Genomic DNA, 45,014 nt, shown 5'->3' on the forward strand with positions numbered 1-45,014 from the left:
AAATAATTATTACATAAAGTAACAAAGATTTTAAGTAGTTAATTTAGCTTTTTTAACTACAAACATATTATACAAGGGAGGTAATACAATGAAAAATAAGTTTATAATGACTTTAGCGTTAAGCCTTATAATCGTGTCTTGTACAACGACTAATCCTGAGACAGGGAAAACACAAGCCAGTAAAACTACTATAGGTGCAGGTGCTGCTGCAGGGGCTGTACTGGGTCAGATTATAGGTAAAGACACTAAAGGAACTGTAATAGGTACCGCTGCTGGTGCTGCGGTAGGTGCAGTTATTGGTAATATATTTGATAAACAGGAAGCTAAATTAAGAGAAGATCTAAAAGGAACTGGAGTAGAAGTAACAAGAACTGCCGAAGGTGAAATAAAATTAACGGCTCCGGAAAATGTTACATTTGCTACAAACAGCAGTACTATTTCTTCAAAGTTTACTAATACGCTTGACTCTATTGCATCTGTATTAAAAGAATACCCTGACTCTAACATCACAGTTTCAGGACACACAGACAGTACAGGGAATGATGCTATAAATAATCCTCTTTCAGTAAACAGAGCAAACAGTGTTGCCAGTTATCTGAAACAGCAAGGTATTGCTTCTAGCAGAATAACTGCTGCAGGTTACGGAAGTAAACAGCCGATAGCTTCGAACTCTACAGCTGACGGACGTGCACAAAACAGAAGAGTTGAAATAAAAATAACTGCAAAATAAGATTCATAACGAAAAACAGACTTTGAGCCAATTTATAAAACTGGTAAAGTCTGTTTTTCTATTTTTAAAGGAAAATATAAATTACTAAAACTGCTGTCTTACCAACAGTAACTATAAAACTGACGATATTTTCTCTACTATAATAAACTCTCTTCCATCTTTTTCATATTTTTTATCTGTCTTTATAAAACCAAATTTTTCATAAAATCCTGTTTTTTCTATTCTTGAATTACACCATATTTTTTTTATATCATTTCTTTCTGCATAGTCAATTACCTCATTAAGAAGTATTGTACCGTAGCCTTTTCCCTGTTCATCCTTAAGAGTGGCAAATTTTCTGAACTGAATACTGTCCTCTTCTGTAAATAAAGATATTACTGATACTAATTTATTATTTATATAAAAACCCAGATGTATCCCGTTTTCATCATCTGCCAGTTTTACATACTCTGTATCTTTTTCAGGATACATGACTTCGTGTCTTAATTCCCATACTTTTTCAAGCTCTGTTTCTTTTATCTGCATTTTCATATTTTCTCCTGTTATCATTATTATATTCTTATTTTTTTTATATATTTTATTTTTGATATATTGATTTTAATATGATCCGAAAAACAAGTCAAATTTATTTTCAGGCACTGCCCTTTTTTAATTTTTTCCATTGATAAATTACCCTATAAATGTTATACTTTACACTCAGGAGGTGTAACATGAAATTCTTTGATTTCATAAAAAGTTTTTTCATTTTCACAATAAAAGAGATATACTCTTTTTTTTTAAAATTGCTGTTAGCAATAGTTGTTTTTACAATCATCATTCTTGTTTTCGCTGCTTCAATGGGGAAAATGCTTGAGCAAAAAAATACCGTAAATAAGAATTATGAATATGTTGTGTTTAATCCTTATGATCCCACAGAGGATAAATTAAATAACAGACTTTTTGTAAATTCCAAATATAATGTAAATTTTTATAAAATACTTAACTCTGTGGACCATATTGCACAGGATCCCAAAGTAAAAGGTGTTATTATTAATCTTGATCAGATTTCACTGAATTCTGCACAGATAGAGGAACTCATCCCGAAATTTGAAAAGATAAAAAAGAGCGGGAAAAAGATATATGCATATGGAAGCTACATTGATAACAATAAATACTCGCTGGCTATAAATGCAAATGAAATTAGCATGGTACCGTCAGCATCTGCCGACCTGTCTATCACAGGTTATCATTATTCAAGCCTTTATTATAAAAATCTTTTTGATAAGCTTGGAATTGATATTAAGGTTATTCATATCGGTGACTTTAAGTCATACGGGGAAAATTATACCAGAACTTCTATATCTGATGAACTGAAAGGTGAGCTGACAAGAATTTTGGACAGAAGGCTTAATATATTCACAGAAAATATTTCTAAAGCAAGAAAAGTTGAAAAAAATAAACTTTCTGCTGATATTCTGAATGGTGACGATTCTTTCCTTACTCCGTTTAATGCGAGAGACAGAGGATTCATCGACAAACTTGAATATTCCGGGCAGCTTTTCCAAAGATTGGGAGTAACTGACGATAATGTCATCGACATCTATGATTATGCTGATAAAGTCCGTACACCGCAGAAAAAGGATAAAATAGCTGTTATTTACGCTGAAGGCCCTATTATGTATGATGAAAATACAGGAAATAACATTGCTATTACACCGGCTAATATTGCAGAAAAGATAAAACAGCTGAAAAAAGTAGATAATCTTAAAGGTGTAGTATTAAGAGTAAATTCTCCCGGTGGTTCTGCACTGAGTGCTGAACTTATCTACCAGATGTTCTCGGAACTACCTGTCCCTGTTTATGTTTCAATGGGAAGTACTGCAGCTTCGGGCGGTTATTATATAGCTATGGCAGGAGACAAGGTTTTTGCTGATAAAAGTACAATTACAGGCTCTATTGGTGTGGTAAGTGCCATCCCAAAAGTACAGAAGGCTGCCGGTAATTTGGGAATAGACAGCAGCAGTATTACAAAAGGAAAATTCTCTGATTTATATGATCCTTTTGTGGATTTAAGCGACGAAAGCGCAGAAAGATTACGTACAAGCATGTTAGAGACTTATAATGAATTTAAGTCAAGAGTTCAGAAAAACAGAGGTATATCAGCCGACAAGATTGAAGAGTATGCACAAGGCAAGGTATGGCTTGGTGATGAGGCAAAAGAAATAGGACTTGTTGACCAGATCGGCTCACTAGACGATACAATACAAACTATGGCAAAAGACCTTAAATTACAAAGTTACAGTGTGGAAGAAGTTTTTGTAAATGAAGATTATAACAAAATTCTCCAAAGACTTTCAGGATACATAACAGCTCAGGTTACTCTGCTGGACATACCTAAAGCTATGAATGAAATAGAATTTTTAAAGAAAAATTCTGTAAAACCGCTCTATTATCTGCCGTATGATATTAGAACACTTGTTTATTAATTCTAAAATTTTGAATAACAAATCACAGAGATATCTGTCAGAAATATAACTATTTTTCTAACAGGAATATCTGGAAAATATATCATAAAAGGACTGATCCCTGTATATAAGGTTCAGTCCTTTTTATTTTTCCTCTACTTAATTCACAAGCTATAATTTAGCTATTTCAATACTTACATTGCTTATTGCTCCACTGTCATGACTATAATCAGAAACTTTAATCATGTAATTATCTCCTGCTACTTTTTCATATGGAAATACTTATCCATTTGTTTTTATTTTTAATTTTATTAAATAAAAAAAGGCTCTTTCTCAATATTTCAGAACCTTTTTAAAATAATAACTTTTATCAGATGAACATATACTTTATTTTTATCTCTATTTTATCTTCAAGATTATATTTGCCAATATATTCAACAGATCTAATTTAATATTTTATAATATAAAATTTATCAATTATTTTAAAATCAATAAACATTCCCTTTGCACCATACATCTCTTATATTTATTCACCTTCATAACATTCTACTATTTCCCCGAAATACATATAGTGATAATCTTTTAAAGGATAACTGGCACTCTTTACATCTTCTGGAAATTCGTCACCATTCATAAGCTGCTTAAACTTTATTTTGCATTCATAATACATGTCACAGCCTTTTATCACAGGTGATTTTGTCACTTTTGACGGGATAAATTCCACTGTTTCCGATTTATCTATATCTCTTCCTGATTTTGTACCGCATATCCCCAGTTCTTTGTTCAGATCATTTCCAAAAGGAATACTTACTGTGAAATCTTCCGCCTCTCCCAAAAGTTCGTTTGTATATCTCTGCGGTCTCACCAAAACCATAAAATATGGCTTATTCCACATTATCCCTATATATCCCCATCCTATAGTCATTGTATTTACCTTAGTCCCTGATCTGACACTTAGAAAGGCTCCGTTTTTTAGTCTCCCCATTGTTTTTTCCATATTCATAGTAAAATCCATAATATCACCGCTTTCAAAATTTATAATAATAAAAAGACCTATTTAATTATAAGGTCTTTTTGTTATATATTTAATCTTTTTATTTCTTTTAAGAGTTCACTTTCAGAAAAAGGTTTTGATAAAAAAGCCTTTGCTCCTGCTTCTTTTCCTAGTTTAACATAGTTTGATAATGCTACCATTGTACTGCAGATTATGATATTAGCATTCGGATCAAAATTCGTAATCATCTGTGTAGCTCGTAATCCGTGAATTTTCGGCATGTTTATATCCATCGTTACCAGATCCGGTCTGTTTTCTTTATATAACTCTACTGCTTCTGCACCATTCTCAGCTTCCATTACCTCAAATCCGTTTCTTTCCAGTATCTCCCTTATATCAGATCTGATATAAGATGTATCATCAACAACCAATGCTTTTTTAGCCATCTCCACCACCTCTATAAAAATAATTCAATTAGTTTTTTTGCCTCTGCATCAGAATCACAGCTGCCTATTATTTCATGATCAGGAAGTGCTTCTTTCAGCTGATACAGTGCATTCCCCATAACATATCCTTTTCCTACCATTTTCAACATTTCATAATCATTAAAACCATCACCAAAAGCAACAACTTCTGACATTTTAATTTTTTCCTTTTTCATCAGAATTTTTATTGCATTACCTTTATGAACCTCTATATCAAATACTTCCAGACATTCCGGAGTAACCATCGCTATATTTACATTACCGTCAGTCAGTAAAAATAATTCTTTTTCCAGTCTCATCAAATGCTCATGTTCCCCTATGAAAAAGAACTTTGAAACTGACATCTGTTTTGCCTCTTCCACTTCTATTTTATGAGGAAGAAAATGTTTCAAGTCCTTAAAAGGATCCATTGTCATCTCTTCAGTAATATACCATACATTATCAGAATACAGATTCAGAAATATTTCTTCTCCGTATTTTTTATAATCCATTTCCAGAATTTTTCTAGCATATTTTTTTTCCAGATCATTAGCGTATATTGTTTCACCGTTTTCATCATTTATTCTTGCACCGTTTGATGTAATCAACGGAACTTTTATCCCGATTGTTTCCATTATTCTTTTTGTATCCGGATATGATCTTCCCGTTGCTATAAAGAACTTTATTCCTTTTTCCCTGATTTTGTTAATTACATCTTTTGAAAATTCCGAAACTTCCTTTTCATTGTTTAGTAAAGTACCGTCAAGATCTGTTACAACTGCCCTGTACATTTTGAGCTCACCTCTTGTTTTTCCTTTATTCTATCATAATTTACGGGAAAAAGAAACTTTTTTAATTTATTTGTTTTCCTCATATAATATTTTATATTTAATTTTATAAAATAATATAAGCTAACAAAAAAGTAAGCTTGAACAGTATGGTAATACTGAATCAAGCTCACTTTTCATATTTATTTTTTGTTATTTATAAGCTGCAGTGCATATTATATTATTCTCTTCTGTATAATCTTTTCCTGAAACATCTCCATAAAAACTACACTTATCGAATCCCGCTTTTTTGAGATCCTGCCTTAGTTCTTCTATTGAAAATGCATGATTCCACAAATTATAGCATTTTATGCTTTCTTCCTCTATTACCACATACTGTTCAAGGAAAATCGCGGTTTCATCATACCGGTAAAATGAATACAGGCATACATATGGATTTTCACTCCAGTATCCTCTGTCATTATATGACCAGTTTGCAGTTTCCTCTTTTGCTTTATATTCTTCTTTTGAAAAAACATCAAATATCAGTATTCCCTCTGGTTTCAAAGCCTTATATATTTTTTTCAGAAGTATTTCCCTATCTTCGGGATTCAGCACTCCAAAATCACAATAAATCAGTGTCACAACGTCAAATTCTTCTGAATAATCCATTTCCAAGTAGCTTTTCACATTATACTCTATATTACTCCTGTTTTTTAGGGTATTTTCCTTTGCATAATTTATCGAACGTTCTGAAATATCCAGACCTGTTACATCAAATCCTTTTTTTGCGAACAATTCCGCATAAATACCCGGACCACAGCCAAGATCCAAAAGTTTTTTTCCTGTTCCGCCATTTGCCAGCTCCTCTATCCAGCTAACAGATTTTTCTATAAAATCATATTTTCTTGTAGCACTTTCCAGTTCCGGATTCAGATGTGCCGTAAGCATTCCTTTGGATATATGAGGGTCATCCCAAAATTTCAGTCCTGTTACTTCGTAAATTTCAGGTCTTTTCCCCAGGTATTTCAACAATATTTTATTCATAATTTATTTTCTCCCGTGAATTTTTTTATAATCATATTCTAACCTGTCTTACTTTTCACATTTTCGTCTCTCCTCTTATTTTTACTTATCTGGTTCTCATCTGGTTTCCAAAAATTTACCAATATATTAATTATAATTTTTGTTTAACCAAATTATTTTTATTTTACCACATTTTTTCCCGCGTGAAAACTTAGAAATGAAATTTTTTTAACCGCTTCTCCTTGAAGTACTTTCATTTTTTTTCATTTTAGTTTATAATATGTCTAATGAGGTGATTATATATGAATGATTTTAGTGAATATTTAGACTATTCTGATGAAACAGACAAAGCAAAACAATTAAAAATTATGGATAAAATATTACTTAGCGGGGACGCAGCAGAAAAGATCAAAAATGTAAGCAAAAAAATATCTTTTCTTATTTTTGCAGAGCCGTATTGTCCTGATTGCAGAGCATTTGTTCCTTTTATGGAGAAATTCGCGGAACTTAATCCTTTTATACATGTAACGTATTTATCAAGAAAAGATAATTTGGAATTACTCGCTTCGTTATCTAAAGAAGCCAGAATACCAAGTATGTTTTCATATGTGAACGGTAAAGCACATCTTGTTTATCTGGAGCTCCCGAATTTTGTATGGGAAAGAATAAAAAACAATGAAGATTCCAGTGAATTACGGTATAACTACCGTACAGGAGTATATAATAAAGAAGTCGAAAAAGAATTACTCAACATAGTTTTAAAAGCTGAAAAAGAAAATGATCTGCCTTAAGGACTATTTCAGATACAGCTTTTATCTCACATAAGAAAGGGTGTTTATTTTTGAAAAATAATTTAATCATTTGCTGCTCACCTGTTACAGACAGCTGCAGCAATAAAATAAAAAACGGACTGACAGAAATTTTAACAAAAAGAAATGAAAATGTAGAAGTAAGAGATCTTTATGCATTGAAATTCGATCCTGTAATCACGGAAAATGATATATCTTCTGCTTTTCAGGGAAATTACAGCGATGATATAAAGATAGAACAAGAATACATAAGAAATGCAGATAATATTATTCTTATATTCCCGATTTATTCATCATCAATGCCTGCTTTAATGAAAGGCTATATTGACAGGGTTCTTTCACAGAATTTTGCATACAGCTATAATAAAGACGGAAGTATGAACAAATTAATGGCAGGAAAAACTATCTCTACTTTTTCACCTATGGGTGCAACAGTGGAATACTACGAAAAAAGCGGTATAAAATCAGCTATGGATTCTATTTTTTCAATAACATTTGTATTTAGAGGATTTGAAGTTCTCGGTATCAATTATTTCGGATCTGATAATCGTGAAGAAATGCTCTCTGAGCTGGAAAAATTAATATAGTAACCTAATTTTCAAATAACTCAAAATATTGAAACTACCCGGTAAATCTGAAATAAAATTTCAGAAAGCCAGGTAGTCTTCTTATTTATATGATATGTTTACGTGCTTAATTAAAGGATTTTTTCTTTGCATTTTTTTATAATTCCTGTTTTAAAATATGTCCCATTTTATATTTTTTAGTTCTCAAATAATCTCTGTCTGTATCATTGGATTTTATTTCCAGTTCTTCCCTGTCTGATACTTTTATTCCGTATTTTTCAAGTCCGTTTATTTTTTTAGGATTATTTGTCATAATCGAAACTGATTTTATATCCAGATCTTTTATTATCTGTGCTGCTACTGCATAATCCCTCATATCATCTCCGAATCCTAACTGATGGTTAGCTTCAATAGTATCATATCCTTCATCCTGAAGATTATAGGCTTTTAGTTTGTTTATAAGTCCTATTCCGCGTCCTTCCTGTCTAAGGTAGATAAGCAGCCCTTCGCCTTTTTCTTCAAGCTCTCTCAATGCCCTTTCAAGCTGTTCCCCGCAGTCACATCTTTTCGAACCAAATACATCTCCCGTGAGACATTCGGAATGAAGTCTTGTACTTACTCTCTCTTTTCCTTTTATATCACCTTTTATCATAACGACATATTCTTTATTCTCTATTTTGTCATTATAAGCAGCTATCTTAAAGTTCCCGTACTTAGTGGGAAGATTTGCAGTTACCTCTTTTTGAACCAGTTTTTCATTTATTTTTCTGTATAATATCAAATCTTCAATTGTTATTATTTTTAGATTATTTTCCTCTGCAAATTTCAATAAATCATCTCTTCTTGCCATTGTTCCGTCATCTTTTAATATTTCTATTATTACTCCGACTTCCTGAAATCCGGCTATTCTGCATATATCCACAGCTGCTTCGGTATGTCCCTTTCGTTCAAGAACACCATTTTCCTTAGCTATCAGAGGAAATATATGTCCCGGCTTTCTAAAGTCATTTTCTCCTTTGGAATTATCTGCAAGATCTTTAATTGTGGCAAGTCTGTCCTGTACAGAAATTCCCGTAGTAGTATTTTCAAATGAATCTACTGATACTGTAAATGCTGTTCCGTGATTATCTGTATTTTTCTCTGCCATATAATAAAGCCCCAGTCTGTCGGCTCTTTCCTTTATAAGCGGCACGCACATAAGTCCTCTTGCTTCTTTTACCATAAAATTTACTACTTCTTCACTTATTGTTTCTGCGGGAATAAAAAGATCTCCTTCATTTTCCCTGTTTTCATCATCCACAATAATAATTGGTCTGCCTTTTTTTATGTCCTCAAGAGCTTCATCTATAGTGTTAAACATGTTATTTCTCCTCTCTAAAAACCATTTTTGCTCAAAAATTCCTGTGTAAGACCTGTTTCCTTTTCTGAATTTAGTATTTTTTCTACATACTTTGCAAACAGATCAGTTTCTATGTTAACCAGATCTCCGCTTTTTTTGCTTCCCAGTATAATATTTTCAATTGTATGCGGTATCAAAGATACACTGAAAGTATCATTTTCTGCATCAATAACTGTAAGACTTGCTCCGTCCAGCGTAATTCTTCCTTTTTCCACTACATACTTCATATACTTTTTATCCATTTTTATTTTATAATGTCTGGCTATTCCGTTTACCTCTACTGACATAATCTCGCCTTCACATTCTACATCACCTGTTACCAGATGTCCTCCCAAAGGTTTTGAGAGAGTCAGTGATTTTTCGAGGTTTACTCTGTCGCCGGGTCGCAGTCTTTTCAAATTTGACCTGTTTATTGTCTCATACATAGCATCTGCCGTAAATGAATTTTTTGAATATTCTGTTACTGTAAGACAAACTCCGTTTACTGCTATGCTGTCTCCTATATTCACATTTTCAATAACTTTATCTGCTTCTATCTTTATTTTAAGGCCTTGGCTTTTATTTTTTATATCTGATATTTTTCCTATTTCTTCAATTAATCCAGTAAAAATAACAACCACTCCTTTCTGTAATATTTTCTATAATTCAAATTCCACACCTATGTTATTATTATATAAATTATATTTTATATTTTTGAGTATTATTGAATCACTTATTTTCTCTGTTGAAAAACCACTTATAAAACTTTTTCCGCTGCTGTCTCCCAAAATTTTATCCGAAATAAAAATCTCTCCGGCATCAATTACTTTTTCTCTAAAAGCCTGTGAAATAAGTTTTTCCCCGCCTTCAAGCAAAACAGAATCTATTTTGTGTTCACCCAGTTTTTTCAGAATATCCAAAACAGAAAATTCATAATCGGGAAGTGTTATAAATTTTACTCCGAAATTATTTTTTAATTCTTTATATTTTGCTTTACTCATATTATTTTCCGAAGTTATAACTATAGTTTTTTTATCATGATTTTCTTTTATTATAGTAAAATCCTGACTTATTTTCAAATGAGGATCTACTATAATTCTCAGAGGATCAACACCGTTTTCTATTCTCGCTGTTAGTCTCGGATTATCATTTAGCACTGTCCCTATCCCTACCATTAGTCCCATAAATTTATTTCTGTAAAACTGTACTTTCTCTCTTGCAGCTTCATTACTTATCCACTTGGAATCACCATTTCGGGCTGCTATTTTTCCGTCCAGTGTTATAGCACATTTTAGAAATAAATATGGTACCCCCTCTTTTATATATTTTAAAAAAGCTCTGTTAATACTATTGCATTCTTCTTCCATTACACCTGTGTACACCTCTATATTATTCTCCCGCAGTATTTCTATACCTTTGCCGGAAACGAGAGGATTCGGATCTATTGAACCTACAAAACATCTTTTTATTCCTGATTCTATTATTTTTTTTGCACAGGGAGGTGTTTTCCCATAATGGGAACAAGGCTCCAAAGTCACATATATATCTGCTCCCTCTGCTTCTTTCCCGGCTTCATCCAGAGCATAAACCTCCGCATGAGGCCCGCCGTATACACCATGGTAGCCTCTTCCCACTACCACACCGTTTTTTACTACAACTGCCCCTACCAAAGGATTCGGATTTACATGTCCCAGTCCTTTTTCAGCAATTTTAAGGGCCATTTCCATATACTTTTTATCCATATACTTCCTTCCGGTAACTTGATCTGATTTTATATTACCAGATATTCACGGTTAAAATCATCAATCTTCCCTGATATCTTTTACAAAGTCTTAGTTTTCAATCTGTTTTATTAAATTTACCATTTCTATTGCTGACATTGCTGCTTCAAAACCTTTGTTCCCTGCTTTTGTCCCTGCTCTTTCTATAGCTTCCTCTATGCTGTTTGTAGTAAGCACACCAAATATAACAGGAATTTCACTATCCAAAGATACATGTGCCACACCTTTTGAAACTTCTGCACTTACATAATCAAAATGTGGTGTAGAGCCTTTTATTACAGCTCCTAATGTAATTACCACATCATATTTTTTTGATTTTGCCATTTTTTTAGCTATAAGCGGTATTTCAAAAGCTCCCGGAACCCATGCTGTTTCTATATTTTCTATACTTGTTTCATGTCTTGTCAGACCATCCACAGCTCCTTCTACTAATTTGGATGTTATGAACTCGTTAAATCTTCCTGCTACAATTCCTACCCTTAAATCTTTTCCATTGAACTTTCCTTCTAGTCTTTTCATTTTCTATTCCTCCTGATAGTTTTTTGAAAAACATAAGCAACAGTTTGGATTTTATAATAGCCTGACTATTATTATAAATAAAAAAATCCGGATTCTAAATCAAATCCAGAGCATCGTATATCAAAAAAACTGATATATTTTTTTATTTATCTACTTCTTTCATCCAGACTTTACTGTCGGTACTGGAATTACACCAGTTCATGCTTAAATATAAGCTCGTGGACTTTACCACCGGTCGGGAATTTAACCCTGCCCTGAAGTTTAATTGTTTTTCTAAATTTATGATATAATATTTTTCCCTTTATGTCAAATATTTTCTCACACCTTTTTCAGTAAAAAATTTTTAATTCTTACATAATATACCAGAAAGACGTATTATTCGCACTAATCTTCCATTATTTTTTTCAGTTCCTCTTTGCTTGGAAGTATTAACTGGTATTTACTCGCAAATATCTGTGTATTTTCTTCAGGAAGTGTCATTTCCACTATGGATTCGCTTTTATCTTTACATAATATTATTCCTATAGTTTTATTTTCATCTTCATTTTTTATTTTCCTGTCATAATAATTAACATACATCTGCATCTGTCCGATATCCTCATGTTTCAGCCCGCCTATTTTCAAATCTATCAGGACAAAACATTTCAGTAATCTGTTATAGAATACCAAATCCACATAAAAATGTTTTTCGTCAAAACTAAACCTCTCCTGTCTTCCCGAAAAAAGGAATCCTTTTCCCAGTTCCAGCAGAAAATGTTCCAGCTTGTCAATTACCTTATGTTCGAGATTACTTTCAGTATATAAAGAATTTTCCTCCAGTCCTAAAAAATCCAGAATATACGGATCTTTTATCAAATCTTCGGGTTTTTCCACTATCTGTCCTTTTTTTGCCAAAGTTTCTACTTTATCTTTATTTTTACTAATAATAAGTCTTTCATATAAACCTGTATTGTACTGTCTTTTCAACTCTCTCAGACTCCAATTGTTTTTATCTGATTCTATTTCATAAAAACTTCTTTCATTCTCTTCTAGTCTCATCAGAAAGATATAATGTGACCAGGTTAGTCTAAATTTGTATACTCCCAGTATTTTACCATCATTCCCCAATTCTTCAGACACTGTCTGAAGAATTGATAATTTTGAATATATTAAATAAAATTTTCGCATTTGTGTTAAATTAGTGAATGAGAATCCCTTTCCAAATTCTTTTGTCAATATTTTTGACAAATTTTCTAAAAGCTGTTTACCATACTCTGCACGCTCTCTTCCTTTTTGCTCTTCCTCTACTATTCGTCTCCCTACTTCATAATAAGTATAAGTCATTACACTGTCCACTGTTCTTTTCACTTTATTTCTTGCATCATTCAGCAGATCTACAACTTCTTTATAAAATTTCTGATTTTCCAGTTTCATAAAATCCCCCTTTTTAAAATTCTTCTTTGTACTATATGATATATTCTTTTTATAATTTTTTCAATTAAAAAATTATGTTTAACTAATTTTCCGTTGACTAAAGTATACTTATTTTCCTGTTTTCTCATATCCCTGTTCTTCTAATTTTCTTATTTCTATGATATTATACTAGTATAATTTGTATTAAGAAAGGAATATAACATGAAGACTTTTGAACAAAAACTGGATGATTATGCAAAATTAATCACTAAAGTAGGACTTAATATACAAAAAGACCAGGATTTTATCATTACTGCACCTGTTTCTGCAGTAGAATTTATAAGATTAATAGTAAAAGAAGCATATTTTCTTGGAGCAAAAGAAATATACTACAGATGGTACGATGATGAATTATCATTAATACGTTATAATCATGCACCTGAAAGTGTTTTTGATACATTTCCCCAATGGATGGCCGACGGATATACAGATCTTGTAAAAAACGGCGCTGCTGTATTATCTGTATTTGTATCTGACCCTGAATTACTGAAAGATGTCAATCCTGAAAAAATAAAAAGAGACACTATTACAAGATCTAACGCTTTTAAGGAATATAAAGACTATGTTATGAACGGCAGCAGCAACTGGTGTGTTGTTTCTGTTCCGAGTATTCCATGGGCAAAAAGTGTTTATAGAGAGTTTGAGGCTTCAGAAGCTGTTTCAAAGCTTTGGGATTCTATTTTCGAAATAAACAGAATTAATGACACTGACCCTGTACAGTCTTGGATGAAACATTTTGAAAAGCTTGAAAAATTCAAAATTTATCTGAATGAAAAACAATTTACAAAACTTCATTATAAAGGAGAAAATACAGATCTTACTGTAGAACTGCCAAAAAATCATATCTGGCAGGGCGGGTGCGAACATACTTCAAAAGGACTTCTGTTTGCTGCAAATATTCCTACGGAAGAAGTTTTCTGCATGCCGTACAAATATGGTGTCAATGGTGTTTTAAGCAGTACTATGCCATTGGAATATAACGGTAACATTATTGATAATTTCAAATTTCATTTTGAAAACGGAAAAATTGTTAACTTTGAAGCAGAAAAAGGATATGCCACACTTGAAAACCTCTTAAGCTCGGATGAAGCAGCAAGATATCTCGGGGAAGTAGCCATTGTTCCTGTTTCTTCACCTATATACAAAACCGGGCGTATTTTTTACAATACTCTTTACGATGAAAACGCAAGCTGTCACTTTGCCCTTGGAAGTGCTTACCCGAACTGTATAGAAAACGGTGAAAACATGACGAAGGAAGAACGTGAAAAAGCCGGTGTTAATGACAGTATTATCCATGTGGATTTTATGGTAGGAAATGATAAACTTTCTATTACAGGAGAAACAGAATCAGGAGAAAAAATTTCTATTTTCAAAAACGGAGAATGGAATATTTAACTAAAAAAGGTGTCTTTCATAATTTTGAGACACCTTTTTATTTACTAATTTTCTTTTACAAAAAATCTTATATCTACTCTTCTGTTGCTGTATCTGCCTTCTTCAGTAGTATTTGTCATAATCGGATTATTTTTCCCCTCTCCTGAAAGATTCACTTCTATATCTTCTCTTAATCCGAAAATCTTCATATATGTATGTACATTTTCTGCCCTTACATAAGAAAGCTCCTTATCCCCCATTATTTCCTCAGTATCTGTGTATCCTATGAGCTCTATTCTGTTAACACCCGGGTATTCATTTATTATTTGCACTATTTTCTGCAAATCCTCCAATTCCCAGTCTGACGGGATACTTCCAGTTACCTTGTATCCGTTAATAAAACACTCCCTGCTGCTAAGCTTACACTTCAAAGAACTCGATGAAGCACTCATAAATGTTGATATCCCTGCTAATAAGATAAAAACTAAAACTCCTTTTTTCATAATTAACCACCTTATAATTTAATATGTTTTAATTATACACATTCTATGTGAATTTAAAGTGAACATACAAAAAAAGCTGCACCAAAACTTTCATTTTGATACAGCAGAAATATAATCTATACTAATCTACATAATTTTCCGGGAATAAAATTCTTTCTACTCCTTCAATTATAACGTGCAAAATCATCATATGTACTTCCTGAACTCTGTCAGAAGTTTTTGCATTTATTATAAATTCGTAGTCACACATTCCTTTTAGCTGTCCTCCGTCTTTCCCCAGAAGAGCAACTGTTTTCAGACCTCTTTCTTTTGCTGCTTTCACAGCTTCAATTATATTCTTTGAATTTCCAGAAGTTGAAAGTCCTAAAAAGAAATCGCCTTCCTGTCCGAATGCCTCTACGCCTTTAGAAAATATTGCATCGAATCCGTAATCATTTCCCACGCAAGTTATATGTGAAGAATCAGAAATACTTATTGACGGTAATGCAGGTCTTTCTTTTCTGAATCTCCCTGTGAATTCTTCTGCAAAGTGCATTGCGTCACAGTTACTTCCGCCATTTCCTGCAATCAGTGATTTTTTACCGTTTTTATAAGCAGCTGCTAATTCTGTTGCTATTTTCCCCATTGTTACAAAATTTTTCTCATCCTTAATAAATGCTCCAAGTACATCATACTCATCTAAAAATGACTGTTTCAAAATCTGATCCATGTTTTCCTCCTATTTTTTTATATCACTCATTATTTCATAATTTTTCAAAAATTCCACAAACTTGCTGATTCCTTCTTTATCTTCATTTTCTCTGATTAAAACTATCTGGAATCTGTCTTCTGACTTCTCAAAACTGTGAATTGTCTTTAGGATTCCTTTTTCCACTTCTTCATAAACACTGTAATATGGCAGTATTGCAAAACCAAGACCTTGTTTCAGAAGATTTTTCATAGTTTCGATACTTCCGTTTACAGCTATTCTCTTTTCAAGATTAAACCCGATTATTTTTTCAAAAAAATCAAGATATTTAGTTGTCAGAAGCGTATCTCTTTTCAATAACGGTACTTCTTTCAAGTCCTCATAAGATTCCACATCTACAGAAGTCACCACCACAAAAGGATATTCATCAGTTTCTATAACCTTTATTTCCTTATCCTCTATAAAGTATTCCTCCATAAGAGCTATATCCACTGTTCCTTCTTTCAGATGTTTTACCAAAGATTCTTTATTCTTTATGTATAAATCAAATTCTATTTCCGGAAATTTTTTTCTGAATTCTATCATAATTCTCGGCAGTATTGGTTCACCAATATTATGTGTTGCACCAATTGATATTTTTCCCTTTTTATATTGAAGTATTTTTTTCATTTCATTTTCCATTCTTGAAATTCTCTCAAATACATCCTGTGACATTTTAAATAATTCTTTTCCGGCAAAAGTCAGCTTAAAGTTCTTGGAATTTCTTTCTATAAGCTGTAATCCCAAAGTATGTTCCAGTTTTTTTATCTGTATGGAAACAGCCGACTGACTTATGTAAAGCTTTTTGGCAGCTTTTGTAAAGCTTTTTTCATTACATGCCTCAAAGAATATTTTTAAATGGTGTATATCCATAACACTCTCCTAATCATTTACAAATTATATTTAATTATATATCACTTTTAAGTATTTGTCCAGTAAGTTATTTTTTATAAATGCATTCTTTTTTGTAATTCTTCATCATACTCTTCATAAAAATGCTTAAACATTAAACCAAATACTATTAAAGGTATTGATGCAAGCAGCGACCAAGAAATTTTTCCGCTTAAGATAATCTCTATCGAAATTATAAATATCCCCACCAATATCAAAAAATAATTAAAAATCTTTATTTTAGATTTATTTTGTTTTCTTATTCTGGAAAAAATAAGTCCAAGCACAAAGAAGCTTCCTACTATGGGTATTCCTATTTTTGCAGACCATGTAATATTTTCATCATACATATCCAGAATAAAAAGAAATACAGCAAGACTCGCACTCAGCAGAAAAAGATTTTTTCTCAGATTCCACCCGTTAATTGCTATAAAAATACCAATATTTGTAAGTATTATAGAAGGAATTACAAAATATCCCCATGTAAGTCTCCCGTTTATAGTAATATTTCCGAGTAATACCTCCAGAATGGAAATAACTGTCAGTGTAAGCATTATAAAATATATTCTGCTTTTTATTTTTTTCTTATTCATTTTATAAAGATTTATTTTTACCTCGGGATATTCCTCCTCGGATTCATTCTCCAGATCTTCATACATCACTTTTGTCTTACAGAGCGGACATTCTTTTCTCCCCTTTTCTAATTCAACACCACATTTCACACAATACATTTTTTCTCCTAATAATTGCTGATAATTTTTGATTTTATCCCTAATTTTCTCAAATATCTGAAATAATTCATTTCCAGCTCGTTATTTGAACTTAGATTTCCAAAAGTCAGATATACTCTTCCGTTAAACCCTATCATTCCGATTTTAGCTTTGCATCTTTTGCTCGGCGGTGGTATAAATTCAATTTTTTCTATATATTTTACCAGCTCATTCTCTATTTTAAAATCTCCCAGATTTGAAAATCCTGAAGTATAACCTCTCTCCCCGTAATAATCGAATATAAAGGGCAGAAATAAACGTTTTACAAAGTAAGGAACCACGCCTATAAGCTTATTCCTGCTCGGCTTCATGGCTTTATAAATACTTTTGTAAAATTCTTTCTGGTTTATTTTTATTTCAAAATAGGTATTTACATATTTTATTATTTCTTCAAGAGTATACTCACCTAGTGTAGGATCAATACTCGGTGTTATATTTATAAAAAAATTCCTGTTTGTTTCATTATTAAATATTTTTCTCAGATCTACAGGCACTCCTATAACAATACTTTCTTTTGATGCATTAAAGGTATCTATTATCGTCTTAAAATATACACTTAATAAAAATTTTCCTGTACTTGTACCGTATTTTTTAGCAACACTTTTTATTTCACTAAGTTCCATTTCACCTGTAGTAACGAAGTAATAGCCTTTTTCCAGAACTTTGTAGGGAAAATGAAACGCTTTTTTTATGGTAACTTCTTTACTTACTTTCTTCATATATTTCTCATAAAGATTTTCATATCCCGGCTTTTCATCATCACATTTTTTTTCCGGCAGATCATACTTCAAAATGAGATATTCTCTAAGCAGATCCCTCAAAAAATTAATTGTTCCCATTCCGTCAGTAAGAAAATGAGCGATCTCTATTGATATTTTTTTCTTATAGTAAAGTATTCTTAAAGGATTATCTTTCTTTACATATGTACAGGGATATGTCCTTTCTCTTGAAACAGAAAACTTTTTATTTTTCTGCTGTAAATAATTCCAAAATACACCTTTTTTAAGTTCTACATTGAAGAAATCATATTTTTCAAGCAGATTATCTGCTGCTTTGCTCAATATACTTTTTTCCACATCTTCTTTTAATACAGCTGACAAACGGAAGCAAGTACTGCGCCCTTCACTGATAATCGATGAATAAGTTTTAGCAAAAGCATCTAATTTATACCATTTTTTCATTATTTCTCACTTAATTTTACAGATTTTTCGGTACATTTATTTACGGCTTCTATTAATGTTGCTCTAAAGCCTCCTTTTTCCAGCACTGCTACTGCTTCTATCGTTGTCCCTCCCGGAGAACAGACTTCATCCTTCAAAAGGCCCGGGTGTTTTTTTGTTTTTCCTACCATATGCGCTGAACCTGCCACTGCCTCAGAGAGTATTCTGTACGCTTTATCTCTCGGCATACCGTTTAACACTGCACCGTCAGCTAAGGCTTCAATAAATATATCCACTACCGCAGGTATTGAACCGCTTATAGAAGTGAATACATGCATAAGTTTCTCATCTATTTCTTCTGCTCCTCCAAAACCTGAAAGCAGTTCCATAACCTTTGTTTTCTCATTTTCTGTTATATTATTATTAAAGACTACACCTGTCATTCCTTCCAAAATCTGAGCCGGCATATTCGGCATAGTTCTTATTATTTTTTTATTATTTCCAATAATTTTCTCTGCTCTTTCCACTGAGTAACCGGCTGCTATAGTCAGAATTATCTTTTTTTCATCTATATTTTCTTTTATTTTTTCCAGAACAATATCATAAATATTCGGCTTTACTGCGAGTATTATCAAATCCGAGGATTCTGTAAGCTCATTCTCGCTTCCTGTTCTTGTTACCCCGTGTTTCCCACATAGTACGTCTAATTTTGTCTGATCAGGATCATAAATAAATATATCTTCCTTTTTTACTTTTCCGGAAACAATAAAACCTTCAAGAATAGCCTGTCCCATATTTCCAGTACCTACAAATCCTATTTTCATTTTATTTTCCTCCTTATTCTTTATCCAAATATGCTTCCAGAGCCAGTGACAGCTGATCAGGGCATGAAGTATCCCTTGAACCGCAAGGCACGCCTTTTAGTCTTTTCAGTGCTTCATGTATGTCCATTCCTACAATAAGTCTTGCCATCCCCACGGAACTCCCCGGACACCCTCCTGTTATTTTTATATTTTCTATTATATCTTCATTTATTTCTAAAATCATCTCTTTTGCACAAACCTGCTTTGGTATATAAGTAAACATTTTTCCTCCGTTTTATTTATTTTTGCTACTTATAATTTTAACCTATTCCCTGACTATGTGCAAGCAAATTAATTCCAAATTATAAAAATAACACCGAAAATATTATTCTCCGGTGTCATTTCTAAATTCACGCAAAATTTCATTTTTTAAAGAAATATTTAAGCCTGTTTTTTTAATGATAAAAATTTCTTTACTACATTTGTTGCTGCTTCTGATACTACATTATCTATAGATGTTCCTATTACAAGTATATTTACTCCTGTGTCTCTGAATGCTACATAATTAGTGTCATTTATTCCGCCTTCTGCCAGTGTGGGTACTTTTACTGAATTCACAAGTGCTGCGAGTCTTTCTTTTATTACAGGATGAATTTCCCCTGCTGCTGTTCCTTCATAACTCATTCCTGTCATTAGTCCTATCATATCCACGCCTATTTCTTCCATTGCTTTTGCAGCTTCCGCCACTTCTTTCGGTGTACTTGCAGATATTCCGAATGTATGAAGATCGTCAGGATGACCGATATAAGCATCTACAAGTAAACCATATTTATGTGCATATTTTACTACATCTTTCAAATCTTCAAGGGTAGATTTATGTATATGTACCCCGTCTGCACCGCTCATTGCTATTTTCAGAAAATCTTCCTCTTTCAGTTCCAAAGGAAGTATTTCTGTAAATCCGCCGGGAACACCCACAGTTATATAAATATCTTCTCCTACTACATTTCTTACTCCGTGTGTCACTTTCAGCATCTCGTCCAAAGGTATTTCATGTCTTACCTGTTCCGCGGCATGCATTGTAATTACTCCTTTATGTCCTCTTGCCAAAGCCACTGCCGGATGATTAGGTTCCAGAAGTCTTGCTCCTCCTGCCACTGCTGCTCTTGCTATTCTGGCATCATCTCCTGTTATCCCCGTGCTTAATATAGTTGTCCCTCCGTGTTCCTCTATTGCATTCAGCACTTTTTTCAGTGCTTTTCTTCTTTTTTGTTCTGAATCTCCTAAAATCATGTAAATCTCTCCTTTTATGAATTATTTTTCTTTGATGATATTTTATTTGCAAGTGATGTTATTAAAAATGCCGAACCAGCTGATATAATCATGCTTATTGCGAATCCTACGGCATTATTTGACATAATCGGCGCAAAAATCGACGGCACATAAGCAGTTCCTCTCAGATCATACATCCCCACCACTATTCCGCCAAGACAGCCGGAAATCATGGCTCCTGCCATTATAAGCTTATCAGAGAACATAAACGGATATGAAGCCTCCACAAATGTCCCAAAAAATACATTTATTAAAAATCCCGGTGTCGCTATTGCCCTGTCACTTTTTTGTCTTGGGAAAACTATATTAGCAAGCATTATACCGGTAGAAACCATTACAAGCCCTGTCATATCTATTGCTCCAAGAAAGCTTGTTCCTGTTTTCTCCATTTCAAGCAACACTATAGGTAATATTGCAGCATGGTACACTCCGCCTATAATTGCCGGCCATATCAGCAGACCTGCTATTCCCCCTGCAAGAATAGGACTTATATTCAATGCCATTTCTATAAGGGCTCTCAGACCATCTCCAAGCCACAAAGCTATAGGAGCTATAAAATAATAGACTACTAACCCTGAAGCAAGTCCGGAAATACCACCAGCTACTATATTTGCAGTCGTAGCAGGAAAATTATAGCTAAAACATAGTTTTATCATATAAAAGCATAATATCCCGGCCAGAATTCCGCCTATCATACCACCTATTATTCCGCCGTTTACTGATAAAACACCGGCTACTATCCCGGAAACTATTCCTACCTCATCAAGTCCGGAAACCTGTTTTGCCGCTAAAGCTGCTATAATTACAGGAAGTGCTTTTATTAATATATCAAATATTTCATTAAGCCCGTTTAAGAAGGGAAGCTTACTAGCTGCAAGCACCAGTGCCATTGTAATGAATCCCGGAATTGCTGCCATCATTACTCCTCTTACATTTATTCTGGAAAAGACTCCCTTATCTTCCATTACTCCGTCTCTTTTTGCCGAGCCTATAACAGGCGAATATTTTATTTTCCAAAATTTACTAAGCGATGTCACTGCTGCTACTGCTCTTGTTCTGTTAGTTGTTCCTGTTGTCCCCGAAGAAGAAATTACATTTGCCCCCATAGAGCTTATTGTTGCCATAGATGTTCCGCCTGTTCCTACTATAGGAATCTTCTTTTTTGCCGCAGCCAGAATAACATTTTTATTTATTCCGTCCGGATCACAGCTCATTACTATTAGTCCGTCTATAAGGCCTTCTTCTATTTTTTCTGCCAGTTTCTTATCATATTCCAATGCTTCTTTATTTATATCAGGAAGTTTTCTTTCTTCACTGGATAATAAAACACCGTTTTCCAAATAAAACAAGCTGGCTAAAACATTATCATTTTTATTATCCATAGAAGTTTTCGCTCCTACGAATTCCACATCTTCCAGTTTCATTCCTGCAGAATCCAGCTGTACCTTTATCTCATCAATCATTTTTTCAGGATCTTTTCCGCCGAGGTTATATAAATTTCCTCCGCTGCTCCCCACTACCGCAATTTTTTTCATCTCTTTTCCTCCACAATTTCATGATATCGTTGTCATAATTAATAATAAAAATTTATCAGAATTTTTTGCATTCTCCTTTCCTGAAAATATTTTATATTGGAGTACTGATTTCTATGTATATATTTTCTTATTATAAACATTATAAAACTAATCTCTTCCAGTATCTTATTATATTTCTAAGATACAAGTGTTCTCATTCATAGTTTTTGACTAAGTCACTTGAAACACTAGTCCGCGGCTACTTGGAATTAATATCAGTTCTATTTTTAAAATTTTCGACACTTTTGACATCGTTGTCAAAAACTTTAAAAAGAAAATGTGACCTATTTTACGCTTTTTCTTATTACAAGTTTTGTCTTTACTTTTATTTCTGCTTTTTCTGTAACAGCCTGAGTATCTGAAAAATATTCAAAAATAGCTTCTGACATTCTGTAATAATTCTGTTCAATTGTAGTAAGACTCGGATTATAGAATTCCGAAGTAGGTATATTGTCAAACCCCATTACAGATACATCTTCGGGTACATTTATATTTTCTTCCTGAAGAGCCTTGTATACTCCGAGAACTTTTTCATCCCCTGAAACAAAGAAAGCCTTTGGGATATTTTTTGATTTTATTTTTTTTTTGGTATATTCATAAGCATCTTTTACATGAGCAATTCCATACTTTACTTCAAGGTTTTTTATTTCTGCGTTCATATTCATATAAGCTGTTACAGCTCCTTTTTCACGCTCAATATTAGTAGGAGACTCATTTCCAAGCAGCAGCTCTATTGTATCGCAGCCTCTTGACAAAAGGTATTCCGTTCCTTCCATCATGGCAGTATAGTCGTCATTTGTCACATAAGTACTGTTTTTATCATATGCCTTATCAAATATAATATAAGGAACATTGCTTTCTTTCAGCAGTATTACTCTCGGATCATTTTTTTTCTCATAAAAGACTACTGCTCCGTCAAGAAAACCAATTGAAGAATTCAGCATTGAAATTTTTTCTATATCTTTGACATCTGAATAAGTTTCCATAAGTAATGTATATCCCATTTTATTTCCACGTTCTACCAGTTCATTTATCAGAATCTCAATCCATTGGGGAACCGGTGAATTTTTATTTTTCAATATAGAAACCAGAATATTTTTTTGTACCTTTTTTCTGAGACTCTGGGCATATATATTCGGCTTATAATTAGTCTCTTTTATTGTTTTCAGTACTTTTTCCTTTGTTTCAGGAGTAACATGTTCTTCATTATTAATTACCCGTGATACAGTTTTTGGTGATACTCCGGCTATTTTTGCAAGTTCTTTTATTGTCATTATCTTCTCCCATTATATCTTTGCTTTCTTAAACTAAGTTTACCACATTTTTTTCAATTGTCAACGATGTCAATTAAAAAAACATTATTAATCTTTCGGATAATATGGTATAATTCAAGAAAATCAGTCTTATTTACTAAAGGAGTTATATGAAAAAAAATATTTTTTTAATCATTATATTATTTTTATGTTTTTCTGTTTCTGTACTTGCACAAACAGATTCAGTATCTGTTGCAGATTCGAATTTATGTTATACTAAAAATGACAGTTCAGTTTTTTTCAAAGGGAAAGAAATTACTTCTGCTGATCCTGCTTCATTTGAAATTGTCTTTATTTCATATGGTGACGATTGTTCTCCATATACAAAGGATAAAAATCAGGTCTATCTTAATGGAATCCCCATAATTAACAGTGAACCTTCTACCTTTGAATTTATTTATTCAGATTTTTCAAAGGATAAAAAGCATGTTTATCTGGACGACGTAATATTTCCCACGGCTGATCCAGAGTCTTTTGAATTTATTGGTTCATATATTTTTAAAGATAAGAATCATGTTTATTATAATGATGGAACTATTTTAGATATATACAGTGATCCTGCCACTTTTGAAAGGATAGGGGAAGATTATTATAAAGATAAATTTTATGTATATTTTAGTGATGTTATTGTGCTTGGAGCTGATCCCGGCACATTCAAAGCTTTGAATATTTCATACGGCAAAGATAAATATCATGTATATTATGGTGAAAAAATACTAAAAGATGCTGATGTGAAAACATTTAGAGTTATTGATTATAATACTGCAAAAGACAAAAATTATTTTTTCACTGATGATATCAAAGAAAAAAGATAAAAAAACAGACCTTATCATAATATAACTGATAAAGTCTGTTTTTTTATTTTATACGGTTTGATTAGACAATTTTCTCTGTTTCATATCTGAATTTCTGTGCCGGTATATAAAGAACAGAGCAATTCCTGTAGCTGCAAGCATATACAAAACATCCATAATATCAAAAGTTCCCGGCACGAACCAAAGCTGCCCTATTTCTGTAAGAACACTACCTATACACGGAATCATAATAAGAAGAATATTTTTAAAATAAAAGCTCAGAAACATAGTAAAAGAATATACCCACAAACAATCCGGCAGCGAAAACAATACACTTTCCGGTATATATTTTCTGTAGTAAAACGTATACTCCCGCAAAGAATAAATAATTTTATCTATTTTGAGAAATTCAAACCATCTAAACATCAAAAGTGTATCACTTCTGAACAAAATATATACTATACCGCCTACAACCATTGTTAATATCACATGCAAAAAAAATCTCTTCATTTATAAACTCCCATCACTATTTTTCTTTTTCCTTAGTTTTATAAATATATATCTTTATATATTCAGTAAATTCTTAAAAATTTATATTTATTATTACTTAGTTTTTTTATAATACTTTCTGTAAATTATACTAGATATTCTCATAATTGTAAATTTTAATTTTTCATATTCTCCAGTAAAATTTACTCTCTCTTAATTCCAATTATTTTCTGGGTTTTCTTATCTCTTGCACTTTAATTAATTATGCATTATAATTATTGTATATAAAACAATAGAAAGGGATGATGTATTTGAAAATTATTTTAATAGGTTCCACAGGATTTGTAGGATCTCATATACTGGACGAAGCTCTGGAAAGAGGGCATGAAGTTCATGCTATACTTAGAGATATTAATAAAATAACTAAAACACACCCTAATTTATTTCTTATAAAAGCAGATGTAATGGAAGAATTTGAACTGGAAGATATTTTCAGTACAGGTTATGATGCAGTTATAAGCGCATATAACCCCGGATGGTCAAATCCTAATATTTACAATGATTTTATACTTGGGTATAAATCTATACTAAACGCATTAAAAGGTGCAAAATTAAAGAGAATTATCCTTATCGGCGGAGCGGGAAGTCTTATTGTAAACGGACACAAGCTGATTGATGATGATAATTTCCCTAAATCTATATATAATGGTGCAAAAGCCGCTTCTGATTTACTTGATATACTCTATGACGAGAAAGATACCATTGACTGGACAATGGTGAGTCCGGCAATTGATCTTATTGACGGCAAACGCACTAATAATTTCACGCTTGGTAAAGATTCCCCTGTATTCAATGCTGAAAATAAATCTGTTGTTTCAGTTCAGGATCTGGCTGCAGCTGTAATTAATGAATTGGAAAAACCGGAACATATAAAACAGAGATTCACTCTGGGAAGTTGATTTTAAAAATACAGGAGGCCATAAATAAAATAACCTCCTGTATATTGTTAATTTTTATAGATAATTCAGATATTTCTGAACTATTTATTCATCTAATTATATAAATCATTTACATTGTTAAATTCATTTTATCATTGTATAATTTAATTAGAGAAAAAATATAATCTGATTATGAAACGGAGGTACAAAATGAATGATAACGATTTTAAAAAAATGATTTTAAATCTTCAGAGTAATGAAATTACCGGCCGGGAAATATATAGAAGCATATCAGAAAACATTAAAGACCCTCATAATAAATCCCTTCTTATTGAAATAGCAGAAGAAGAACTGGTTCATTACAGTATTTATAAAAAATATACATCCGAAGATGTAGACCCTGATAAGAAAAAAGTTATGCTTTACACTATTTTATCAAAAATTTTCGGATATATTTTCACCATACGTCTGCTTGAACGTGAAGAAGACCGTGCACTTGAAATTCTCCGCGACCCTGATATAGCTGACTCTGTTCTCGATACAAAAGCTATCCGCGAACAGGAAGAAGAGCATGAAGAAAAGCTCATTTCTATGCTGAATGAAGAGAAAGTAAGCTATATAAGCTCCATTATACTGGGACTTAATGATGCACTGGTAGAAATAACAGGTTCTCTTGCAGGTTTTACTTTCGCTCTGCAAAATACACGAATTATTGCTTTATCAGGTCTTATTACCGGTATTGCCGCCTCTCTCTCCATGGCATTTTCCCAATATCTCGCTGAAAAATCTGCAGGAAAACATAATTATATAAAAGCAAGTCTTTATACCGGAATTACATATTTTGTTACTGTTCTTTTACTTATAATGCCCTTTTTATTCTTTCCTGATAATATGTATGGTGCTGCTCTGGCAGTTACATTATTTATCGTTATAATTGTTATATTTATTTTTACTTTTTATATTTCTATTGTAAAAAAAGTGAATTTTAAGCAAAGATTCCTTGAAATGCTTGCTATTAGTATTGGCGTAACTATTTTCTCTTTCTTGCTGGGAATTATTGCCAAAAAATTACTTGGAATAGATATATAAAAAAAATTACAGATACAAGGATTTTTCCTGATTATCTGTAATTTTTTATTTAAAAATATTTTATTAATAATAAAGCTGTAAGCAGTTTCGTATTTTCTTCGTCAGAGAGCTGCCATCCGGCTTCTCCCGCTGAAAAAACAACTTTTATTTTCTTTTTGCCAGTTGCATACATTCTCATATACCTTGTAAAGTCCTTGACAAATTTATCAGAATCTACTGTTCTCTGGCTTGTACTACTGATAACATTGGTTTCAATAGGATTGTATATATCTTTACCTTCAAGATTTACTGTTAATTCTATTTCTCCGTTTTTATTTACCTTTGAATCTTTTACTTCGGCCTTTATCAGATCAAAATTAACTCCTATCATTGAATAAAGCTTCTGATTGATCTCATCAGCCGGCATAGTATCATCAAAGGCTTTACCTTTATACTCCATCACATTATATATATGCCCTATAGCCGTTTCTACATATTCTTTCTTAAGATCACTGCTTTTCAAATATTCAGTGAGCAGTCCGCTGACATAGTTTTCATCTTCGCTTGGAGCCGCAAAACCAAATATTGTTAATGTCACTAATAATAAAATAATTTTTTTCAACATGATATAAATTCACTCCTTTTTTATTATACACTGTTTTTCAAAGTTATTTTGTTACTTTATCTCCTCTTTCCAAATCATTTCGTTTTGAATTTTTCAGCAGTAATCCTACATGACCGCCTGCTTCACCTGTGTCCAAAATCTTTCTCATACTTTCTATCCCCGTAACAGTATCTTCTATTACTGCTCCGTTTGTCTTTTTTATAAAAACTTTATCCCCTTTTCTTATCACACCGCTTTTTATCAGACCGGTTACCACAGTCCCTCTTCCTGTGATAGAAAATACATCTTCTATTTCCAGCTCAAAGTTTCCGCTGCTGTAAAAATCAGCTGAATTTATTTTATTATTACTTGTTTTTTCAAAAATATCTTCTTTGTTCCTGTCACTTATTGCATTTCTTTTCAAAATAAATACAATTAATAAAAGTACAACCATAACCATTAATATCATTATCACTGTTGTCATTCATAGCCCCTTTCCCCAGCTAGATTATGTATTTATAATTTTCTTACTATTTTATCTCCGGCTTTCAGATCCTCTTTTCTACTTTTCTTCAAATCAATTGATACAAAATCCCCGTGTCCCCATATGCAGGTTACAATGTCCTCCCAGACTTTTCCATCTGTAGTTTTTATATAAACAGAATCACCTAACATGTATACTCCGCTTTTTATATCACCTACAACCACAGTTCCTCTTCCTGTGAGATTAAAAACATCTTTTATTTCAAATTCAAAATCATCAGTACTTTCGTCCTTTACTTTCTCAATACGGTCTTTAATATTCATAACCACCACGAATTTTACAGAGAATCTTCAAGATTTTTATTATAATATTTTACAAATACCATCGCATTTAATAATTTTAAAAAATTCTTATTATCCATTACCCAGTTGCCGTTCTCAAGTTTATATATCAGTTTCACATTTGTTTTTCCTGCACTCATGGCGTTCATATCATCAAGGGAACTGCTTATGTAAGATACAGGCTCCAGTGTGTCCTGCTGTATATCCTGTATCTTTAATACCAAAGGATAAACAAGATTTTTACCTTCTATTGTAATAGTAAGTTCTATAGTATCTGCAAGCCATTTTATTCCTATGATATTTACTGCCAGTTTATCAAATTTTTTACTCAAAGGTTCATTTACAGAATTTATAAGGGCATCTTCTGAGATATTAGGAACCATACTTTTATTGCTTACACTCAACACCTTGTATATTTCCTGAATGCTCGCCTGTATATATGCTCGTTTTATTTCTTCATTTTTCAGATATTTATTAAAAGAATCCCTTATCACTGTTTTATCATCAGTTACATGGTTCAAAATTTCACTATTTGGAAAATTGCTTATTTCGTCATTTGTAATAATCAGCTGAAGTCTGTTACTGCTTATCCAGTCAGAAGCCCTCGAAAGATCTGAAAATGTCCTCTCTGTTGCAGCGTAACTGGAAAAAACAGAAACTAATAATAATATTATTATCTGAATACTTCTCTTCATATTTTATATCTCCTTTTATTTTCTTATTTGACCGTTTCCTCTTATAATGTATTTTATTGTAGTAAGCTCTCTTATTCCCATAGGTCCTCTTGAATGAAGCTTCTGTGTGCTTATTCCTATCTCTCCGCCGTATCCGAATTCCCCGCCGTCGGTAAATCTTGTCGAAGCATTCACATATACTGCTGCTGAATCTATTTCATTAATGAATTTCTCTGCATTTTCCAGATTTTCTGTCAGTATTGCATCTGAATGCTGTGTACTGTATCTGTCTATATGCTGAATTGCTTCTTCTATATTTTTCACGGTTTTTACAGATAAAATAAGTTCAAGATATTCAGTTTCCCAGTCTTCTTCCGTTGCTTTTTTTACTTCTATCCCGCTTTTCTTTATTATTTCAAAAGCTTTTTCATCAGCTCTGATCTCTACCTTGTCATTGTGAAGAACTCTGCTTAATTCAGGAAGAAGTTTTTCAGCTGCATTTTCATGTACCAGTAAAGTTTCAATTGTATTACATGTATTGCATCTCTGAGTCTTTGCATTTTCAATAATAGGTATTGCTTTTTGTATATCCGCAGTCTCATCCACGAAAATATGGCAAAGCCCTGCTCCTGTTTCTATTACAGGGACTGTTGCATTCCCTATTATAAAATTCTTAAGACCTTTTCCGCCTCTTGGAATTATGACATCAATATATTTATTTAATCTTATAAAATCTTTTACTATTTCCCTGTCTGTATTTTCTATGAGCTGGACTGCCCCGTCAGGAAGTCCGTGTTTTTTCCCTTCTTCCATAAAAATATTTTTTAATACTTTATTGGAATTAATGGCATCACTTCCGCCTCTCAAAATAATAGCATTCGAAGACTTTAGGGCAAGTCCTGCTGAATCTATGGTTACATTAGGTCTTGATTCAAATATCATACCAATAACCCCTAAAGGTACTCTCTGCTTCAAAATCTGCATTCCGTCGGGATGTTTCCATCCTTCCAGTATTTCCCCTATAGGATCTTTGAAATTAGCTATTTCAATAAGACTTTTTGCCATTCCTTCTATTCTTGAATCAGTTAACTCAAGTCTGTCCAGAAGTGCACTGCTTATCCCTTTTTCCCTGCCGTATTCCAAGTCTTTTTTATTTTCAGCTTTTATCAAATCTTTTTTTTCTATAAGTGCTTTTGAAACAGCTGTTAAAACAGCATTTTTTGCATTTGTATCAAGAATAGCCAGTTTTTTTGAAGCTTCTTTGGCCTTTTCCCCCAGTCCGAGTATATATTCATCCATAAAATTTCCTCCTATAATATAGTCAAATTATCTATATGTATTACGTTATCGTCATATTTATAGCCAAGGACATTTTCTATCTCATCACTTTTGTATCCTCTTATTATATTTATCTCATCTGATGAATAGTTGGCAATTCCTTTTGCTATAACATTTCCCTTGGAGTTCAGAATCTGAACCACAGTTCCTTTTTCAAATTTACCTTCAACTTTTTTTACCCCTACGGGAAGGAGACTGTTCCCCGACAGAAGGGCTTTTTCCGCTCCGCTGTCTATATAGATATTTCCGTTTTTATTCGTACCGTATGCAAGCCAGTATTTTTTCGACTTAATTCTTTTGTTGCTCTTTACAAATAATGTCCCGACCATCTCATAATTTACTATTTTATTTATATTTTCAGGCTCTCCTCCACTTGCTATTACCAGATTAGTACCAATTTTCGTAGCCATTTCCGCTGCAATTATCTTAGTGTACATTCCTCCGGTTCCGAATTTTGACCCTTCCATACCAGCCATTTTCTTCACATCTTCATCAATCTTGCCTACAAGCCTGATTAACTTTGCATCGTCATATTTCTGAGGATTTTTATTATAAAGTCCTTCTATGTCTGAAAGTATAATAAGCAGATCAGCATCTATAAGACCGGCTACCAAAGCCGAAAGCGTATCATTATCGCCTACTTTTATCTCATCTGCCACTACGGCATCATTTTCATTTACTACGGGAATTATTCCCTTTTTCAAAAGATTCAGGCTTACATTTCTGGCATTCAGATATCTGTTTCTATCAGAAAAGTCAGCTTTTGTAAGTAAAAACTGTGCTATTATTTTATTATACCCTGAAAACAAATTCTGGTACAAATGTGTCAGAGCTACCTGACCCACTGCTGCCACAGCCTGTTTTTCAGTAAGAGTTTTTGGTCTTTCAGACATTCTGAGTCTTCCCATTCCTGCTCCCACTGCACCGGATGTCACCAATACTACTTCATATCCGTTATTGCTGAGCAGGCTTATTTCCCTGACAAGCTTATTTATTTTGTCTATGTTCAAATTTCCGTCTTCTTTAGTCAGTGTGGAAGTCCCCACTTTTATTACTATTCTTTTTAACGCCCCCAATAATTCCTTCCTGTCCATTTTACACCTCTAAAAAGTATTTATATACCATGTATTATATATCTTTTGTATCAAAATATCAATTTATCTTTTTTATGTTTTTGTATTAGTATCATATTTTACATATAATTTTGAAACATTTTCAAAATGATAAATCACTGCTGTTATATTATATCATTTTCTTATTCATTCTTAAAATATTTTCTTTTATATATTTATTTTTCATATGATAATATTACAAAATATAAAGTAAAACAATCTGAATCATACCTTGTAAAAATTTATGTAAATCAAGACAGATGCTTTTATCCCGACATTAATATATATCCCCCAAAGCGGAAAACTAAAAAAGCTGCCCTTCAAGGCAACCTTTTTATAATTCAAACTGCTTTATTCCTTAGTTTTTTTCTGACAATTTTATATCCTGCAAATCCAATCGCAAAAACAACAACCACTCCAACAAACATATCCGTAATATATTTCTCAATAAAAAACCTTGCCTGCTCATTTATGGCAACAAGATAACCAAGATAAGAAATAATCATAAATTTAAAAGCTCTCCCGACAAATGATGCCCAGACATAATTCCGGAATTTCATCTTTGTAACTCCTGCTGAATATGTAAAAATCTTATATCCTATAGGAAGAAAGCCAGACAGCAGCAACGTCAACACACCGTGTTTCCTGAACTGTTTTTGTGAAATTACTTCTACTTTTCTAAGCATACGGCTTTTCCCGCTTAATTTTTTCAAAACCGGCTTTCCAAAATGAAGTCCTGCCAGATAAGCAGCCATCGCTCCGATCCATGATCCCACAGATAATAAAAGCCAGATTAATACCCAGATATCCGGATTAATAAATATCAAATACCACACATAAGCGTCTACGGGAACGGGAAGGCCCAAGGATTCAAGCCCTGCCCAGATTCCCACTCCAGTAAAACCCAGATGTTTTAACAATAATATAAAATGTTCCATTTTTCCGCCTTTACTTTATCATTTCTTTACCCATACAGCTGCTTTCCCGTCATTTACCCTGAATTCAGCTTCGCCGTTCTCGTCTATACAGATTTCGTCTTTTATATTTTCAGTAATTTCATACCATGTCTCACCGGCATGTTCTTTACCAATATTTATTCTTTTTGTTCCTTCAAGATGATTCGACAGGAGCATAACCAGTCCTGACCCCGGATGTTCCTCGTCTCCTTTCCTTACCATTCCTATGAGATTAGGATCATCAAAGTAATTTATCTGTTCACCGTAAGCATGATGCTTTCTCGCATAAAGCAGTTTTTCTATTACCCATCTGTGCGGACTTTCTTTCCCGCCAACACCGTAATAATCACCGTAAAATATACAAGGGTAACCGTCAGCTATAAGCAGAATCAACGCATATGCCAGAGGCTTAAACCAGCTGTCTATCTGTGATTCCAGTGAACCGCCCCACTGTGAATCATGATTATCCACAAAAGTTACCGCAAATAATTTATTGTTGACTACCAGAGCATTATCAAATATCTGTCGCAAATCATAAGCACTTCCGTTTTTAGAAGCTGTAAAAAAGTTAAAATGAAGCGGTACATCAAAGAGATCTGCCTGATAATTCACATTATCAAGATACTCCTGTATAGACTCAAGATCACCTTTCCAGTATTCACCCACAGCATAAAAATTTTCACCTCTGACTCCTCTTACTTCTTTGAGAAATTCTTCTATAAAGTTATTATTTATATGCTTTATTGCATCAAGCCTGAAGCCGTCCAGATTTAGTTCATTTGCTACCCACGCGCCCCATTTTTTCATCTCTTCCACTACATCGCCGCGTTCATAATCTATATTTGCAAACATGAGATAATCATAGTTTCCATTTTCATCATCTACATTCTGATCCCAGTTTTTACCGTCACCTGTCATTTTATAAATAGCTGTTTTCTTATTTATATTATTATAGTCAGTACCGTTAAAATGATACCAGTGCCACTTAAAATCCGAGTATTTATCTTTACGTCCCTCAAAATCAAATTTAGTCCATCCCTCTATTTCATACGGGTCTGATATTGCCTTGTTTCTGTCATTAGGATCTACTTCCTGCACCATAAACTTTTCTGTCCCGTCAGCTCCGGCTTTATGGTTCATCACTGCATCCAGATAAACTGATATTTCATTTTCGTGGAGTATTTCAATTGCTGATACCAGTTCTTCTTTTGTTCCGTACTTTGTGGCTACCGTTCCTTTTTGGTCAAATTCACCGAGATCGTATAAATCATATGCTCCATATCCTACATCCAGATCAGAAGTCCCTTTAGTCGCCGGAGGTATCCAGACTGCATTTATTCCTATCTCTCTTAGATGCTCCGCATCATCTGCCAGACGTTTCCAGTGTTTTTTATCCGCCGGCAGATTCCATTCAAAGTATTGAATCATTACTCCATTTATCATCTTTCCTCCAAATTTTTTAAAGGATTTTTCTATAATATGGATTATACTACTTTTGAAACAAAATAGATATAAAAAGTTTCAGCATACAAATGTTAATAAATTTTTATAGAATAATAATAGTAAAAGAAAAAAAATCATTCCTTTATTTACAAGGATTTTCACTATAAATACAGAGTTTATGAAAAAATATATATTTTATTTCAATACGTTATAAAAATAAAAATTGATTAAGAACTTTTTTTACTATTTTTTTCTAAAGAATGGTTTGTTTAATTTATAATGTAAATATAATTTCTCAAACATATGAAAAGGCAGTTAATACTTACTGCCCTTATTTTATCTAAATTCTATATGTAATTCTTTTCCCAAGCCCCGTGCGAGCTTCTTCAAAAATTTAAGACTGGGATTATACTCACCTTTTTCAAATCTGCTGATATTGCTTTGTTTAGTTCCTGTCCGCTCTGCCAGCTGCTGCTGTGTTAACTTTTGGTCATTACGAATTTTAATAACCTGTTTTATAAGCTCATATTCAGGCTCTAATTTCTTATATTCCTCATATAACTCCGGGTCTCCTTTAAATACTTTTTCCTTATATTCTTTAAATTTCATATCTCAAACCTCCTTTTATAGTCAGCCATCCTTTTTCTTGCAGTATCTTTTTCACATTCCGGCGTCTTATTAGTTTTCTTTATGAATCCATGCAATAGAATAATTTTATTATATACTGATATAAAATAGAATATCCGTGAAATACTGACAGAAGCTTTTATTCTTAATTCCCATAACTTACCTTCAATTTTTTTAGCATGAGGCATTGTTAATTCTATTCCAAATTCCTCAAGCAATTCAATTTCCCTAATTGCTCTGGCCTTACGCTTCACAGGCAGACTTTCCAAAAAATCCAATATTACATTTCTTCCGCTTTCTGTTTCATAAAACTCAATTTCCCACATAACCGGCCCCCTCCGATATTATTACACACATCATATATCATATACGATATATTGTCAAGGATTTTTTCAAATAAAAATATTTTCATCAAAATCAAAAAAACTGCCTGTAAAAAGACAGCTTTTCCTGTATCACATATTTATATAAAGCCTTATTATAAACAAAACCGCGAGTATATACATTACCGGTTTTATCTCTTTATACCTTCCAGTGGCCAGTTTTAATACCACATAAGTTATTATTCCTCCCGCTATTCCCTCTGCAATGCTAGTAGTAAAAGGCATCATAGTAATAGTAAAGAAAGCCGGCGCTCCTTCTGTGAGATCATTAAAATTTATTCTTGTAATAGAACCCAGCATAAGTGCTCCTACTACAATCAAAACAGGTGCTGTTGCCGCTTCTGGTATTATACACACAATTCCCGAAAGAAAAAATGCCATCCCGAATAGCACTGCCGTAGAAAGTGCCGTTAAACCCGTTCTGCCTCCGGAAGCAATACCAGCTGTACTTTCCAGATAGGTAGATGTTGTCGTTGTTCCTAAAAATGAACTTAATGTTGTAGAAATAGAATCACATACAAGAGCTTTTTTCATATTTCTTACTTCACCTTTTTCATTATAAAGTCCACCTTTTTCAGCTATTGCCAAAAGAGTTCCTATATTATCAAAAAGATCCACCAGACTTATCGTAAGTATTATCATAAGAATATTAAGCAGCCCGGAAAGCACTCCTTTATTCCCTATAAGCCCTAAAAAGTCCTGTTTAAAAAAAGTTGCTGAAATCCCGTGCGGAAGCCCGAAACCTCTCCAGTCACTGAGATTAGTAACGCCAAGCGGTATTCCCACAAGTGTTGTAATAAGTATTGACAGAATCAAAGCCGTTTTCAGTCCTTTTGACATAAGCGTAAGCATAAGAAGCAAGCCAAATATGCTTAATAATACTGCCGGATTTTTCAAATTTCCAAAAAACATTCCGTGGTCAGTAGATACTACTATACCTGTGTTTCTAAAACCAATTATTGCAATAAAAAGACCAATTCCTCCTGTTATTGCAATTTTTATATTTTCCGGCAGACTTCTGATTATTATTTCCCGTATAGAAGTAAGCGAGATACATAAAAATACCAGTCCTGAAATCGTTACTGCAGCAAGACCCTGCTGCCAGGTATAGCCCATTCTTCCGATTACTGTTGATACAAAAAACGCTGAAAGTCCTAATCCGGGTGCTGTTGCCACAGGCAGTTTGGAAAAGAACGCATGTGCCAGAGTTCCTATGATGGCAATTAAACAAACTGAAGTATACAACCCCTCTGATGGAATCCCTGCCGACCGCAAGAATCCCGGAATTACCGCCAGTACATATGACATAGTCAAAAACGTTGTAAGTCCTGCCATAAGTTCCGTTTTAATATCAGTACCATACTTTGATAATTCATAATAATTCTCAAAAAAATTCCCTGCTCTTCCTTTTATCACTGTTAAAATCCTCCTCCATTTATTATATTTATTACTTTTTATCATTTATAAAAAATTTGATAAAAATCTTATTTATAAATATTTTCAGAATTTTGTATTCTCTTATGGTGTCCGGATTTTTCGGGAAAATATATTACCTGTTTTCCCATAAATATTTAGTTATATTTTCTTTATTTCCTTTCCTGCACAAAATCTTCTTTCTATATCTGATAAAGCCCCGGAATATATAAAGCTTTGCAGGCGTTCTTCCAAAGACTTGTCTGCATTTCTGTCGTTTATTATCAATGCATCAAATTCGTATTCTTCTTCAAAACTTCCTACTTTTCCGAAAAATTTTCCTCCGCCCTTTGTAGCCAGATAGAATGCTTCTGAAGTTTTTAATATCGGGCTGTTTTTATCCACATACATATTATAAATTTTAGAAGCTTGAAGTGCATAAGCTGTGCAGTCTTTTATTGATAAAATATGACCGCCGGAAATATCACTTCCTATTCCCACATCTATTCCGTTATCCATGTATTTTTTCACAGGAGCTGTTCCGCTTGACAGATTTATATTTGAAGTCGGACAGTGTGCCACAAACACTCTCTTTTTCTTCATAATTTCTATTTCTTTATTGTCATTATGTACACAATGTGCCATTACTGCGGAATCCTGACCCAAAATCCCATATTTATCATATACACCAAGATAATTATCACTTTCAGGATGCAGTTCGTGTACCCAGTTTATTTCTCCGGTATTTTCCGACAAATGAGACTGCACAGGTACCTTATACTTCTGGGCTAACTCTGCTAATCCTGTCATTAATTCAGAACTGCATGTCGGTATAAATCTTGGAGTTATTATAAATTTTACTAATTCACTGCTGTTTGCATATTTTTTTATAAAATATTCAGTATCTTCCAACGATTCCTCTGTGTTTTCAATAAGATAATCCGGAGAATTTCTGTCCATATTTACTTTACCTATAAAAGCCCCCATCCCTGATTGATTAATTAAATCAAAGAGAATATCCGTTGCTTCCTTATGAAGTGTCGCAAAAATCACACTTCTTGTTGTTCCGCTTTCCAAAAGAGCATTCACAAACTCAAGATACACTTCTCTTGCATATCTGGTATCCTGAAATTTAGACTCTTCCGGAAAAGTATACGTCTCTAGCCATGGAAGCAGCTCTTTGTCCATACCGAGTCCCAAATTTCTAAACTGACCTGCATGTAAATGAAGATCCACAAAACCGGGAATAATCATTTTATCTCCAAAATCTGTTATTTCCATATTTTTGCAGCTTTCATCCAGTTCACGGCATATTTTTTTTATTTTGTTTCCCTCTACTAAAATATAGCCGCCTTCTATACTTTCAAATTTGTCCGGAGTTTTTGTAAAAATAATATCACCTTTATAAATTTTAATGTTATCCTTAGCCATAATCTTACATCCTCCTTTTACAAACAGCTTTATTTCCTTTAATATTTCTATATCTGCGGGAAAATCAATAAAGTCGTTTCTAAAATATATAAAATAATTTTTGTTATTTTTTAACATCAATGAATTATATTTTATTCTACCTCTTTTTTTTAATTTGTCAAGTGTATTATAATAAAAAAAATTATAATTTTATATATTTAAATTATAAATTAATATGAAAAATAAGCTCAATCATTGTCACAGTCATTTTCCGGCATTTCAATTTTCATTTTAAAATACTTATTTTATTTATTTCAAAAGAAAAATAATTTATTTTATTCATTTAATGTTTAAAAATAACGTATTTCCAATACATTAATATAAATGTTTTTATTTTTTAAAAATAAAATAAAATTCAATAAATAAGTTTATTTATAAAAATATTTGAATTCACAAAAAAAGCTGTTCTTCTTTAGAACAGCTCCCTATATTTTATATATTTAATGCAAATTTTTCTTTAGTATTTTTCAAAACTTCATGTGTATATTCTTCTCTCATCTGTGACTGATACATTTTTGCATAAAGTCCGTCTTTTTCCACAAGTTCTTCATGCGTTCCTCTTTCCACTACATTTCCTTTATTCAGAACAATAAGCTGATCTGCGTGTTTTACTGTAGAAAGCCTGTGAGCTATTATAAATGTAGTTCTGTTTTGTGATATTACATTAAGGGCTTTTTGTATCATAATTTCTGTTTCTGTATCTATATTTGCCGTAGCCTCATCCAGTATTAATATTTCCGGATCATAGACCATTACTCTCGCAAAGGCTATAAGCTGTCTTTCTCCTACAGAAAAGTTTTTCCCCATATCTTCCACCGATTCGTGTATACCATTCGGCTGTTTATCAATAAAGCTCTGTGCACCTATCTGATTCATTATCTCAAGGACTCTTTCCTCGCTTACATCATTGCTGTTAAAAGTTATATTAGAAAATAGCGTGCCGCTGAAAAGCACCGGATCCTGAAGAACCATTCCCACATGCGACCTGTAAGTCTGAACGGGATAATCCTTCAACGACCTTCTGTCTACGATAATATCACCATTCTGATAATCATAAAACCTGAGCAGAACATTCATAAGCGAACTTTTCCCGCTTCCTGTGTGACCTACTATTCCCACTGTATTTCCCGCCGGGATATTAAGATTAATATTTTTCAACACATAATTCTCATCATCATAAGCAAAACTAAGGTCTTTGAATTCCACATTTCCTTTCAGTTCCAATTTTTCATCGCTGAATTCCAGTTCTTTTGAAGGAACATTCAAAAACATGTCAAATATTCTTCTTGCTGAAACAATTGCTCTCTCAAATCTGTTCAGAACTCCGAAAAACCAGAACAACGGTGCAAATGCGCTGTCTACATACTGTACAAAGGCAAATACCGTACCCACCGACAGAATCATACTTCCGCTTAAAAATTCCCTTCCAAAATACACAAGTGTAAGTGTAATTGCCAGACGACGCACTGTATGAGCCATACCATCTGTGTAAAGCGCGCTTAACACTGCGAATTTTCTTTTATATTCCAGATAATCATCTGCCAATACGTCAAATTCTGCTATTGATTCATCTTCGTGAGTAAATGCCTGAACTACTTCTATTCCCTGAAACTGCTCGTTCATCATTGCATTCATATTAGACTGTATTTCTCTCGTTTCCTTGAAATTTGCCGATACATATTTTCTGTATAAATACAGCCAGATCATAATAATCGGAAGTATCATCAACGCATAAGATGCAAGTCTTGCATTCAGAAAAAACATTGCTATATATATGAAAACCACCTGTACTACTGCCTTTACTATCTCAAGAAGTGTATTTTCATATAATCCGAATATTGCATTACTGTCATGCACAATATACGACACTACCTTTCCGTCAGGGTAATCACTGAAATATTGTACCGGAAGTTTCTGCAGCTGCTTAAATGCATCCCTACGCAGATCGAATACTACTTTAGTAGCAAGTATTCTCAGGCTGTAACCGCATGTATACATCAAACACGCAGCAGCCATGAAAAGTATAAATATCATTGCTACCATAGACATTGCAGGTGCAACATACGGTTTATAAAAATTCCATACATCATCTTTTGTAAGCATATTGAACTCAATGTTGCTTGCCTGATTATTTATATAAAGCTGGTTATCTTTTATTTCCGCTTTTTCATCTGAAACATCCGAATCTACGAGTACATACCCATCTTTAGTTAAAATTATGCTGTTTTTTCTTAATACTTCAATATTACTATTTTCCTCAATTCTTGTATAATATTTTCCCTTATAAAAAACCGATTTTTTTTCATTCTGTATTGTGTTACTCACTGAAACAGGTCTGAACATCCCCATAATATATTTATCTATAATTATTTTTGTCGTCATTGTTCCCACTATAAATATCGTTGTGGAAAGCATTAAGGCAAAAAGACTGTAAAATAAAAATCTCTTATATGGTTTTGTATAGGCCCATAACTGTTTCCATATATACATTATTCCGCCTCCTCTGATTCCTGAGTTGTCATTGTATTTTGTTCCATAAACTGATCATAATACCAGCCTTTGAGCTCCATAAGCTCATCATGATTACCCTTTTCCACTATTGTACCTTCCTGAAGAACAATTATGCAGTTTGCATTTCTTACAGCGGATAATCTGTGCGCTACTATGATTTTTATCATTGCCGGATAATATTCTGTTATATTCCTGATTATATTTTCCTCTGTTTTCCCGTCAACTGCTGACAATGAATCATCCAGAACCAAAACATTTCCTGCTCTTACAAAAGCTCTTGCAAGCGACAGTCTTTGTTTCTGTCCTCCGGAAAGCATAACCCCTGATTCTCCGGTTACAGTTTCCAGTCCGTTTGTAAGTGTTCCGATGTCTTTGGTAAAATCTGCATGATCTATTGCTGTCATTATATCTTCACGGGAAGCATTCAGATTTCCCAGTCTGATATTTTCATATACTGTTTTTGAAAAGACAATATGCTCTTGAGGAACATATGCTATATGCTCTCTTATATCTTCTGCATTATACTCTGTTATGTCCCTGTTATTTATTTTAATTCCGCCTTCTCCTAATTTATACTGTCTCAAAAGCTGACGGATAATAGTTGTTTTTCCGCTTCCTGTTGTCCCTACTATTCCCAGTGTTTCGCCGGTTTTCACGCCGATACTGAATGAATCAAGGCTTTTTACAGAAGAACCGGGATAAGAAAAACTGTAATTATCAAATTCTATACTTTCTATTTTTCCAAGTCCCAAAGGCTTTTCCGGAATAATAATATCACTTTCTTCATTGTATACTGCATCAATTCTTTCATAAGAACCGCTTCCTCTCTGCAGTGTGTTAATAAAGGCACCTAAGGCGAAAACAGGCCATTCCAGCATCATTACATACACAAAGTATGTAACCAGTTTACCTGTTGTCATGTTACTTTTGAATACATCCATTATCCCGAAAAAAAGCGCCAGTGCCATTGCAACTGTAAATACTCCTATAAATAAAGGTTCATACAGTGAAATAACTTTTGAAAAAGCAATACTTTTATCATAAGTAGTCTGTGATTTTGAAAGAAGCTTTTCTATATCGTCTCTCTCTTTTGCATAAGCTCTTATTACCCGCACACCTACTATAGACTCAAGTACACTGTTGCTCAGCATACTTGTGGACTGCTGTCTTTCTTCATAAAGTCTCTCTATTGTTTTTTCCAGTTTATCTACCCCGAATGGAATTATTAAAATGGGAATCAAGACTATAATCGAAACTTTCGGATTAATGAAAAACATGCTTGAAATAAGCAGTGTCAGGTATAGCGAGGCCTCAGCCAGCATCAGAAAACCGAAATCCACTGCTTCACTCACAGCATTAACGTCTTCTGTAGCTCTGGACATAAGATCACCTGTCTGATACTTCTTAAAAAATTTTCCGTCCATTCTTATAATATGTCTAAAAAACTTTTTCAGTACTTTAAAAGAAAGAATATTGGCATTTTGAATAAAAATATAGTTCCATATTCCTGTAGTAATATATCCTATTACTATTATGGAAACCAATACTATTGTTATTTGTGTCATTTTTGTTCCTGTCAGTGTTCTCATCGTCATCTGATCTATTGTATACCCTGTGATCCACGGAACAATCAATGAAAATACATCTCCTATGAGCAGCATTAACAGCACCAGAAGATATCTCCATTTCATCTCCTTTATGAACCAGCCAAGCTGCTTAAAAATCTTTATCATTTCTTTCCTCCTTAAAACAAAATTTTTATTTTCTGCCTTTTATTCTTATCTTTTAGCACTCACTCCCATCTCTTAATCAAAATTTTTATAATAAAAAAAGTAAGGTCTATCACCCTACTAAAATTTTATTGCCTGTTTTAAAAAATAAAATTCGAGCTGAGCCTCTAAAATAGAGGCTGCACTCCTCTATTTATATATAAGAACAAAGGCTCAACACTAATATGCCGGCTGTTGTTCTGTTTGTATTAAATTCTTTAATCGCACTTAACTTAATATCCATGTTGTCACCTTCCTCTCTAAAATTTCAAAATTTATCTTCCAAAATCTTAACATACACTTATCGACTATGTCAAGGTTTTTTTCCTGTTTTTAAAGGCTCTGAAATATCTTCCCGTTTAATATTTAAGAAAATTTTTATCTTCCGTAAAGTTTGCTTATTCTTTTTATTTCATCTGATAAAACTGTTGTCAAATCCTCTTCTTTCATTCTCCATTTCCAGTTTCCCGCTGCAACTCCTGGGGTATTCATTCTTGCCTCGCTGTCCAGACCTAAAAAATCCTGCATAGGTGCCAGTGCCATGTTAGCAACTGATCTCCACGCGGCTTTTATAAACCGCCAATTTATCTCATTATCAGTATAAATATCCAGATAATCCCTCACATATTCTTTATCATGCTCGCTTGCTTTGGAATACCAGCCTGTAATTGTATCATTATCGTGTGTTCCGGTATACACCACACAGTTATGATTATAAGAATGCGTGAGATAATCATTCTCCTCATCTGAATCAAATGCAAACTGTAATATTTTCATACCTGGAAATCCTGTTTCATTTCTCAGTTCCACTACTTCATTAGTAAGGTTCCCCAGATCTTCGGCAATTATAGGGAGATCACCAAGTGCTGCCTTTATGGAATTAAAAAAATCTATTCCCGGTCCTTTTCTCCATTCACCTATGACCGCTGTTTTCTCTTCTGCGGGAACTGCCCAGTATGATTCAAATCCTCTAAAATGATCTATTCTTATAATATCTGCTGTTTTCAGATTAGCTCTTACTCTCTCTATCCACCATTTATAGCCGCTTCCTTTTAATTTTTCCCAGTCAAACAAAGGATTCCCCCAAAGCTGCCCTGTTTCACTGAAATAATCAGGCGGAACACCAGCCACATCTATAGGTTTTCTCTCTTTATCAAATAAAAATATTTCTGGATTTGCCCATGCATCCGCACTGTCAAAAGCAACAAAAATCGGAATATCCCCTATTATGCTGATACCTTTTGAATTAGCGTACCCTTTTATCTTTGCCCATTGATTAAAAAAAAGATACTGCACAAAGTAATTGTACTCTATATCATCTTTCAAAAGTTTTCTGTATTTTTTCAAGGCGCTTTCTTTTCTCAGTAGTATGTCTTCATCCCATTTTGACCATTCATACCCCTTAAAATAATATTTTAGGGAAATAAATAATGAATAGTCTTCCAGCCAAAAAGAATTCTCATCCTTAAAAATCTGTATTTCAAATTTCATCTGTTCATTATCTGATTTTTTGTAGTTTTCATATGCTTTACGCAACAAAGGAAGCTTATTTTTATATAAAAGACCATAATCTACATTTTCAGGATCGTCTCCCAATTCTGCTTCATCTGCATCCTCTGTCTGCAGCAGACCTGAATCTATCAGAGTCTCAAGATCTATCAAATATGGATTCCCCGCAAAAGCTGAAAAAGACTGATATGGTGAATCTCCATATCCTGTAGGCCCTAAAGGAAAAACCTGCCAGAGTTTCTGATTTGATCTGCTCAAAAAATTTATAAATTCTATCGCACTGTTCCCTAATGTTCCAATACCATATTTTCCGTATAATGATGACGGATGCAGTAAAATCCCCGAACTTCTTGGAAACATAAAAAACCTCCTGATATTTTATTTATCATCCTTAATATTCTACATTTTTCATAGTTTTAATATACCATATATCCCTTTGTTTGTCACTTAAATTAATTATTTCATGTATAAATTTTGTTTTTCAAATTACTTTCAATGATATATTTTGAATATACAATTATTTTAAATTGACATTTATTTCACTTATCTGATATAATTAGATGAAATTAGGAGGTGTCGTTATAATGGCAAAAGTAACTAAAGAAATGAATATCATGGAGGCTGTGGAAAAATATCCTATTATAGCACAGGTGCTTATGAGATACGGACTTGGTTGTGTGGGATGTATAATATCAACAGCGGAGACTCTTGGTGAAGGGATTGCGGCCCATGGGTTAAATCCTGATATTATAATAGAAGAAGTTAACATGATTTTAGATAAACAGGAAGCTGAATAATCTTACTTAATTTTGAAATATTGTTCCCTCTTTAAGTATACACTGACTTTTCGGTGTTATTTAAAGAGGTTTTTTATTTTATCAAAGGCTTTATTTTCAGCATTCCTACTGAATTTTTTGCTTTTTCTGCGCATTTTTCCTTATATCAAAAATTTCTTCTTGACAATAATGTATATTTTATGGTATCATTCTTCTTGCGATGATTAGAAAAGATGTTGCTTTTCTGTAGTTGCAGAATTTAATGTCTGTGGAGAAGTGGCAGAGTGGCCGAATGCGCTCCCCTGCTAAGGGAGTATCCGGGGAAACTTGGATCGAGGGTTCAAATCCCTCCTTCTCCGCCATTTTTTTATTTTGTACCCATAGCTCAATTGGATAGAGTGTCTGGCTACGGACCAGAAGGTTAGGGGTTCGACTCCTCTTGGGTACGCCATCGTTTAATTCTGACCACTTCAATGTGGATTTAAACATATATGAGAAAAAGAGTAGGTTTTCTACTCTTTTTTAGTTTTTAAACATATTGCTAGAATTGAAAAAAATTTTTAAGGATTGTATTAATGATATAATCTCTCATTATTTTTACTATTTTAACTATTCTCTTTAAAATCCTAAAAATAATGATGCTAATATTATTAAACATATAGCACAGATACATCCGCTGAAAGCCATGTGTAATATATTGTGATAGTATCTTTTGTCATTTTCTATATTTGCTTCTAATGTGTAAGAAGCATATGGTAAGTATATCCATATTAACGCCAGCATGGATATGCTGAATCCATATAATCTGGTACTGTATAAATGAGCCAGTATTATAATAGACAACGCTATATTCAGTCTTTTAGAGCCTGTGATAAAAAGTCTGTAAATAAAAAAATCTTTTTATGATAAACTAAAAACAGGAGGACTTTATTATGAAA

45 protein-coding genes, 2 tRNA genes and 1 riboswitch are annotated in these 45,014 nt (G+C 33.1%); of the genes, 11 read left to right on the forward strand and 36 right to left on the reverse strand.

The genetic code is table 11. The features are described from left to right. Nucleotides 1–88: 88 nt before the first annotated feature. Entirely contained in the window at nucleotides 89–730 is a 642-nt protein-coding gene (locus tag NK213_RS09295) for an OmpA family protein (RefSeq protein ID WP_253348678.1), read from the forward strand. Between the two features lie 111 nt (nucleotides 731–841). Here NK213_RS09295 and NK213_RS09300 read toward each other — a convergent pair whose 3' ends face one another. After that, a complete protein-coding gene (locus tag NK213_RS09300; RefSeq protein ID WP_253348679.1) occupies nucleotides 842–1,261 on the reverse strand; it encodes a GNAT family N-acetyltransferase in 420 nt (139 codons plus the stop codon). Between the two features lie 179 nt (nucleotides 1,262–1,440). On the opposite strand from NK213_RS09300, the gene sppA reads away from it, so the two are divergent. After that, the gene (sppA, locus tag NK213_RS09305) at nucleotides 1,441–3,195 is read left to right on the forward strand and encodes a signal peptide peptidase SppA (protein WP_253348680.1); all 1,755 of its coding nucleotides are present in this window, start codon (nucleotides 1,441–1,443) and stop codon (nucleotides 3,193–3,195) included. A gap of 505 nt (nucleotides 3,196–3,700) precedes the next feature. Here sppA and NK213_RS09310 read toward each other — a convergent pair. From NK213_RS09310 to NK213_RS09325, 4 genes are all read right to left on the reverse strand, one after another. Then, nucleotides 3,701–4,189, reverse strand: a complete 489-nt coding sequence (locus tag NK213_RS09310) for a flavin reductase family protein (RefSeq protein ID WP_253348681.1) — start codon at nucleotides 4,187–4,189, stop codon at nucleotides 3,701–3,703. A 62-nt stretch (nucleotides 4,190–4,251) separates the two neighbouring features. Continuing rightward, entirely contained in the window at nucleotides 4,252–4,614 is a 363-nt protein-coding gene (locus tag NK213_RS09315) for a response regulator (protein ID WP_253348682.1), read from the reverse strand. A gap of 11 nt (nucleotides 4,615–4,625) precedes the next feature. Further along, nucleotides 4,626–5,423: a Cof-type HAD-IIB family hydrolase gene (locus NK213_RS09320; protein ID WP_253348683.1), complete on the reverse strand. Its 798-nt coding sequence runs from the start codon at nucleotides 5,421–5,423 to the stop codon at nucleotides 4,626–4,628. 189 nt (nucleotides 5,424–5,612) lie between these two features. Then, complete coding sequence (locus NK213_RS09325) at nucleotides 5,613–6,446, reverse strand: bifunctional 2-polyprenyl-6-hydroxyphenol methylase/3-demethylubiquinol 3-O-methyltransferase UbiG (protein WP_253348684.1); 834 nt, start codon at nucleotides 6,444–6,446, stop codon at nucleotides 5,613–5,615. Nucleotides 6,447–6,727: 281 nt separating this feature from the next. Here NK213_RS09325 and NK213_RS09330 point away from each other — a divergent pair, with 281 nt between their 5' ends. Continuing rightward, nucleotides 6,728–7,216, forward strand: coding sequence for a thioredoxin family protein (locus NK213_RS09330; protein ID WP_253348685.1), 489 nt, complete (start codon nucleotides 6,728–6,730; stop codon nucleotides 7,214–7,216). A gap of 50 nt (nucleotides 7,217–7,266) precedes the next feature. Then, on the forward strand, nucleotides 7,267–7,821 hold the full coding sequence (locus NK213_RS09335) for an NAD(P)H-dependent oxidoreductase (protein ID WP_253348686.1): 555 nt from the start codon (nucleotides 7,267–7,269) through the stop codon (nucleotides 7,819–7,821). 136 nt (nucleotides 7,822–7,957) lie between these two features. Here NK213_RS09335 and NK213_RS09340 read toward each other — a convergent pair whose 3' ends face one another. From NK213_RS09340 to NK213_RS09360, 5 genes are all read right to left on the reverse strand, one after another. After that, nucleotides 7,958–9,160 carry a bifunctional 3,4-dihydroxy-2-butanone-4-phosphate synthase/GTP cyclohydrolase II gene (locus NK213_RS09340; RefSeq protein WP_253348687.1) on the reverse strand — a complete coding sequence of 401 codons (1,203 nt, stop codon included), beginning with the start codon at nucleotides 9,158–9,160 and terminating at the stop codon, nucleotides 7,958–7,960. 14 nt (nucleotides 9,161–9,174) lie between these two features. After that, nucleotides 9,175–9,810 (reverse strand): riboflavin synthase, encoded by a 636-nt coding sequence (locus tag NK213_RS09345; RefSeq protein ID WP_253348721.1) that lies wholly within the window; start codon nucleotides 9,808–9,810, stop codon nucleotides 9,175–9,177. Nucleotides 9,811–9,837: 27 nt separating this feature from the next. Then, a complete protein-coding gene (gene ribD, locus NK213_RS09350) occupies nucleotides 9,838–10,920 on the reverse strand; it encodes a bifunctional diaminohydroxyphosphoribosylaminopyrimidine deaminase/5-amino-6-(5-phosphoribosylamino)uracil reductase RibD (protein WP_253348688.1) in 1,083 nt (360 codons plus the stop codon). Nucleotides 10,921–11,010: 90 nt separating this feature from the next. After that, entirely contained in the window at nucleotides 11,011–11,478 is a 468-nt protein-coding gene (ribE, locus tag NK213_RS09355) for a 6,7-dimethyl-8-ribityllumazine synthase (protein WP_253348689.1), read from the reverse strand. Between the two features lie 147 nt (nucleotides 11,479–11,625). Next, a riboswitch (FMN riboswitch) is annotated at nucleotides 11,626–11,744 on the reverse strand. Between the two features lie 118 nt (nucleotides 11,745–11,862). Beyond that, on the reverse strand, nucleotides 11,863–12,891 hold the full coding sequence (locus tag NK213_RS09360) for a YhcG family protein (RefSeq protein ID WP_253348690.1): 1,029 nt from the start codon (nucleotides 12,889–12,891) through the stop codon (nucleotides 11,863–11,865). Between the two features lie 201 nt (nucleotides 12,892–13,092). On the opposite strand from NK213_RS09360, the gene NK213_RS09365 reads away from it, so the two are divergent. Continuing rightward, nucleotides 13,093–14,325, forward strand: a complete 1,233-nt coding sequence (locus NK213_RS09365; RefSeq protein WP_253348691.1) for an aminopeptidase — start codon at nucleotides 13,093–13,095, stop codon at nucleotides 14,323–14,325. Between the two features lie 44 nt (nucleotides 14,326–14,369). Here NK213_RS09365 and NK213_RS09370 read toward each other — a convergent pair whose 3' ends face one another. From NK213_RS09370 to NK213_RS09415, 10 genes are all read right to left on the reverse strand, one after another. Further along, on the reverse strand, nucleotides 14,370–14,807 hold the full coding sequence (locus NK213_RS09370; protein ID WP_253348692.1) for an OmpA family protein: 438 nt from the start codon (nucleotides 14,805–14,807) through the stop codon (nucleotides 14,370–14,372). A gap of 121 nt (nucleotides 14,808–14,928) precedes the next feature. After that, on the reverse strand, nucleotides 14,929–15,516 hold the full coding sequence (gene gmhA / locus NK213_RS09375) for a D-sedoheptulose 7-phosphate isomerase (RefSeq protein WP_253348693.1): 588 nt from the start codon (nucleotides 15,514–15,516) through the stop codon (nucleotides 14,929–14,931). 9 nt (nucleotides 15,517–15,525) lie between these two features. After that, nucleotides 15,526–16,407 carry a LysR family transcriptional regulator gene (locus NK213_RS09380; RefSeq protein WP_012862223.1) on the reverse strand — a complete coding sequence of 294 codons (882 nt, stop codon included), beginning with the start codon at nucleotides 16,405–16,407 and terminating at the stop codon, nucleotides 15,526–15,528. A 74-nt stretch (nucleotides 16,408–16,481) separates the two neighbouring features. Beyond that, nucleotides 16,482–17,156: a DUF6320 domain-containing protein gene (locus NK213_RS09385; RefSeq protein ID WP_253348694.1), complete on the reverse strand. Its 675-nt coding sequence runs from the start codon at nucleotides 17,154–17,156 to the stop codon at nucleotides 16,482–16,484. Between the two features lie 8 nt (nucleotides 17,157–17,164). Beyond that, the gene (locus NK213_RS09390) at nucleotides 17,165–18,376 is read right to left on the reverse strand and encodes an alcohol acetyltransferase (RefSeq protein ID WP_253348695.1); all 1,212 of its coding nucleotides are present in this window, start codon (nucleotides 18,374–18,376) and stop codon (nucleotides 17,165–17,167) included. After that, nucleotides 18,376–19,179 (reverse strand): pyrroline-5-carboxylate reductase, encoded by an 804-nt coding sequence (gene proC / locus NK213_RS09395; RefSeq protein WP_253348696.1) that lies wholly within the window; start codon nucleotides 19,177–19,179, stop codon nucleotides 18,376–18,378. Before proC ends, NK213_RS09390 begins: the two co-directional genes overlap by 1 nt. 13 nt (nucleotides 19,180–19,192) lie before the next feature. Continuing rightward, nucleotides 19,193–19,441, reverse strand: a complete 249-nt coding sequence (locus NK213_RS09400; RefSeq protein ID WP_253348697.1) for a TIGR03905 family TSCPD domain-containing protein — start codon at nucleotides 19,439–19,441, stop codon at nucleotides 19,193–19,195. Between the two features lie 158 nt (nucleotides 19,442–19,599). Then, nucleotides 19,600–20,451: a HisA/HisF-related TIM barrel protein gene (locus NK213_RS09405; protein WP_253348698.1), complete on the reverse strand. Its 852-nt coding sequence runs from the start codon at nucleotides 20,449–20,451 to the stop codon at nucleotides 19,600–19,602. 14 nt (nucleotides 20,452–20,465) lie between these two features. Continuing rightward, nucleotides 20,466–22,025, reverse strand: a complete 1,560-nt coding sequence (locus NK213_RS09410; protein ID WP_253348699.1) for a PTS sugar transporter — start codon at nucleotides 22,023–22,025, stop codon at nucleotides 20,466–20,468. A 323-nt stretch (nucleotides 22,026–22,348) separates the two neighbouring features. Then, entirely contained in the window at nucleotides 22,349–23,338 is a 990-nt protein-coding gene (locus tag NK213_RS09415) for a LacI family DNA-binding transcriptional regulator (protein ID WP_253348700.1), read from the reverse strand. A 149-nt stretch (nucleotides 23,339–23,487) separates the two neighbouring features. Here NK213_RS09415 and NK213_RS09420 point away from each other — a divergent pair, with 149 nt between their 5' ends. Beyond that, nucleotides 23,488–24,192, forward strand: a complete 705-nt coding sequence (locus NK213_RS09420; RefSeq protein ID WP_253348701.1) for a DKNYY domain-containing protein — start codon at nucleotides 23,488–23,490, stop codon at nucleotides 24,190–24,192. A 48-nt stretch (nucleotides 24,193–24,240) separates the two neighbouring features. On the opposite strand, the gene NK213_RS09425 is transcribed toward NK213_RS09420, so the two are convergent. Continuing rightward, nucleotides 24,241–24,681, reverse strand: a complete 441-nt coding sequence (locus NK213_RS09425; RefSeq protein WP_253348702.1) for a hypothetical protein — start codon at nucleotides 24,679–24,681, stop codon at nucleotides 24,241–24,243. A 290-nt stretch (nucleotides 24,682–24,971) separates the two neighbouring features. Here NK213_RS09425 and NK213_RS09430 point away from each other — a divergent pair, with 290 nt between their 5' ends. After that, nucleotides 24,972–25,619: an NAD(P)-dependent oxidoreductase gene (locus NK213_RS09430; protein WP_253348703.1), complete on the forward strand. Its 648-nt coding sequence runs from the start codon at nucleotides 24,972–24,974 to the stop codon at nucleotides 25,617–25,619. 189 nt (nucleotides 25,620–25,808) lie between these two features. Next, nucleotides 25,809–26,687 (forward strand): VIT1/CCC1 transporter family protein, encoded by an 879-nt coding sequence (locus tag NK213_RS09435; protein WP_253348704.1) that lies wholly within the window; start codon nucleotides 25,809–25,811, stop codon nucleotides 26,685–26,687. A gap of 49 nt (nucleotides 26,688–26,736) precedes the next feature. On the opposite strand, the gene NK213_RS09440 is transcribed toward NK213_RS09435, so the two are convergent. From NK213_RS09440 to malQ, 15 genes are all read right to left on the reverse strand, one after another. Next, nucleotides 26,737–27,291 carry a hypothetical protein gene (locus NK213_RS09440; protein ID WP_253348705.1) on the reverse strand — a complete coding sequence of 185 codons (555 nt, stop codon included), beginning with the start codon at nucleotides 27,289–27,291 and terminating at the stop codon, nucleotides 26,737–26,739. A gap of 43 nt (nucleotides 27,292–27,334) precedes the next feature. Further along, a complete protein-coding gene (locus NK213_RS09445; RefSeq protein ID WP_253348706.1) occupies nucleotides 27,335–27,754 on the reverse strand; it encodes an EF-Tu/IF-2/RF-3 family GTPase in 420 nt (139 codons plus the stop codon). Nucleotides 27,755–27,786: 32 nt separating this feature from the next. After that, nucleotides 27,787–28,077 (reverse strand): hypothetical protein, encoded by a 291-nt coding sequence (locus NK213_RS09450; protein WP_253348707.1) that lies wholly within the window; start codon nucleotides 28,075–28,077, stop codon nucleotides 27,787–27,789. Nucleotides 28,078–28,091: 14 nt separating this feature from the next. Beyond that, nucleotides 28,092–28,790 carry a hypothetical protein gene (locus NK213_RS09455; protein ID WP_253348708.1) on the reverse strand — a complete coding sequence of 233 codons (699 nt, stop codon included), beginning with the start codon at nucleotides 28,788–28,790 and terminating at the stop codon, nucleotides 28,092–28,094. A gap of 15 nt (nucleotides 28,791–28,805) precedes the next feature. Then, nucleotides 28,806–30,068 (reverse strand): glutamate-5-semialdehyde dehydrogenase, encoded by a 1,263-nt coding sequence (locus NK213_RS09460; RefSeq protein ID WP_253348709.1) that lies wholly within the window; start codon nucleotides 30,066–30,068, stop codon nucleotides 28,806–28,808. A gap of 11 nt (nucleotides 30,069–30,079) precedes the next feature. Then, nucleotides 30,080–31,201 carry a glutamate 5-kinase gene (gene proB / locus NK213_RS09465; protein ID WP_253348710.1) on the reverse strand — a complete coding sequence of 374 codons (1,122 nt, stop codon included), beginning with the start codon at nucleotides 31,199–31,201 and terminating at the stop codon, nucleotides 30,080–30,082. A 359-nt stretch (nucleotides 31,202–31,560) separates the two neighbouring features. Next, nucleotides 31,561–32,157, reverse strand: a complete 597-nt coding sequence (locus tag NK213_RS09470) for a YqaA family protein (protein WP_253348711.1) — start codon at nucleotides 32,155–32,157, stop codon at nucleotides 31,561–31,563. 18 nt (nucleotides 32,158–32,175) lie between these two features. Next, nucleotides 32,176–33,618 carry an alpha-amylase gene (locus NK213_RS09475; RefSeq protein ID WP_253348712.1) on the reverse strand — a complete coding sequence of 481 codons (1,443 nt, stop codon included), beginning with the start codon at nucleotides 33,616–33,618 and terminating at the stop codon, nucleotides 32,176–32,178. 336 nt (nucleotides 33,619–33,954) lie between these two features. Then, on the reverse strand, nucleotides 33,955–34,227 hold the full coding sequence (locus NK213_RS09480; protein WP_253348713.1) for a helix-turn-helix domain-containing protein: 273 nt from the start codon (nucleotides 34,225–34,227) through the stop codon (nucleotides 33,955–33,957). Further along, nucleotides 34,224–34,571: a type II toxin-antitoxin system RelE/ParE family toxin gene (locus NK213_RS09485; RefSeq protein ID WP_253348714.1), complete on the reverse strand. Its 348-nt coding sequence runs from the start codon at nucleotides 34,569–34,571 to the stop codon at nucleotides 34,224–34,226. Before NK213_RS09485 ends, NK213_RS09480 begins: the two co-directional genes overlap by 4 nt. A gap of 129 nt (nucleotides 34,572–34,700) precedes the next feature. Continuing rightward, the gene (locus NK213_RS09490; protein ID WP_253348715.1) at nucleotides 34,701–36,044 is read right to left on the reverse strand and encodes an NCS2 family permease; all 1,344 of its coding nucleotides are present in this window, start codon (nucleotides 36,042–36,044) and stop codon (nucleotides 34,701–34,703) included. 159 nt (nucleotides 36,045–36,203) lie between these two features. After that, complete coding sequence (gene guaD / locus NK213_RS09495) at nucleotides 36,204–37,472, reverse strand: guanine deaminase (RefSeq protein ID WP_253348716.1); 1,269 nt, start codon at nucleotides 37,470–37,472, stop codon at nucleotides 36,204–36,206. A 471-nt stretch (nucleotides 37,473–37,943) separates the two neighbouring features. Then, nucleotides 37,944–40,001, reverse strand: a complete 2,058-nt coding sequence (locus NK213_RS09500) for an ABC transporter ATP-binding protein (RefSeq protein WP_253348717.1) — start codon at nucleotides 39,999–40,001, stop codon at nucleotides 37,944–37,946. Then, the gene (locus NK213_RS09505) at nucleotides 40,001–41,755 is read right to left on the reverse strand and encodes an ABC transporter ATP-binding protein (RefSeq protein WP_253348718.1); all 1,755 of its coding nucleotides are present in this window, start codon (nucleotides 41,753–41,755) and stop codon (nucleotides 40,001–40,003) included. The genes NK213_RS09500 and NK213_RS09505 overlap by 1 nt, the downstream gene beginning before the upstream one ends. 414 nt (nucleotides 41,756–42,169) lie before the next feature. Then, complete coding sequence (gene malQ, locus NK213_RS09510; protein WP_253348719.1) at nucleotides 42,170–43,660, reverse strand: 4-alpha-glucanotransferase; 1,491 nt, start codon at nucleotides 43,658–43,660, stop codon at nucleotides 42,170–42,172. Between the two features lie 224 nt (nucleotides 43,661–43,884). Between malQ and NK213_RS09515 the strand changes: the two genes are divergently transcribed. The 3 genes from NK213_RS09515 to NK213_RS09525 all read left to right on the forward strand — a co-directional run bounded on the left by NK213_RS09515 (nucleotide 43,885) and on the right by NK213_RS09525 (nucleotide 44,527). Then, the gene (locus NK213_RS09515) at nucleotides 43,885–44,097 is read left to right on the forward strand and encodes a DUF1858 domain-containing protein (protein ID WP_253348720.1); all 213 of its coding nucleotides are present in this window, start codon (nucleotides 43,885–43,887) and stop codon (nucleotides 44,095–44,097) included. 249 nt (nucleotides 44,098–44,346) lie between these two features. Beyond that, nucleotides 44,347–44,438, forward strand: a tRNA-Ser gene (locus NK213_RS09520). A 12-nt stretch (nucleotides 44,439–44,450) separates the two neighbouring features. Then, nucleotides 44,451–44,527, forward strand: a tRNA-Arg gene (locus NK213_RS09525). Nucleotides 44,528–45,014: the final 487 nt, after the last annotated feature.

The organism is Sebaldella sp. S0638 (assembly GCF_024158605.1).
In the GTDB taxonomy this organism is placed as follows: Bacteria; Fusobacteriota; Fusobacteriia; order Fusobacteriales; family Leptotrichiaceae; genus Sebaldella.

Coding starts and splice junctions, on each gene's coding strand:
- NK213_RS09295 (WP_253348678.1), top strand. CDS start 89: ATGAAAAATAAGTTTATAATGACTTTAGCGTTAAGCCTTATAATCGTG.
- NK213_RS09300 (WP_253348679.1), bottom strand. CDS start 1,261: ATGAAAATGCAGATAAAAGAAACAGAGCTTGAAAAAGTATGGGAATTA.
- sppA (WP_253348680.1), top strand. CDS start 1,441: ATGAAATTCTTTGATTTCATAAAAAGTTTTTTCATTTTCACAATAAAA.
- NK213_RS09310 (WP_253348681.1), bottom strand. CDS start 4,189: ATGGATTTTACTATGAATATGGAAAAAACAATGGGGAGACTAAAAAAC.
- NK213_RS09315 (WP_253348682.1), bottom strand. CDS start 4,614: ATGGCTAAAAAAGCATTGGTTGTTGATGATACATCTTATATCAGATCT.
- NK213_RS09320 (WP_253348683.1), bottom strand. CDS start 5,423: ATGTACAGGGCAGTTGTAACAGATCTTGACGGTACTTTACTAAACAAT.
- NK213_RS09325 (WP_253348684.1), bottom strand. CDS start 6,446: ATGAATAAAATATTGTTGAAATACCTGGGGAAAAGACCTGAAATTTAC.
- NK213_RS09330 (WP_253348685.1), top strand. CDS start 6,728: ATGAATGATTTTAGTGAATATTTAGACTATTCTGATGAAACAGACAAA.
- NK213_RS09340 (WP_253348687.1), bottom strand. CDS start 9,160: ATGTTTAACACTATAGATGAAGCTCTTGAGGACATAAAAAAAGGCAGA.
- ribD (WP_253348688.1), bottom strand. CDS start 10,920: ATGGATAAAAAGTATATGGAAATGGCCCTTAAAATTGCTGAAAAAGGA.
- ribE (WP_253348689.1), bottom strand. CDS start 11,478: ATGAAAAGACTAGAAGGAAAGTTCAATGGAAAAGATTTAAGGGTAGGA.
- NK213_RS09360 (WP_253348690.1), bottom strand. CDS start 12,891: ATGAAACTGGAAAATCAGAAATTTTATAAAGAAGTTGTAGATCTGCTG.
- NK213_RS09365 (WP_253348691.1), top strand. CDS start 13,093: ATGAAGACTTTTGAACAAAAACTGGATGATTATGCAAAATTAATCACT.
- NK213_RS09370 (WP_253348692.1), bottom strand. CDS start 14,807: ATGAAAAAAGGAGTTTTAGTTTTTATCTTATTAGCAGGGATATCAACA.
- gmhA (WP_253348693.1), bottom strand. CDS start 15,516: ATGGATCAGATTTTGAAACAGTCATTTTTAGATGAGTATGATGTACTT.
- NK213_RS09380 (WP_012862223.1), bottom strand. CDS start 16,407: ATGGATATACACCATTTAAAAATATTCTTTGAGGCATGTAATGAAAAA.
- NK213_RS09385 (WP_253348694.1), bottom strand. CDS start 17,156: ATGTATTGTGTGAAATGTGGTGTTGAATTAGAAAAGGGGAGAAAAGAA.
- NK213_RS09390 (WP_253348695.1), bottom strand. CDS start 18,376: ATGAAAAAATGGTATAAATTAGATGCTTTTGCTAAAACTTATTCATCG.
- proC (WP_253348696.1), bottom strand. CDS start 19,179: ATGAAAATAGGATTTGTAGGTACTGGAAATATGGGACAGGCTATTCTT.
- NK213_RS09400 (WP_253348697.1), bottom strand. CDS start 19,441: ATGTTTACTTATATACCAAAGCAGGTTTGTGCAAAAGAGATGATTTTA.
- NK213_RS09405 (WP_253348698.1), bottom strand. CDS start 20,451: ATGATTTTAGGAGATTCAGAACAAAAAAGAAGAAAAGCACTGAAAAAA.
- NK213_RS09410 (WP_253348699.1), bottom strand. CDS start 22,025: ATGAAAAAAATTGCGGTAGTGGGGAGCAGCGGAGGAAATTTATATAAC.
- NK213_RS09415 (WP_253348700.1), bottom strand. CDS start 23,338: ATGACAATAAAAGAACTTGCAAAAATAGCCGGAGTATCACCAAAAACT.
- NK213_RS09420 (WP_253348701.1), top strand. CDS start 23,488: ATGAAAAAAAATATTTTTTTAATCATTATATTATTTTTATGTTTTTCT.
- NK213_RS09425 (WP_253348702.1), bottom strand. CDS start 24,681: ATGAAGAGATTTTTTTTGCATGTGATATTAACAATGGTTGTAGGCGGT.
- NK213_RS09435 (WP_253348704.1), top strand. CDS start 25,809: ATGAATGATAACGATTTTAAAAAAATGATTTTAAATCTTCAGAGTAAT.
- NK213_RS09440 (WP_253348705.1), bottom strand. CDS start 27,291: ATGTTGAAAAAAATTATTTTATTATTAGTGACATTAACAATATTTGGT.
- NK213_RS09445 (WP_253348706.1), bottom strand. CDS start 27,754: ATGACAACAGTGATAATGATATTAATGGTTATGGTTGTACTTTTATTA.
- NK213_RS09450 (WP_253348707.1), bottom strand. CDS start 28,077: ATGAATATTAAAGACCGTATTGAGAAAGTAAAGGACGAAAGTACTGAT.
- NK213_RS09455 (WP_253348708.1), bottom strand. CDS start 28,790: ATGAAGAGAAGTATTCAGATAATAATATTATTATTAGTTTCTGTTTTT.
- NK213_RS09460 (WP_253348709.1), bottom strand. CDS start 30,068: ATGGATGAATATATACTCGGACTGGGGGAAAAGGCCAAAGAAGCTTCA.
- proB (WP_253348710.1), bottom strand. CDS start 31,201: ATGGACAGGAAGGAATTATTGGGGGCGTTAAAAAGAATAGTAATAAAA.
- NK213_RS09470 (WP_253348711.1), bottom strand. CDS start 32,157: ATGGAACATTTTATATTATTGTTAAAACATCTGGGTTTTACTGGAGTG.
- NK213_RS09475 (WP_253348712.1), bottom strand. CDS start 33,618: ATGATAAATGGAGTAATGATTCAATACTTTGAATGGAATCTGCCGGCG.
- NK213_RS09480 (WP_253348713.1), bottom strand. CDS start 34,227: ATGAAATTTAAAGAATATAAGGAAAAAGTATTTAAAGGAGACCCGGAG.
- NK213_RS09485 (WP_253348714.1), bottom strand. CDS start 34,571: ATGTGGGAAATTGAGTTTTATGAAACAGAAAGCGGAAGAAATGTAATA.
- guaD (WP_253348716.1), bottom strand. CDS start 37,472: ATGGCTAAGGATAACATTAAAATTTATAAAGGTGATATTATTTTTACA.
- NK213_RS09500 (WP_253348717.1), bottom strand. CDS start 40,001: ATGTATATATGGAAACAGTTATGGGCCTATACAAAACCATATAAGAGA.
- NK213_RS09505 (WP_253348718.1), bottom strand. CDS start 41,755: ATGATAAAGATTTTTAAGCAGCTTGGCTGGTTCATAAAGGAGATGAAA.
- malQ (WP_253348719.1), bottom strand. CDS start 43,660: ATGTTTCCAAGAAGTTCGGGGATTTTACTGCATCCGTCATCATTATAC.
- NK213_RS09515 (WP_253348720.1), top strand. CDS start 43,885: ATGGCAAAAGTAACTAAAGAAATGAATATCATGGAGGCTGTGGAAAAA.